This is a genomic window from Bacillus sp. PPSBB_11 (genome assembly GCF_038023285.1).
GTDB classification, from domain to species: Bacteria; Bacillota; Bacilli; order Bacillales; family Bacillaceae; genus Bacillus; species Bacillus altitudinis.
This window is the reverse complement of the sequence record NZ_CP150633.1, coordinates 2,786,007-2,843,383: the sequence shown is the minus strand read 5'-3', so window position 1 is coordinate 2,843,383 and position 57,377 is coordinate 2,786,007. Positions and strand designations below refer to the sequence as shown.

65 protein-coding genes are annotated in these 57,377 nt (G+C 40.3%); 18 read left to right on the top strand and 47 right to left on the bottom strand.

Annotation, left to right across the window (positions count from 1 at the left end; translation table 11 throughout):
• Positions 1-33: 33 nt before the first annotated feature.
• A complete protein-coding gene (locus V7L95_RS13915; RefSeq protein ID WP_008345087.1) occupies positions 34-669 on the top strand; it encodes a DUF1054 domain-containing protein in 636 nt (211 codons plus the stop codon).
• A 30-nt stretch (positions 670-699) separates the two neighbouring features.
• Here the strand turns inward: V7L95_RS13915 and V7L95_RS13910 are convergent, their stop codons facing one another.
• Positions 700-969 (bottom strand): UPF0223 family protein, encoded by a 270-nt coding sequence (locus tag V7L95_RS13910; protein WP_008345089.1) that lies wholly within the window; start codon positions 967-969, stop codon positions 700-702.
• Between the two features lie 190 nt (positions 970-1,159).
• On the opposite strand from V7L95_RS13910, the gene V7L95_RS13905 reads away from it, so the two are divergent.
• Positions 1,160-2,632, top strand: coding sequence for an aminotransferase class I/II-fold pyridoxal phosphate-dependent enzyme (locus V7L95_RS13905; protein WP_017367175.1), 1,473 nt, complete (start codon positions 1,160-1,162; stop codon positions 2,630-2,632).
• A gap of 43 nt (positions 2,633-2,675) precedes the next feature.
• Here the strand turns inward: V7L95_RS13905 and V7L95_RS13900 are convergent, their stop codons facing one another.
• On the bottom strand, positions 2,676-2,795 hold the full coding sequence (locus tag V7L95_RS13900) for a GapA-binding peptide SR1P (RefSeq protein WP_003212464.1): 120 nt from the start codon (positions 2,793-2,795) through the stop codon (positions 2,676-2,678).
• A 317-nt stretch (positions 2,796-3,112) separates the two neighbouring features.
• Between V7L95_RS13900 and V7L95_RS13895 the strand changes: the two genes are divergently transcribed.
• Entirely contained in the window at positions 3,113-3,493 is a 381-nt protein-coding gene (locus V7L95_RS13895; RefSeq protein ID WP_223255627.1) for a hypothetical protein, read from the top strand.
• A gap of 125 nt (positions 3,494-3,618) precedes the next feature.
• Here the strand turns inward: V7L95_RS13895 and lpdA are convergent, their stop codons facing one another.
• From lpdA to V7L95_RS13870, 5 genes are all read right to left on the bottom strand, one after another.
• Positions 3,619-5,031, bottom strand: coding sequence for a dihydrolipoyl dehydrogenase (gene lpdA, locus V7L95_RS13890; protein WP_003211097.1), 1,413 nt, complete (start codon positions 5,029-5,031; stop codon positions 3,619-3,621).
• 4 nt (positions 5,032-5,035) lie between these two features.
• Complete coding sequence (locus V7L95_RS13885; RefSeq protein ID WP_008345100.1) at positions 5,036-6,379, bottom strand: dihydrolipoamide acetyltransferase family protein; 1,344 nt, start codon at positions 6,377-6,379, stop codon at positions 5,036-5,038.
• A 108-nt stretch (positions 6,380-6,487) separates the two neighbouring features.
• Positions 6,488-7,465, bottom strand: coding sequence for a pyruvate dehydrogenase complex E1 component subunit beta (pdhB, locus tag V7L95_RS13880; RefSeq protein ID WP_007498597.1), 978 nt, complete (start codon positions 7,463-7,465; stop codon positions 6,488-6,490).
• A 3-nt stretch (positions 7,466-7,468) separates the two neighbouring features.
• Entirely contained in the window at positions 7,469-8,584 is a 1,116-nt protein-coding gene (gene pdhA / locus V7L95_RS13875) for a pyruvate dehydrogenase (acetyl-transferring) E1 component subunit alpha (RefSeq protein WP_007498599.1), read from the bottom strand.
• A 566-nt stretch (positions 8,585-9,150) separates the two neighbouring features.
• Complete coding sequence (locus V7L95_RS13870; protein WP_340966906.1) at positions 9,151-9,822, bottom strand: YkyA family protein; 672 nt, start codon at positions 9,820-9,822, stop codon at positions 9,151-9,153.
• A 235-nt stretch (positions 9,823-10,057) separates the two neighbouring features.
• On the opposite strand from V7L95_RS13870, the gene V7L95_RS13865 reads away from it, so the two are divergent.
• Positions 10,058-10,237: a YjcZ family sporulation protein gene (locus V7L95_RS13865; protein ID WP_026050085.1), complete on the top strand. Its 180-nt coding sequence runs from the start codon at positions 10,058-10,060 to the stop codon at positions 10,235-10,237.
• A gap of 112 nt (positions 10,238-10,349) precedes the next feature.
• A complete protein-coding gene (gene def / locus V7L95_RS13860; protein ID WP_008345111.1) occupies positions 10,350-10,907 on the top strand; it encodes a peptide deformylase in 558 nt (185 codons plus the stop codon).
• A gap of 38 nt (positions 10,908-10,945) precedes the next feature.
• Here def and V7L95_RS13855 read toward each other — a convergent pair whose 3' ends face one another.
• On the bottom strand, positions 10,946-11,725 hold the full coding sequence (locus tag V7L95_RS13855) for a Cof-type HAD-IIB family hydrolase (RefSeq protein ID WP_024719544.1): 780 nt from the start codon (positions 11,723-11,725) through the stop codon (positions 10,946-10,948).
• A gap of 394 nt (positions 11,726-12,119) precedes the next feature.
• Between V7L95_RS13855 and V7L95_RS13850 the strand changes: the two genes are divergently transcribed.
• Together V7L95_RS13850 and rnjA are read left to right on the top strand one after the other, a co-directional pair.
• The gene (locus V7L95_RS13850; RefSeq protein WP_008345114.1) at positions 12,120-12,329 is read left to right on the top strand and encodes a DNA-directed RNA polymerase subunit epsilon; all 210 of its coding nucleotides are present in this window, start codon (positions 12,120-12,122) and stop codon (positions 12,327-12,329) included.
• A 5-nt stretch (positions 12,330-12,334) separates the two neighbouring features.
• Entirely contained in the window at positions 12,335-14,002 is a 1,668-nt protein-coding gene (gene rnjA / locus V7L95_RS13845; protein ID WP_008345116.1) for a ribonuclease J1, read from the top strand.
• Positions 14,003-14,102: 100 nt separating this feature from the next.
• Here rnjA and ade read toward each other — a convergent pair whose 3' ends face one another.
• The 5 genes from ade to V7L95_RS13820 all read right to left on the bottom strand — a co-directional run bounded on the left by ade (position 14,103) and on the right by V7L95_RS13820 (position 19,384).
• Positions 14,103-15,833, bottom strand: a complete 1,731-nt coding sequence (ade, locus tag V7L95_RS13840; protein ID WP_050827229.1) for an adenine deaminase — start codon at positions 15,831-15,833, stop codon at positions 14,103-14,105.
• A gap of 262 nt (positions 15,834-16,095) precedes the next feature.
• Entirely contained in the window at positions 16,096-16,764 is a 669-nt protein-coding gene (locus tag V7L95_RS13835) for a TrkA family potassium uptake protein (protein WP_008345123.1), read from the bottom strand.
• A 37-nt stretch (positions 16,765-16,801) separates the two neighbouring features.
• Positions 16,802-17,644 (bottom strand): gamma-glutamylcyclotransferase family protein, encoded by an 843-nt coding sequence (locus V7L95_RS13830; protein ID WP_060781034.1) that lies wholly within the window; start codon positions 17,642-17,644, stop codon positions 16,802-16,804.
• A gap of 27 nt (positions 17,645-17,671) precedes the next feature.
• Positions 17,672-18,961 carry an ATP-binding protein gene (locus tag V7L95_RS13825; protein ID WP_340966900.1) on the bottom strand — a complete coding sequence of 430 codons (1,290 nt, stop codon included), beginning with the start codon at positions 18,959-18,961 and terminating at the stop codon, positions 17,672-17,674.
• A 144-nt stretch (positions 18,962-19,105) separates the two neighbouring features.
• A complete protein-coding gene (locus V7L95_RS13820; protein ID WP_138278471.1) occupies positions 19,106-19,384 on the bottom strand; it encodes an AbrB/MazE/SpoVT family DNA-binding domain-containing protein in 279 nt (92 codons plus the stop codon).
• Between the two features lie 276 nt (positions 19,385-19,660).
• On the opposite strand from V7L95_RS13820, the gene mreBH reads away from it, so the two are divergent.
• From mreBH to V7L95_RS13805, 3 genes are all read left to right on the top strand, one after another.
• On the top strand, positions 19,661-20,668 hold the full coding sequence (mreBH, locus tag V7L95_RS13815; protein WP_017359401.1) for a rod-share determining protein MreBH: 1,008 nt from the start codon (positions 19,661-19,663) through the stop codon (positions 20,666-20,668).
• Between the two features lie 74 nt (positions 20,669-20,742).
• Positions 20,743-20,874: a protein YkpC gene (locus V7L95_RS13810; protein WP_003210922.1), complete on the top strand. Its 132-nt coding sequence runs from the start codon at positions 20,743-20,745 to the stop codon at positions 20,872-20,874.
• A 105-nt stretch (positions 20,875-20,979) separates the two neighbouring features.
• Complete coding sequence (locus V7L95_RS13805) at positions 20,980-22,212, top strand: aminopeptidase (RefSeq protein ID WP_340966895.1); 1,233 nt, start codon at positions 20,980-20,982, stop codon at positions 22,210-22,212.
• Positions 22,213-22,252: 40 nt separating this feature from the next.
• Here the strand turns inward: V7L95_RS13805 and V7L95_RS13800 are convergent, their stop codons facing one another.
• Positions 22,253-23,872 (bottom strand): ATP-binding cassette domain-containing protein, encoded by a 1,620-nt coding sequence (locus V7L95_RS13800; RefSeq protein ID WP_046343439.1) that lies wholly within the window; start codon positions 23,870-23,872, stop codon positions 22,253-22,255.
• 144 nt (positions 23,873-24,016) lie between these two features.
• Between V7L95_RS13800 and V7L95_RS13795 the strand changes: the two genes are divergently transcribed.
• Positions 24,017-24,292 (top strand): hypothetical protein, encoded by a 276-nt coding sequence (locus V7L95_RS13795; protein ID WP_008345136.1) that lies wholly within the window; start codon positions 24,017-24,019, stop codon positions 24,290-24,292.
• A gap of 63 nt (positions 24,293-24,355) precedes the next feature.
• On the opposite strand, the gene lepB is transcribed toward V7L95_RS13795, so the two are convergent.
• From lepB to V7L95_RS13755, 8 genes are all read right to left on the bottom strand, one after another.
• Positions 24,356-24,928 (bottom strand): signal peptidase I, encoded by a 573-nt coding sequence (lepB, locus tag V7L95_RS13790; protein WP_034647709.1) that lies wholly within the window; start codon positions 24,926-24,928, stop codon positions 24,356-24,358.
• A 210-nt stretch (positions 24,929-25,138) separates the two neighbouring features.
• The gene (locus V7L95_RS13785) at positions 25,139-27,031 is read right to left on the bottom strand and encodes a PTS fructose transporter subunit IIABC (RefSeq protein ID WP_008345139.1); all 1,893 of its coding nucleotides are present in this window, start codon (positions 27,029-27,031) and stop codon (positions 25,139-25,141) included.
• Between the two features lie 13 nt (positions 27,032-27,044).
• Positions 27,045-27,956, bottom strand: a complete 912-nt coding sequence (gene pfkB, locus V7L95_RS13780; protein WP_048003195.1) for a 1-phosphofructokinase — start codon at positions 27,954-27,956, stop codon at positions 27,045-27,047.
• Positions 27,953-28,708 (bottom strand): DeoR/GlpR family DNA-binding transcription regulator, encoded by a 756-nt coding sequence (locus V7L95_RS13775; protein ID WP_048003194.1) that lies wholly within the window; start codon positions 28,706-28,708, stop codon positions 27,953-27,955. The genes pfkB and V7L95_RS13775 overlap by 4 nt, the downstream gene beginning before the upstream one ends.
• Before the next feature lie 335 nt (positions 28,709-29,043).
• Positions 29,044-30,237, bottom strand: a complete 1,194-nt coding sequence (locus V7L95_RS13770; protein WP_041092427.1) for an ABC transporter permease — start codon at positions 30,235-30,237, stop codon at positions 29,044-29,046.
• The gene (locus V7L95_RS13765; protein WP_017367165.1) at positions 30,224-30,925 is read right to left on the bottom strand and encodes an ABC transporter ATP-binding protein; all 702 of its coding nucleotides are present in this window, start codon (positions 30,923-30,925) and stop codon (positions 30,224-30,226) included. Before V7L95_RS13765 ends, V7L95_RS13770 begins: the two co-directional genes overlap by 14 nt.
• Positions 30,922-32,028, bottom strand: coding sequence for an efflux RND transporter periplasmic adaptor subunit (locus V7L95_RS13760; RefSeq protein WP_340966888.1), 1,107 nt, complete (start codon positions 32,026-32,028; stop codon positions 30,922-30,924). The genes V7L95_RS13765 and V7L95_RS13760 overlap by 4 nt, the downstream gene beginning before the upstream one ends.
• Positions 32,029-32,048: 20 nt before the next feature.
• A complete protein-coding gene (locus tag V7L95_RS13755; RefSeq protein ID WP_340966886.1) occupies positions 32,049-32,669 on the bottom strand; it encodes a YIP1 family protein in 621 nt (206 codons plus the stop codon).
• Between the two features lie 518 nt (positions 32,670-33,187).
• On the opposite strand from V7L95_RS13755, the gene V7L95_RS13750 reads away from it, so the two are divergent.
• A complete protein-coding gene (locus V7L95_RS13750) occupies positions 33,188-33,565 on the top strand; it encodes a hypothetical protein (protein WP_008345156.1) in 378 nt (125 codons plus the stop codon).
• Positions 33,566-33,612: 47 nt separating this feature from the next.
• On the opposite strand, the gene moaD is transcribed toward V7L95_RS13750, so the two are convergent.
• The 6 genes from moaD to V7L95_RS13720 are packed head-to-tail and all read right to left on the bottom strand — an operon-like array spanning position 33,613 to position 37,743.
• Positions 33,613-33,846, bottom strand: a complete 234-nt coding sequence (moaD, locus tag V7L95_RS13745; protein ID WP_008345159.1) for a molybdopterin converting factor subunit 1 — start codon at positions 33,844-33,846, stop codon at positions 33,613-33,615.
• Positions 33,839-34,330: a molybdenum cofactor biosynthesis protein MoaE gene (locus V7L95_RS13740; protein ID WP_008345161.1), complete on the bottom strand. Its 492-nt coding sequence runs from the start codon at positions 34,328-34,330 to the stop codon at positions 33,839-33,841. The genes moaD and V7L95_RS13740 overlap by 8 nt, the downstream gene beginning before the upstream one ends.
• Positions 34,323-34,850, bottom strand: a complete 528-nt coding sequence (mobB, locus tag V7L95_RS13735; protein WP_129548265.1) for a molybdopterin-guanine dinucleotide biosynthesis protein B — start codon at positions 34,848-34,850, stop codon at positions 34,323-34,325. The genes V7L95_RS13740 and mobB overlap by 8 nt, the downstream gene beginning before the upstream one ends.
• Entirely contained in the window at positions 34,832-36,106 is a 1,275-nt protein-coding gene (gene glp / locus V7L95_RS13730; protein WP_340966879.1) for a gephyrin-like molybdotransferase Glp, read from the bottom strand. Before glp ends, mobB begins: the two co-directional genes overlap by 19 nt.
• Positions 36,107-36,115: 9 nt before the next feature.
• Positions 36,116-37,132, bottom strand: coding sequence for a MoeB/ThiF family adenylyltransferase (locus tag V7L95_RS13725; protein ID WP_017359413.1), 1,017 nt, complete (start codon positions 37,130-37,132; stop codon positions 36,116-36,118).
• Between the two features lie 29 nt (positions 37,133-37,161).
• On the bottom strand, positions 37,162-37,743 hold the full coding sequence (locus V7L95_RS13720) for a molybdenum cofactor guanylyltransferase (RefSeq protein WP_017359414.1): 582 nt from the start codon (positions 37,741-37,743) through the stop codon (positions 37,162-37,164).
• An 83-nt stretch (positions 37,744-37,826) separates the two neighbouring features.
• Here V7L95_RS13720 and V7L95_RS13715 point away from each other — a divergent pair, with 83 nt between their 5' ends.
• A complete protein-coding gene (locus tag V7L95_RS13715) occupies positions 37,827-38,744 on the top strand; it encodes a hypothetical protein (RefSeq protein WP_017359415.1) in 918 nt (305 codons plus the stop codon).
• A 62-nt stretch (positions 38,745-38,806) separates the two neighbouring features.
• On the opposite strand, the gene V7L95_RS13710 is transcribed toward V7L95_RS13715, so the two are convergent.
• The 3 genes from V7L95_RS13710 to ahpA all read right to left on the bottom strand — a co-directional run bounded on the left by V7L95_RS13710 (position 38,807) and on the right by ahpA (position 41,146).
• Positions 38,807-39,388, bottom strand: a complete 582-nt coding sequence (locus tag V7L95_RS13710) for a hypothetical protein (protein ID WP_007498648.1) — start codon at positions 39,386-39,388, stop codon at positions 38,807-38,809.
• A gap of 481 nt (positions 39,389-39,869) precedes the next feature.
• Positions 39,870-40,328 carry a TlpA disulfide reductase family protein gene (locus V7L95_RS13705; protein WP_008345174.1) on the bottom strand — a complete coding sequence of 153 codons (459 nt, stop codon included), beginning with the start codon at positions 40,326-40,328 and terminating at the stop codon, positions 39,870-39,872.
• A gap of 275 nt (positions 40,329-40,603) precedes the next feature.
• A complete protein-coding gene (ahpA, locus tag V7L95_RS13700; protein ID WP_007498654.1) occupies positions 40,604-41,146 on the bottom strand; it encodes a biofilm-specific peroxidase AhpA in 543 nt (180 codons plus the stop codon).
• A 271-nt stretch (positions 41,147-41,417) separates the two neighbouring features.
• On the opposite strand from ahpA, the gene V7L95_RS13695 reads away from it, so the two are divergent.
• Positions 41,418-42,227 (top strand): mechanosensitive ion channel family protein, encoded by an 810-nt coding sequence (locus V7L95_RS13695; RefSeq protein WP_017359416.1) that lies wholly within the window; start codon positions 41,418-41,420, stop codon positions 42,225-42,227.
• Positions 42,228-42,251: 24 nt separating this feature from the next.
• Here the strand turns inward: V7L95_RS13695 and V7L95_RS13690 are convergent, their stop codons facing one another.
• The 15 genes from V7L95_RS13690 to fadH all read right to left on the bottom strand — a co-directional run bounded on the left by V7L95_RS13690 (position 42,252) and on the right by fadH (position 53,310).
• A complete protein-coding gene (locus tag V7L95_RS13690; RefSeq protein WP_003211408.1) occupies positions 42,252-42,494 on the bottom strand; it encodes a YkuS family protein in 243 nt (80 codons plus the stop codon).
• A gap of 50 nt (positions 42,495-42,544) precedes the next feature.
• A complete protein-coding gene (locus tag V7L95_RS13685; protein ID WP_340966871.1) occupies positions 42,545-43,723 on the bottom strand; it encodes an N-acetyldiaminopimelate deacetylase in 1,179 nt (392 codons plus the stop codon).
• Positions 43,724-43,757: 34 nt separating this feature from the next.
• Entirely contained in the window at positions 43,758-44,468 is a 711-nt protein-coding gene (gene dapD, locus V7L95_RS13680) for a 2,3,4,5-tetrahydropyridine-2,6-dicarboxylate N-acetyltransferase (protein ID WP_008347987.1), read from the bottom strand.
• Between the two features lie 109 nt (positions 44,469-44,577).
• A complete protein-coding gene (locus V7L95_RS13675; RefSeq protein WP_008347989.1) occupies positions 44,578-45,036 on the bottom strand; it encodes a flavodoxin in 459 nt (152 codons plus the stop codon).
• 16 nt (positions 45,037-45,052) lie between these two features.
• Positions 45,053-45,946 (bottom strand): hypothetical protein, encoded by an 894-nt coding sequence (locus V7L95_RS13670; protein ID WP_017359418.1) that lies wholly within the window; start codon positions 45,944-45,946, stop codon positions 45,053-45,055.
• Positions 45,936-46,412 (bottom strand): flavodoxin, encoded by a 477-nt coding sequence (locus tag V7L95_RS13665; RefSeq protein ID WP_017359419.1) that lies wholly within the window; start codon positions 46,410-46,412, stop codon positions 45,936-45,938. Before V7L95_RS13665 ends, V7L95_RS13670 begins: the two co-directional genes overlap by 11 nt.
• A gap of 199 nt (positions 46,413-46,611) precedes the next feature.
• The gene (locus tag V7L95_RS13660) at positions 46,612-47,019 is read right to left on the bottom strand and encodes a DUF4275 family protein (RefSeq protein ID WP_017359420.1); all 408 of its coding nucleotides are present in this window, start codon (positions 47,017-47,019) and stop codon (positions 46,612-46,614) included.
• A gap of 93 nt (positions 47,020-47,112) precedes the next feature.
• Positions 47,113-47,994, bottom strand: a complete 882-nt coding sequence (locus tag V7L95_RS13655) for a LysR family transcriptional regulator (protein WP_144740322.1) — start codon at positions 47,992-47,994, stop codon at positions 47,113-47,115.
• 96 nt (positions 47,995-48,090) lie between these two features.
• A complete protein-coding gene (cbpB, locus tag V7L95_RS13650; RefSeq protein WP_007498671.1) occupies positions 48,091-48,534 on the bottom strand; it encodes a cyclic-di-AMP-binding protein CbpB in 444 nt (147 codons plus the stop codon).
• Positions 48,535-48,680: 146 nt separating this feature from the next.
• Complete coding sequence (abbA, locus tag V7L95_RS13645) at positions 48,681-48,872, bottom strand: antirepressor AbbA (RefSeq protein ID WP_008347999.1); 192 nt, start codon at positions 48,870-48,872, stop codon at positions 48,681-48,683.
• A gap of 149 nt (positions 48,873-49,021) precedes the next feature.
• Positions 49,022-49,537: a ribonuclease H-like YkuK family protein gene (locus V7L95_RS13640; RefSeq protein WP_251185960.1), complete on the bottom strand. Its 516-nt coding sequence runs from the start codon at positions 49,535-49,537 to the stop codon at positions 49,022-49,024.
• Positions 49,538-49,676: 139 nt separating this feature from the next.
• Positions 49,677-49,919 carry a DUF1797 family protein gene (locus V7L95_RS13635; RefSeq protein WP_003212254.1) on the bottom strand — a complete coding sequence of 81 codons (243 nt, stop codon included), beginning with the start codon at positions 49,917-49,919 and terminating at the stop codon, positions 49,677-49,679.
• 184 nt (positions 49,920-50,103) lie between these two features.
• Positions 50,104-51,000 (bottom strand): manganese catalase family protein, encoded by an 897-nt coding sequence (locus V7L95_RS13630; protein WP_007498675.1) that lies wholly within the window; start codon positions 50,998-51,000, stop codon positions 50,104-50,106.
• 260 nt (positions 51,001-51,260) lie between these two features.
• Positions 51,261-52,481: an EAL-associated domain-containing protein gene (locus V7L95_RS13625; RefSeq protein WP_008348004.1), complete on the bottom strand. Its 1,221-nt coding sequence runs from the start codon at positions 52,479-52,481 to the stop codon at positions 51,261-51,263.
• Positions 52,482-52,545: 64 nt separating this feature from the next.
• Entirely contained in the window at positions 52,546-53,310 is a 765-nt protein-coding gene (gene fadH / locus V7L95_RS13620) for a 2,4-dienoyl-CoA reductase (RefSeq protein WP_046527698.1), read from the bottom strand.
• A gap of 139 nt (positions 53,311-53,449) precedes the next feature.
• Here fadH and V7L95_RS13615 point away from each other — a divergent pair, with 139 nt between their 5' ends.
• The 3 genes from V7L95_RS13615 (at position 53,450) to V7L95_RS13605 (ending at position 56,312) form a co-directional block, all read left to right on the top strand.
• On the top strand, positions 53,450-54,307 hold the full coding sequence (locus tag V7L95_RS13615; protein WP_017359422.1) for a metallophosphoesterase: 858 nt from the start codon (positions 53,450-53,452) through the stop codon (positions 54,305-54,307).
• Between the two features lie 156 nt (positions 54,308-54,463).
• Positions 54,464-54,961 carry a L,D-transpeptidase family protein gene (locus V7L95_RS13610; protein ID WP_008348009.1) on the top strand — a complete coding sequence of 166 codons (498 nt, stop codon included), beginning with the start codon at positions 54,464-54,466 and terminating at the stop codon, positions 54,959-54,961.
• Between the two features lie 73 nt (positions 54,962-55,034).
• Positions 55,035-56,312 carry an MFS transporter gene (locus V7L95_RS13605; RefSeq protein WP_008348012.1) on the top strand — a complete coding sequence of 426 codons (1,278 nt, stop codon included), beginning with the start codon at positions 55,035-55,037 and terminating at the stop codon, positions 56,310-56,312.
• Between the two features lie 227 nt (positions 56,313-56,539).
• Here V7L95_RS13605 and V7L95_RS13600 read toward each other — a convergent pair whose 3' ends face one another.
• Positions 56,540-56,716, bottom strand: coding sequence for a hypothetical protein (locus tag V7L95_RS13600; RefSeq protein ID WP_008348014.1), 177 nt, complete (start codon positions 56,714-56,716; stop codon positions 56,540-56,542).
• Positions 56,717-56,883: 167 nt separating this feature from the next.
• Here V7L95_RS13600 and V7L95_RS13595 point away from each other — a divergent pair, with 167 nt between their 5' ends.
• Positions 56,884-57,099 carry a hypothetical protein gene (locus V7L95_RS13595; RefSeq protein WP_017359423.1) on the top strand — a complete coding sequence of 72 codons (216 nt, stop codon included), beginning with the start codon at positions 56,884-56,886 and terminating at the stop codon, positions 57,097-57,099.
• Positions 57,100-57,377: the final 278 nt, after the last annotated feature.

Below are 57,377 nucleotides of genomic sequence, written 5' to 3'. Positions count from 1 at the left end.
ATATGATCAGCGAAAAGATACAGGAGGCATAACATGAGTGAAATGCGTTTTAGAGATGAAGATTTTGAAACATTCACAGTAGACGGTTTAGATGAACGTATGACCGTATTAAAAGAGAGAGTCCGTCCAAAGCTTGAAGCACTTGGTGAACATTTTGCACCGCTGCTTTCTTCTATTACAGGAGACGAAATGTTTGTCCACGTGGCAAAACATGCAAGAAGATCAGTCAACCCGCCAAATGACACTTGGGTGGCTTTCGCTAACAGTAAGCGTGGGTATAAAAAGCTCCCTCATTTTCAAATTGGGCTTTGGAAAACTCATGTATTTGTATGGTTTGCGCTCATTTATGAATCTCCAGTAAAAGGTGAATATGGGCAATTATTTGAAAAAGAGCTGGACACGATCCAAAAGAAAATACCGCAAGACTTTGTTTGGTCTAAGGATCATATGAAACCGGACGTCCTCCGCCACAGCGAACTTGATGCTGAACAGCTGAGAACACTATTTGAACGTGTTCAAACAGTCAAAAAGGCCGAACTCCTTTGCGGCATCCAGCTTCCTAGAGAAGAAGTTGTTCAAATGAATAATGAAGAATTCTTATCAAAAATTGAAGATGCCTTCCGCACAGTAACTTATCTATACCGCTTTACACAAAAAGAATCTGTATAAAAAACGAGCCTATATAGATAGGCTCGTTTTTTACATCCGTATCATAGCTGTTTCTTCAGCCTCTCTTGCGCTTTTTACTGTTCGATAAGGGGAATACCCACTTCCCTTTTCAAACGCCGCACAATGCGTCTTTTCTTCTGCTTTTGATGGTACAACTTCTTTAAATCGTTTATAAGCCTCTAGTAACGCTTGTTTCGCAATTCCTGTTTCATAGGCTTTTTCAACGGCTTGAAAAAATGAAATGACCGCCATCTTTTCTTCAGTTGTCCAGTCGACGTCCATTGGATATTGATATTCCATTTACTTGTCCCTCACTTTAATCCACATTTCTTATTTGAACTTTTATTATAGCATCTGTTTGATCAGAATCCGATTGATTTTATGCTTTACATTCCGATCAGTTCATAATATAATTCTTTTGTTTTATGCAATGAAATCTGCTGTTATTGGGATAATAATAGCAGGTATTTCGATGAAGGTGGGAAAGCAATTGTCACAACATGATACACCCTTATACACTGGACTAAAAAAACACGCTTCAACCAATCCAGTCCAATTTCACATTCCAGGCCATAAAAAAGGAGCCGGAATGGACCCTGAATTTAGAGCATTCATTGGAGACAATGCATTAAGCATTGACCTTATTAATATAGAACCTCTTGATGATTTACATTCGCCTCGAGGAATGATCAAAGAAGCACAGGAGCTTGCAGCAGAAGCATTTGGTGCCGACCATACGTTTTTCTCTATACAAGGAACAAGCGGCGCGATCATGACAATGGTGATGACCGTCTGTGGTCCTGGAGACAAAATTATTGTTCCACGTAATGTCCATAAGTCGATTATGTCTGCTATTGTATTTTCTGGTGCAGTACCTGTTTTTATTCACCCGGAAATTGACAAAGAGCTTGGCATCTCTCATGGCATCACGCCAGAGTCAGCTAAAAAAGCGCTGACTAAACACCCAGATGCGAAAGGGCTGCTTGTGATTAACCCAACGTATTTTGGCATTTCAGCTGATTTAAAAACCATTGTAGACATTGCTCATTCATATGACGTACCTGTTCTTGTAGATGAGGCACATGGTGTGCATATTCATTTTCACGATGAGCTTCCATTGTCTGCGATGCAGGCGGGAGCTGATATGGCAGCAACAAGTGTGCATAAACTTGGTGGCTCTCTCACCCAAAGCTCGATTTTAAATATAAAAGAAGGGCTTGTTTCAAAGGATCGAGTACAATCTATTTTAAGCATGCTGACAACTACGTCTACTTCTTATTTACTTTTAGCCTCCCTGGATGTCGCTAGAAAGCGATTAGCGACTGAAGGAAAGGCACTTGCAGATGAAGCCATTCGATTAGCTGAATCAGCAAGAACTCGTTTAAACGAAATTGAAGGTATTACTTGTATTGGTCAAGAAATTCTCGGTTCACCTTCTACTTACGATTATGACCCAACAAAATTAATCATCTCCATTAAAGACCTTGGACTGAATGGCCATGATGTGGAGAAATGGCTGAGAGAAAGCTACCGAATTGAAGTAGAGCTCTCTGACCTATACAACATTTTATGTATCGTGACGCCTGGCGATTGTGATGAGACGATTGATACGCTTGTAACGGCTATGAAGGAAATTGCGGCAACCTCTGCACGTCAAGGCGGCAAACAAGCCGTGACAGAAGTGTTACTGCCTGAGATCCCTTCGCTTGCGATGACACCGCGTGACGCTTTTTACGCAACAACGGAAGTCATTCCATTTAAAGAAGCGGCTGGCCGGATCATTGCAGAATTTGTCATGGTTTATCCGCCTGGTATTCCTATTTTTATACCAGGAGAAATCATCACAGAAGAAAATATCTCCTATATCTTTAAAAATATCGAAATCGGTCTTCCTGTTCAAGGACCAGAAGATTCCACACTAGATATGATTCGTGTCATTAAAGAACAAAAAGCCATTTTATAAAAAAGAAACATGCAGCCCCCATTGGAGCTGCATGCTTTTTTATTTATTCAGAGGCTTCATCACAGCAATGACAGTGACCACATGTTCCATAAAGTGTTGTCACTTTTTCATTTTCAAATTGATCAATGGTTTCATTGCAATCTTGACAAATAATTGTACCCACAGTACATTCCCCTTTTCTTTACTCAAAGTTTGAAAGCGTTTAATCTATTTCATATCTCTATAATATGATGTCACATTTAAGTTGTCAACGGTTAATTGTATGACACATTTAATCATTTTTTATAAAAATATGTTTTTTTCTCATCATATTGAGGAAACGTTTCAAATGTATTTTGCTTCATATCAATTCTGTAACAATTGAGTAACAATCGAAAATTGTCAAAAAGGACGTGATACACTAGAGTGACTAACAGGGAACTGGCTCCTAAAAATGTTGGTACAACCCCAAAGGATTTTGAGGTGAATAGATTGAATTTTATGAGGACCCTTCTCATTATATTCCCTATGCTCTTTGTACTTAGTTCATGCTCATTTGCGTATATCATACCGAATCAGACAGACCAGGTCAGTCATATTCAAAAACCAAGAATTCTCTTTTTTACTGATGCAGAAAATCTTGATAAAGAAAGTCCTTATTATGACGCAGTGCTCGATTTAAAAAATGAATATCCGAAGGAAATGTCCAAGATGATTGTCAAAGAAGATCGTAAAGGCTGGAAAAATGAAGTAGACGAACTGCCGGCTATTTTACTTGTCAATAATGAAAAGGTCATTGTGAAGGTGGAAGGTAATGTCCGAAGTAAAGAGGATATCTTATCACCCATATGCCAAGCATTAGATCGAGTGAATACAAATTAACGGTTCGACTTTGCACTTATATATCCATATGAAAAAAGCCCTCAGCTCATGAGGGCTTTTCGTTTTCAGCGACGTTTCACATACATAAAAATACCCTCTCCATACGGAGAGGGGTTAAACGTTCATTATTTTACGATATGGATTGGGCTTCCGATTGCTACTTCAGCCGTTTCCATTGTGATTTCACCTAAAGTTGGGTGAGCGTGAATTGTCATTGCGATATCTTCAGCTGTCACACCAGCTTCAATTGCAAGGCTAAGCTCTGAAATCATATCAGAAGCACCAACACCTGCGATTTGTGCACCGATCACAAGACCATCCTCTTTACGAGTGATCATCTTCATGAAGCCATCAGTTGCATCAAGAGAAAGTGCACGTCCGTTTGCTGCGAATGGGAATTTCGCTGCAACGATGTCGATTCCTTCTTCTTTTGCTTCTGCTTCAGTGTATCCAACAGTTGCAAGTTCTGGCTCAGAGAATACAACAGCAGGAATACCAAGGTAATCAATTTCAGCTGGCTCTCCAGCGATTGCTTCAGCGGCAATTTTACCTTCGTAAGAAGCTTTGTGTGCAAGTGGTGGTCCATCAACGATGTCACCAATTGCATAGATGTTTGAAACGCTTGTACGGCATTGCTTGTCAGTTTTGACAACTCCGCGGTCTGTCAATTCAACACCAACTTGCTCAAGACCAAGCTCATCTGTGTTTGGACGACGACCAACAGTCACAAGTACGTAGTCAGCATCGACAGTTTTTTCTTCACCTTTTACTTCGAAAGTAACAGTGACACCGTCAGATTTTTCTTCAACGCCTTTTGCAAGAGCGTTTGTGTGAATTTCAACGTTTCCTTTTTTCTTCAGGTTACGTTTCACTAATGAGCTCATTTGCTTTTCAAAACCTGGAAGGATTTCGTCTCCACCTTCAAGGATGACAACTTCTGTTCCAAAGTTCGCATAAGCAGTACCAAGCTCAGTACCGATGTATCCACCACCGATGACAACTAACTTTTTAGGTACTTCTTTAAGCGCTAAAGCACCAGTTGAGTTAATCACGCGGTCTGTGTATTTAAATGTAGGCAATTCGATTGGACGAGATCCAGTTGCAAGAATTGCATTTTTAAATGTATAAGTCTGCGCTGAATTTTCATCCATGACACGTACAGAGTTGCTGTCTACGAAATAAGCTTCACCTTTGACGATGTCTACTTTATTTCCTTTTAGAAGACCTTGAACTCCACCTGTTAATTTGTTTACAACAGAAGCTTTCCACTCTTGAACTTTTGTGAAATCAACTGTTACGTTTTCAGCTTTGATACCCATGTCTTCAGAATGCTTTGCATTCTCGAAACGATGTCCAGCATTGATCAATGCTTTTGAAGGGATACAGCCGACGTTTAGACATACGCCGCCAAGTGTTCCTTTTTCAACGATTGTTACTTTTTGTCCTAGCTGTGCAGCACGAATAGCAGCTACATATCCACCAGGACCTGCACCGATGACAAGAGTATCTGTTTCGATTGGGAAATCTCCTACTACCATGAATTTACGCCTCCATTAAAATTAATTGTGGATCATTCAATAAACGCTTGATGTGGTTAAGGGCATTTTGCGCAGTAGCTCCATCAATCATACGGTGGTCAAAGCTTAGGGAAAGAGCTAAGACTGGAGCTGCAACGATTTCGCCATCACGAACAACCGCTTTTTCAGCGATACGGCCAATACCAAGGATCGCTACTTCTGGGTGGTTGATGACTGGAGTAAACCATTGTCCACCAGCAGAACCGATGTTTGTGATTGTGCAAGATGCACCCTTCATTTCAGCTGGAGCCAATTTACCATCACGTGCTTTTGTTGCAAGCTCGTTGATTTCGTTAGATACTTCGAAAATCGCTTTGCGATCTGCATTTTTCACAACTGGAACGAGCAAGCCTTTTTCAGTATCAGCTGCAATTCCGATGTTGTAGTAATGCTTTTGAACAACTTCATCTGTTTTATCATCGATAGAAGTGTTAAGTACTGGGTACTTTTTCAAAGCAGAAGTTAGAGCTTTTACAACGTAAGGCAAGTAAGTTAACTTGATTCCTTGATCAGCTGCAACTTGTTTGAATTGTTTACGATGTGCAACAAGGTTTGTTACATCAACTTCATCCATTAATGTTACGTGAGGAGCTGTGTGCTTAGAGTTCACCATTGCTTTCGCGATCGCTTTGCGGATTCCGCTCATTTTCTCGCGAGTTTCTGGGAATTCTCCTTCTAGAACTGGAGCTGCTGCCGCTTTTGGAGCTGCTTCTTCTTTCGCACTTTCAGCTGCTTGAGGTGCTGCTTCTTGAGTTGCTGCAGAACCGCCATTAAGGAAGCTGTCGATATCTTCTTTTAGCACGCGGCCATTTTTACCAGTACCTGCAACTTTGTAAATTTCAACGCCTTTTTCACGCGCATATTTACGTACAGATGGCATAGCAATAACGCGTTTGTTAGGATCAGCATCTACTTGCTCTTGTGCGCCAGCACCAGTTGCTGCTGCCGCTTCTTCTTGAGCAACTTCTTTCTTTTCAGGCTCGTTACCAGCTTCAGCAGTACCTTGTACTTGAGCTTCAGTTTTCGCTTCGCCTTCTTCTTCGCTGCCTTTAAATTGAAGATTTTCGTAACCAGGTGCATCAAACGTAATGATTGTTTGTCCTACAGTTGCAACTGTTCCCTCTTCAACTTTTAATTCTAATACTTTTCCTTTAACAGGTGAAGGAATTTCTACAACTGCTTTATCATTTTGTACCTCTGCTAAAACGTCATCTTCATTGATTTCGTCGTTTGGTTTTACAAACCACTTAACGATCTCACCTTCGTGGATACCTTCTCCGATGTCCGGAAGTTTAAATTCAAATGCCACTGTTTTTCGCCTCCTAGATTATGTTAAACCCTTGTTCTGTCAACATTACACGGTCATGTAATTGATAAAGGGGAAGAGAAATAAATTCTTTTCCCCTCTGTCATTTAATTAAAATTCAAGAACTTTCTTAGCTGTTTCAAGCACGTCTTTATGGTTTGGAAGCCATACGCTCTCAGCTTGAGAGAAAGCAAATACAGTATCAGGTGCAGCTACACGAAGTACTGGTGCTTCAAGGCTAAGAATTGCTCTATCATTGATTTCAGCTACTACGTTTGCTGCAATACCAGCTTGTTTTTGTGCTTCTTGAACAACGATCGCACGACCTGTTTTTTCAACAGAAGCGATGATTGTTTCAATATCAAGCGGGCTCACTGTACGAAGGTCAACGACCTCAGCAGAAACGCCTTCTTTTTCAAGTTCTTCAGCAGCTTTAAGTGATTCGTGAACCATTGCACCGTAAGTGATGATTGAAAGGTCAGAACCTTCACGTTTCACGTCAGCTTTACCGATTTCAATTGTGTACTCTTCTTCAGGAACTTCCTGACGGAAAGAACGATAAAGTTTCATATGCTCAAGGAATACAACCGGATCGTTGTCACGGATTGCAGAAATTAATAGTCCTTTTGCATCGTAAGGTGTTGAAGGAATAACAACCTTGATACCAGGCTGTTGTGCAATAAGACCTTCTAAGCTATCAGCGTGAAGCTCAGGTGTGTGAACTCCTCCGCCAAATGGAGAACGGATTGTCACTGGAGAATGCCAGCGTCCACCAGAACGGTAACGCATACGAGCCATTTGTCCAGAAACAGAATCTAATACTTCGTAAACGAATCCGAAGAATTGAATTTCCATTACTGGGCGGAATTCTTGTAGTCCAAGGCCAATTGCAAGACCGCCAATACCAGATTCAGCAAGTGGAGTATCGAATACACGATCCTCACCAAACTCTTTTTGCAATCCTTCAGTCGCACGGAATACGCCGCCGTTTTTACCAACGTCTTCTCCGAAAACAAGAACGTTTTCGTCATTTTTCAGTTCTGTGCGTAACGCATCAGTGATCGCTTGAATCAATGTCATTTGCGCCATGGCTTACTTCGACTCCTTCTGTTTGTAGATTTCAAGCTGTTCAACCAAGTTAAATGGTTTCACATCGTACATGTTTTCAATCAAATCAGTGACTTTCTGCTTAGGCTGTTCGTCAGCTTCTTTGATTGCCTGTTTGATTTGTTCTTTTGCATCTTCGATGACTTTATTCTCTTCTTCTTCAGACCAAAGGCCTTTGTTTTCCAAGAATTTGCGGTAGCGTACCAATGGATCTTTTTGCTCCCACTCATTTTCATCTTCTTTTGTACGATATCTTGTTGGATCGTCACCAGCCATTGTATGTGGGCCGTAACGGAATGTAAGAGTTTCAATTAATGTTGGACCTTCACCATTTACAGCACGCTCACGAGCTTCAGCAGTCGCTGCGTATACAGCTAATGCATCCATACCGTCAACTTGTACGCCTACGATACCAGCTGCAGCTGCTTTTTGTGCAATCGTTTGTGCAGCAGATTGCTTTTCAACAGGTGTAGAGATCGCATATCTGTTGTTTTGGACAACAAAAATCGCTGGCGCTTTGTAAGCCCCTGCAAAGTTAATACCTTCGTAGAAATCACCTTGTGAAGCTCCACCATCACCAGTGTAAGTGATTGCAACAGCATTTTTACCGCGCTTTTTCAAACCAAGAGCTACACCAGCAGCTTGAATGATTTGTGCACCGATAATGATTTGCGGAGAAAGTGCATTCACATCTTCAGGCATTTGGTTTCCAACAAAGTGTCCACGAGAGAACAAGAATGCTTTTGTTAGTGGAAGACCATGCCAGATTAATTGTGGTACATCACGATATCCTGGAAGAATGAAATCTTCTTTCTCAAGTGCAAAGTGAGTTGCAAGCTGAGAAGCTTCTTGTCCAGCTGTTGGCGCATAGAAGCCAAGACGTCCTTGACGGTTCAATGAAATTGAACGTTGATCTAATACACGTGTAAACACCATACGGCGCATTAATTCTTTTAATTGGTCATCTGAAAGATCTGGCATTGCCGCTTCGTTTACGACTTCGCCTTTTTCGTTTAAAATTTGGAACGTTTCAAACTGCTTTTTGATGGCATCGAATTGCTTTTTGCTATCAACAATTGCTTTTTTTGTTTTTGCAGCCATTCTAAAGTCACCTCTTCCTTTCTTTTAACAGTCAATTTGTCGTGAATCCATTTATACATACAGATATAGGATAACCCAAAATGCTCATATGACTCCTGTATATAATAGCCACAAAGATCATTGTCGAAACATTGGATGATCGCTTGCTTTTGAGTTTTTCTAACTGTATTAACGATAGTTCACAAAAAACTAATACAACTTCTGTTAACAAGGAATAGTTTACAACAAGAAAAATAGTCCGTCAATTGATTTAACGGCTTTATTTAAATAAATGTATTCGCTTTACTTTTTATGGTGACCTGTATCAATCTGTTTAATCAACAGCACAAACTGTACTAGTATAGAGTGGGTCGCTGTACTACAATAGCACATGTTTGTTTTTGTCGAAAAATAAAAAAAGAGCTATTTTCAGCTCTTTTGATCGTGATAGACAAAGGGCTAAAATGAACTTCATTTTAACCCTTTCTCTTATTTCAGTTTGACATCTTGGAAAAACGAGTAACGACACGCAGGCACTTTGTGAGTAGCAGCGATAAACAGAGCTAGCAAATATGAAAGTACTGTTTTTAACTGTTTTGTGATTCTTTCTGAGCTGTTTTGTATAAAGCTTGTTTATATTCGTTCAATTGATCTGTATATTGATTGAACTTCTTGCTTTCTTTTCTCACTTTACTATAGGAACGATTGACTGTTTTCAGTTTGGATTTCAGTTCAGCGTATCCTAAGTCTTTTCTTTTTAAAGATTCATACAAGTGCTTGTCTTGTTTCAGCGCCTTTTGATACTCACGGTAAAGCTGATCATACGATGCATATCTTTTTTCAATTGATTTGACTGTTTGTTCTGCTTTGTCTCTTACTTCCGCATCTTTTATCTGTTCAGCGAATTCCTTTACAGATTGAAATTCTTTTTTCGATTGATCCATGCTGTCTTTTTCTGTTTTTAAATGTTCTTCACGCTTTTCTGCCGATGCTAATGCTTGATCAGACAAGTTTGAGACTGTTTTTGTGTGGTCTTTTGTTGTTTGAATCATTTTTTTATACAACTGCTGCTCTTTTTTCTCATAGCTTTGCAGTGCACCTTGTTCTTTTTCAAAGGATGCTTCTTTTTCGCTCATTTTCGTCATGGCATCTTGCATCTCATAAAGCGGATTTTGACCTCCGCAGCCCGCAAGCAAGAGGGTACATATCCCCGCTAAAGCTGCACCTGCTTTTTTTATTCTTCTTTTCATCTGTTTCAATTACAAGGTCCCCCTTTACATCTCCACATACCACTATAATTTTTCAGGGCGGTTGTGACAAGGAAAGAGGCTGGTTTTTTGAGGGGAAAGAAGATTTTTTTCATGCTCTAGGCTCATGACTATACAAATAGTGCATTCATACATAGTTTATATTACACGCTTCGCCTTCACTTATGAGAGGCCGAGTGTATTTCCAAAGGAGGTCAAAAGTATGTCTAATTATAGTCATGGAAGTATGTATGGTGGATACGGCGGTTACGGTTATGGATACGGCGGCGGTTGTTGCTATCCAAGTTATGGTGGTGGATACGGTTGCGGTTACGGTGGTGGACGTACATTCGCTTTAATCGTCGTCCTATTCATTCTATTGATCATTGTTGGCGCAGCATTCTTAGGCGGCGGTGGCTGCTGCTAATGGCTGAATAAGCCTCTGACCGGTCTCATACGACCGGTCTTCTTTATTTCATTGCATATGTCGTGTATCATTTTATATACTTTACATACAAAGGAAATAGGAGTGAAGTTTTGTGATTACCATGGATGATATCGTACGAGACGGGCATCCCGTCTTAAGACAAACAGCTGAAGCGGTCGAACTCCCGCCAACAGAAGAAGAAAAACAGCAATTAGCTGACATGATTGAATTTGTCAAAAACAGTCAGGATGCAGACATTGCTGAAAAATATGAACTTAGACCCGGTGTTGGCCTAGCAGCTCCTCAAATCAATATCAGTAAACGAATGATCGCTGTTCACTGTGAAGACGAGGGCGGAGAACTTTACAGCTATGCATTATTCAATCCTCGCATTGTTAGCCATTCAGTCAAAAGAGCTTATTTAGCTACTGGTGAAGGCTGTTTATCTGTTGATGAAGCCATCCCTGGATTCGTCCCGCGCTATGAAAAAATCAGGGTGAAAGGTACAACGCTTGAAGGTGAAGACATTGATATTCGCCTCAAAGGGTTTCCGGCCATCGTTTTTCAGCATGAAATTGACCACTTAAATGGCATTATGTTTTATGATCATATTCAAAAAGATCATCCATTCGCCGAGCCAGACAACGCGGTTGCGATCGGCAGATCATAATATAAAAACAAGACCCGTCCATCAGCGGGTCTTGTTTTTTATTCATCAATAAGGCCTAATTCAGTCACAGCGTGGAATATGCCATCCTCATCTACAGGTTTGGTGACAAAGTCAGCTAATGTTTTTAATTCATTGACTGCATTCCCCATCGCAACGCCTGTTCCAACAAAAGAAATCATTTCTCGATCGTTCAGCCCGTCACCGAAGGCAATTGTGTCCTTTTGATCGTACGGAAGTCTTTCAATGACTCGTTTAATTCCTTCAGCCTTTGATCCACCTTTTGGCAGGACATCAGTAGATAGCTCATGCCACCTGACGAGATCAATTTCTTCACGGAACGCTTCATATAGATGTTCCTCTTCTGCTTTACAAAATAGTAGCATTTGATAAATGACGTTTTCTTTAAAGAATGACAAATCATGCTCGGGATGCTCTGTTTTTAAAGTGCCAATCCCTTCATGGATAAATGGATGGTTCGGCACAGACGCCTTCATCGTCTTCTCTCCCATGAAAACAAGCGGATGATCATGTTGATCCGCTGTTTCATAAATTTTATCCATCAGCTCTTGCTTAAGCGGATTGCCATAAATGACTTCTCCTTCGTACATGACATACTGACCGTTATAAGCAATAAATGAGTCAAGCCCTATTTCTTCTAAAATAGGCTGGATAAGAAAAGGCGAACGGCCAGATGCAATGAAGAGATGATGCCCTTTTTCTTTTAATAAACGAACAGCTCGCTTCGTTGATTCAGGTATTTTTTTATCATGGTCATATAAAGTACCGTCGATATCAAAGAAGATGACTTTTTTATTCATATCTCGTCTCCTGTCTCTTGTTATGTATACCCTCTCCCCTTCATCATACAGAAAGATCTTCACTGACGAAACCACTTCCTCTTAAAACGCCCATTTCCCACATATAACCATGTAACATTAAGTGGAAACATCATATAATACAAGTATATAGAGAGAACGGAACAAATGGCTGAATGAGACTCATACCGAAAGGAGGCGATCCGCGATGCTTCGTCGTCTGCGCAAGAAAATTCGAAGACAATGGAAGGACATGCTTCGTAAAAAATCGATTGCTTAAAAGGATCTTCCGCACATTTGCTGAAGGTCCTTTTTTCTCTGAGACTTTTCTTATGCGCGTTTTTTTAATATAATAGAATAAGCGAGTGTAACATACGGTATTTAAGGAGAGATTTGGATGATATATAAGGTATTTTTTCAGGCAAGTACGACTGAGGTACCTGTGAGAGAACACACAGATTCACTATACGTTGAAGCGGTTTCTGAAAGAGACGTACGCGATAAGTTGAAAAAACATAACTACAATATTGAATTCATTCAGCCTGTAGACGGTGCTTTTTTAGACTATGAACGAGAAAGTGAAAATTTTAAAGTATTGGAGCTATGAGAGGAATGAAATTTGTAAAAAACGATCAGGCGGCAGTTTTTGCGCTCGGCGGATTAGGCGAGATCGGTAAAAACACGTATGGCGTTCAATTTCAAGATGAAATCATTTTGATTGATGCTGGTATTAAGTTTCCTGAAGATGAACTTCTTGGAATTGATTACGTCATCCCTGACTATACGTATTTAGTTAAAAACGAAGATAAAATCAAAGGTCTTTTTATTACTCATGGACATGAAGACCACATCGGCGGTATCCCTTACCTTCTCAAGCAAGTGAATATTCCAGTTTACGGAGGCAAACTCGCAATCGGCCTACTTCGTAACAAATTGGAAGAGCATGGTCTATTAAGACAGACCAAACTTCACATCTTTGAAGAAGAAGATACGATCAAATTTAGAAAAACAGCTGTGTCTTTCTTTAGAACGACGCACAGTATCCCAGATTCTTATGGAATTGTCGTGAAGACACCTCCTGGTAACATCGTACATACAGGCGATTTCAAGTTTGACTTTACTCCTGTCGGCGAGCCTGCCAATTTAACGAAAATGGCTGAGATCGGGAAAGAAGGCGTTCTTTGTCTTCTATCTGACAGTACAAATAGTGAAATTCCAGAATTTACGATGTCCGAAAGACGTGTAGGTGAAAGCATTGATGACATCTTCAGAAAAGTAGATGGACGTATTATCTTTGCTACATTTGCATCTAACATTCACAGACTTCAGCAAGTGATCGAGTCAGCTGTTGCCAACGGCCGAAAAGTCGCTGTGTTTGGGCGCAGCATGGAGTCTGCCATTGATATTGGACAAGAGCTCGGATATATCAAATGTCCAAAAAACACGTTCATTGAACACAATGAAATCAACCGCCTTCCAGCAAACAAAGTAACCATTCTTTGTACTGGTAGTCAGGGTGAACCGATGGCCGCTCTTTCTCGTATTGCCAACGGTACGCACCGCCAGATTTCAATTAACCCTGGAGACACTGTTGTCTTCTCGTCTTCACCGATCCCAGGTAACAATATTAGCGTAAGCCGTACTATTAACCAGCTGTATCGTGCTGGTGCTGAAGTCATTCATGGCTCACTCAATAATATTCATACCTCTGGACACGGCGGGCAGGAAGAACAAAAGCTGATGCTCCGTTTAATCAAACCAAAATTCTTCATGCCGATTCACGGTGAGTACCGCATGCAAAAAACGCATATTAAACTTGCGAATGATTGCGGAATCCCTGAGGAAAACTGCTTTATCATGGATAACGGTGAAGTTCTTGCACTGAAAGGTGACGAAGCAAGTGTCGCTGGCAAAATTCCATCAGGCAACGTGTATATCGACGGTAGCGGTATTGGTGATATCGGCAACATCGTGTTAAGAGACCGCCGCATTCTTTCAGAAGAAGGTCTTGTCATTGTTGTTGTCAGCATGGATATGAAAGAATTTAAAATTTCTGCAGGTCCTGATTTAATCTCAAGAGGTTTTGTCTACATGAGAGAATCTGGAGACCTCATTAATGACGCGCAAGATCTCATTTCAAAGCATCTTGAAAAAGTAATGGAACGTAAGACGACTCAATGGTCAGAAATTAAGAACGAGATTACTGACACTCTTGCTCCTTTCCTTTATGAAAAAACAAGACGCCGCCCAATGATCTTACCGATTATTATGGAAGTGTAAGGACGTACAGGGAGACATAGCCAATTGGCTGTGTCTCTTTTTTATGCGCAATAAAAAAAACCCGCATATCTGTACGATACGTGCGGGTTCAGTCATTGTTTTACGATTGAATCGGGAGATGCTGAAAACTTCTCACATCAAACAATCCTTGTGTTGTCATTTTCACATCAGGAATGACTGGCAGTGCTAAGAAGGATAATGTCAAAAACGGATTAAAGTCTAAGACAAAGCCTGTTTCCTTTAAAGCATCATGGAGTGCATGAAGGCTTTCATTGACCGTATGTGCAGGTTGATCTGATAATAAACCGGAAATCGGTAATGGAAGCGTATGAAGAACTTCTCCGTCTTTTACAACGGTCAAACCACCCCCTGCTTCTTTTAACGTTTCAATGGCTTTGATCATATCAGCATCATTTGTTCCAACGGCAATTAGGTTATGCGAGTCATGGGCAACTGTTGTTGCAATTGCCCCCTCTTTTAAGCCGAATCCGCTGACAACCCCTATCCCAATTTCAGATAGACCTTTGTGGCGTTCGACAAGCACTATTTTTAATACATCTCGATCAATATCACTCGTAAATTGTCCATCGCTTCCAGATGGAGATATTTGTTCTAATTTCGTTTCAAGCTGATTCGGTATAATGCGAATGACATTCATCTTTTGATGATCTGTTATAGGCAGCGTTAAATCTTTCTCTTGAACGTCCACTGCATGTACCGATTGCATGAGCGAAGAACTTGGCGTGATCTTGTCGACACTTGGCAAATATTCTCCATGTTCAGAGACCAATTCTCCTGCGATAAAGACGCTTGTAATTCCTACCTCATGTAAGTCAGAAATGAGCATAAAGTCCGCGTCAAAGCCTGGTGCAATCGCTCCCTTTGTTTTGAGACCGAAGCACTCCGCTGCGTTTAAACTTCCCATTTGATATGCTAAAAAGGGGTCCAATCCTTCCTGTATCGACATCCGTACTTGTTCATCAATACTTCCTTGAGCCATTAAATCATCTAAATGTTTATCATCCGTACAAAAGAAAAAGCGTCTCGCATTCTTCTCATTGACAGCAGGTAATACGTTTTTCACGTTTTTAGCAACAGAGCCTTCTCTGAGCATGACATACATCCCTCTTTTGACACGTTCAAGGGCCTCTTGAGCTGTTGTCACCTCATGATCTGTTTGGACATTAGCTGTTCGGTACACATTAATTAATCGGTCCGTTAATCCTGCTAGATGGCCATCAATGAGTTTATGTTCATGTTGAGCATCAAGCAGTTTTTGAAGCATATCTTCTTCCGCTTGTTCCACCGCGACATAATCCATCACTTCGGCAAGACCAAGCACTTCTTTCTCCTGATAAAGAGGCTTTAAATCTTTTGCTTTTAGTGTAGCACCTGATCGTTCAAAGCTGACTGCCGGTACACAGGATGGCAGCATGAAATATATATTTAGAGCAGCTTTTCTCGCTTCTTCGAGCATAAAACGGATACCTGCAACACCGGATACATTGGCAATTTCATGCGGGTCTGTTACAACAGTTGTCACGCCGTGAGGAACGACAGCTTTGGAAAATTCAGCAGGAGTCACCATCGAGGATTCGATATGAACGTGGCCGTCAATGAAACCGGGAACAAGTATTTGACCTGTTGCATCCAGCTCCTGTTCCCCCTCATACTCCCCAATTCCTACTATTTTTCCATTTTCAACAGCGACATCAGCGTCTATCCATTCCTGGTTAAACACGTCCATAACCTTCGCATGTTTAATCACTAGGGCTGCTTTTTTTCTCTTTGCAGCTACCTCAATTTGATGTCTGAAAAGCTCCTTATCCAACGACACTGCCTCCTCCGAGTAAACAATATAATGTTTCTTATCGTAAACGAATCTGTTTGTCCAGTCAATGACATTTAGAGAAAATCAACCATATCAAAAGATTGATTTTTATTTCTGAATAGTGGTAATTTGCTGAAAAATAATCGTGATCTATTTTGCTGTTTTTCAGAAAGGAAACGGCTCATTTCCACTTTTTTCTCTTCCTCAATGTCCGCTCGATATGTACACTTCTAAAGCAAAAAAACACCCCTTCTCGGAGTGTTTAATAGTCGTTCTGCATTTCCCGTTTTTCAAAGCGCCCGATATCTGCTACTGCCCCAATGACAATGAGAATATCTTCTTTTTGAATCATTTCATCTGCGAGCGGTGAAACGATCACTTCTTTCCCTCGCTTAATTGCCACGATATTGATCCCGTACCTTGCACGAATGTCGAGATCTAACAAAGAGTGCCCAGCAAGTCTGCTGTTGGCTACGATTTCAATAAGGCTGTACTCATCTGACAGCTCTAAATAATCAAGCACGTTGTTAGAAATAATTTTATGTGCAATCCGTCTGCCCATGTCTCGTTCTGGATGGACAATACGGTCCGCACCAATTTTATTCAAAACCTTTTCATGGTAGTCATTTTGAGCTTTCACTGTGACCATTTTGACACCAAGTTCTTTCAGCATAATCGTTGTTAAAATACTCGCCTGAATGTTTTCACCTATCGCCACGATCACATGATCAAAATTGCGAATGCCTAGGTTCTTTAAAACAGATTCGTCCGTCGAATCACCAATCACGGCATGTGATGCAATTTTAGCATATTCGTTCACACGATCTTCATTCATATCCATGGCCATGACTTCAAGTCCTTCTTCGCTTAGCGCCTTGCAGATACTTCCGCCGAAGCGTCCAAGACCAATGACTGCATATTCCTTTTTCATGTTCAGACTCCTTTTATATCACTTACCATGCATTTTACTACGGTTTGATTAATGAATCCATATGCGACCGTATTTTTTTGCGGAACGCTTCACTTAAGTAAAGGTCTGCTCCTTTTTCGATTTCACTGCGATAATGACCAGGAGGCGCAATTTCTTCGCTCTTTTTTAAAACGAGAAACGTTAAGCAGTCCTCATACACTTGATCACCTACTGTGACATCGACAAATGCTGGACGATAAGTCCCTTCATTTACACCTTCTCGTTTGTACAAATAACGAATGGCATCAAAAGGCACTTCATATAGAACACCCTCTGTTTCTCCGCCGTCTTCTACCATATCTGCTCTTGATCCATCAGGACGCACCAATGTAAACCTTGTGGTAAAACGATCAAGTGTGCCGCCGCCGATGATTTGTTTAAAATAATGATCCACTTTCGCAAGCTTAAACCTTGCATCATCCATGCAGGACCCATAGGCAAAATAATAGAAGGAAGACGGTTTGCGCTCCCATAGTTGATATGACTTCCAGCAGCCGCTTTCAATCTCCTTCAGACTCGATGCCTTCTGCTTACATATTGTATAAGCAACGGCTGATCTTGGCCCCTGGTCTGTCATAACCTCTATTTCCTGCTGGTCATACCCTTCCTCTAGCTCATCTATCTTATGCAGCGTTTCATCACTGACCTCATACAATTCTCCATATACTGTGTTTTGTTCCGAGACAACACACACAGGGTAACCCTCATCTGTATCGTACAGTCTCCCTTTTATCCAAGCAGATGCTGCTAATGGACTGCTTTCTTTCATCAATGTCTCGTGATACTTTTCGTGCTTTAAAAGTGTCCCATACACAAATAACGTTTTTGTCTCCTTCGTCATCACACATCACATCCTCTCACCTTGCTACTATCTGCTTTTTTGATACACAGGTAAGTAAATATCAAAAGCCGTCCCTTTGCTGAGCTCGCTCTTTACATCCATTCTTCCATGGTGATCTTTTAAGATCGTCGCACAGATCGTTAAACCAAGTCCTGTACCTTCTTTTTTAGTCGAAAAGAAAGGATCATATATTTTCAGAATGTCCTCTTCGGACATTCCTTTTCCTTCATCCTGAATCGTGATTTTCCATTCATTTATCACTTTTTCTGTTGATATGTATATACTGCCGCCTTCAGGCATTGCCTCGATCGCATTTTTGATTAAGTTAATGAACAGCTGCTTCATTTGATTGGCGTCTGCTAATATCGTGCCAGCATCCTGCTTTTTAAATGGCTGTTTGAGATCAATATTTGAAAGAACGGCATTTGTGTTTAATAAGGTAATCACCTGCTCTAGCAAATCATGGAGCTGTACTTCTTGAAATTGAACCGATTGAGGTTTTGCTAAGACAAGCAGTTCACTTAAAACAAAATCGATGCGTTTAATTTCAGAAAAGATGATATCAAAATAATCGGTTCTTTCAGGATATTGCGTTTTCATCAGCTGCAAAAATCCATTGACTGAGGTGAGCGGATTTCTGACTTCATGGGCAATGCCAGCGGCTATTTGTCCTGCAACAGCCAGCTTTTGTGCCTGCATTTGCAATTGCTGATTTGATCTTTCAAGTTCAAGCTTTGCCTGCTTTTGTTTCGTGATATCTGCAACCGTTCCAATACCTCCAGTAAACTGGTGCTGTTCATCGAAATAAAGCTTATAATGCACATCTCCCCATACCTTTTTTCCTTCTTTATGGAGAAGCTGCAGCTCCACCCGCCCCTCATCCTTATGCTCTTTGATCACAGACAACAAATGCTGAACGACATGCTCTTCTTGATCAAAGTACTGATTGTACATCGTACCTAGACACTCCTCTATGTCGTAACCCGTCATTTGTTTCCATGCTTGATTTAAAAAAATGATTTCACCTTTTTCATTGGTTTCAAAAACGATTTCTTGCAAGTTATCTGTGATTCGATTCAGCCGCTCTGTCAGTTCGTGTGCTTCTTTTTCTCGTTTATTTAAATCTGATACAAGCAAATTCAACCGGTCCACATAGCCTGAGATGGTCCAAATACCGGCCAAAACAACGACTGTAAAGGCTAGATCGAGCGGCCAATTAATGTGATAGCCGCTAAGATAATAAAAGAAATCCCAGCTCAAAATTAATATAAATGCAAGAACGGATAACAGGATCCGTACTTGATATGTTTTGTTCAAATAATTCCACCTGCCGCCCTGAGATTCTTTGTCAATTGTACCATTTTCCACTTATTTTTTGAGGAAGATGTGGCATTTTTAAGGAACTTTTTTAGAAAAAAAAGCCTGCTCTCAGCACAATGGGAGAGAACAGGCTATTTTTATTTACTGCTGAAGGGCTTCTTGAAGCTCTTTTAGCAGCAGTTCTGCGCCTTCAGCGCTTAATGTAATTTGACCATTTCCATACTCGTGGTTCTCAGAAGTAATCTCACCAGTCATCAGGCAGACGCCCTCTGGCCGATATTTTTTCAAGACGATTTTATCTCCATCTATAAAAAATTCCATACTGTCTTTAATAGCGATATCAAGTGCTCTTCTCAATTCGATTGGCATCACAATACGCCCTAGTTCATCTACTTTTCTTACAACTCCGATAGATTTCAATTTCGTTCCCTCTTTCTTTCATTAGCTCAAGATCAATCTGTTTTTCACCAATTGATATATCGTAGACGTAAGAGATTCTTAAAAGGTTTCTCCTGCATAAAAATTTTTTTCAAAATCGAAAAACCAAAGGGAAAATTTATTGTGAATGTCAAAATGAGACTTGAATTTTACAGATTCATTTCAAGGTGATCACACACCCCCACAAATGACCTCAACCCTCTGAACTTTTAAATGTAAAATTGTTTAAAACAGCAAAAATAGAGATTGGGTGAAAACATGTTTCAAAATGCCGAAATTGGAATTGATTTAGGAACAGCTAACATATTGGTTTACAGTAAAAATAAAGGAATTATTCTCAATGAACCATCCGTTGTGGCAGTAGATACGGAAACAAAAACTGTCCTTGCAGTGGGGTCAGAAGCAAAAGAGATGATTGGGAAAACACCTGGAAAAATTGTAGCGATCCGTCCGATGAAAGATGGTGTCATCGCTGATTATGATATGACAACCGATTTACTTAAACAAATTATGAAAAAAGCAGGAAAAAATATTGGGTTTACCTTTAGAAAGCCGACTGTGGTTGTTTGTACACCTTCAGGTTCAACAGCTGTCGAACGCCGCGCGATCAGCGATGCTGTCAAAAATTGCGGGGCAAAGCATGTGCATTTAATTGAAGAACCCGTCGCAGCTGCAATCGGTGCTGATCTCCCGGTGGACGAGCCTGTTGCCAACGTCGTTGTAGACATTGGCGGAGGAACGACAGAGGTAGCGATCATTTCATTTGGCGGGGTTGTCTCTTGCCACTCGATCCGAATTGGCGGAGATCAACTGGATGAAGATATCATTACTTTTGTGAGAAAGAAATACAATTTACTGATCGGTGAACGGACAGCTGAACAGGTAAAAATGGAAATTGGTTATGGACTCATTGAACACGAACCTGAGTCATTAGAAGTACGTGGACGCGACCTTGTCACAGGTCTTCCAAAAACAATTACACTTGAATCAACAGAAATTCAAGGTGCTATGCGTGAATCACTTCTTCATATTTTAGAGGCGATTCGGGCTACATTAGAAGACAGCCCTCCAGAACTGAGTGGTGATATCGTAGATCGCGGCGTTATTCTAACTGGCGGTGGTGCACTATTAAACGGCATTCAAGAATGGCTCTCTCAAGAAATTGTCGTCCCAGTTCATATCGCAGCAAATCCTCTTGAATCTGTCGCAATTGGAACGGGTCGTTCATTAGAAGTCATCGACAAATTGCAAAAAACATTAAAATAATCTTCATGTTCTACTTCTTTTTTCATCATTTCGATCATATCGTGATGAATGGATAAACGTGAAGGAGGAAGAACATGTTGCTTGATTTAGGTAAACGGGTCGTTGTCACAGTCATTTTAACCGGTATTATTTTAGGAGGAATGAGCCTGTCGTTTTCACATATGCCCCCTTCTAATGCACAGCCTGTGAAACAACTGAACCGCTAAAAAAGCCGCACGAAAGCGGCTTTTTTATTTTGCTTCGGGACGGCTCCCCATTTTCCTTTTCGGTCTTAAATCTGATATGATGAACATGACTAAAGGAGGGTTTTTATGAGTTCATTCGAAAAACAACTAGATCAATATGCAAAAACCATCGTTGAAGTAGGTGTAAATGTTCAAAGTGGTCAAGAAGTGGTCGTATCTGCGTTCACTGAATCTGTAGACCTTGTCCGCCTTGTGGCAAAACACGCATATGAGCGCGGAGCGAAAAACGTACATATCCGCTGGAGTGATGGTGTTCTGACCCGTTTAAAATATGATCATGCCCCACAAGATGTGTTTGAGCAATTTCCAGAATGGGAAGCACAGATGATGGAAACCATCGCAAAACGTGGCGGTGCTTTTATTACGATCTTGTCAGAAAGCCCTGATCTTCTAAGTGGCATTGACTCGAAAAAAATTGCTTCACAGCAAAAAGCTGCAGGTTCAGCACTTCATACATATCGTCAATACGTTCAATCTGACAAAGTTGCATGGACAGTCGTCGGTGCTGCATCAAAAGATTGGGCGAAAAAGATTTTCCCTGAGCATGCAGATGAAGAAGCTGTTGCATTATTATGGGACCAAATCTTTAAAGTCGCCCGCGCTGATCAGCCAGATCCTGTTGAAGCGTGGAAAAAGCATGATGAATCACTAAATGAAAAAGTAAAAGTATTAAATGAACGTCATTACCACAAGCTGCACTATGAAGCACCAGGTACAGATTTAACGATTGAACTTCCAGAGCAGCATATTTGGGTAGGTGCTGGCAGCGTGAGTGAACGCGGCGTATCATTCATGGCCAATATGCCGACAGAAGAGGTCTTTACCGTACCTAAAAAAGATGGTGTAAACGGGACTGTCTCTAGCACAAAGCCACTTAGTTATGCAGGAAACATTATCGATGAATTTACGTTAACCTTTGAAAATGGGCGCATTGTAGATGTGAAAGCCAAAGAGGGCGAAGACATTTTAACCTCTCTCGTTGAAACAGATGAAGGCTCACATTATCTAGGTGAGGTTGCCCTTGTACCAGATGATTCACCAATTTCTAACTCAAATATCCTCTATTACAATACACTTTACGATGAAAATGCATCCAATCACCTTGCCATTGGCAGCGGTTATGCATTTAATATCGAAGGCGGTAAAGAGATGAAACGTGAGGAACTAGACGCAGCTGGTGTGAACAGCAGTATTACACACGTCGATTTCATGATTGGTTCAAAGGAAATGAATATTGATGGAATCACAAAAGATGGTAAACGTGAACCGATTTTCCGTAATGGAAATTGGGCTTTTTAAAGAAAAAAGACATCCTCATGTGGATGTCTTTTCTTTATGTTTATGCATACAGCTCTTGTAGTCTTTTTTGGATGTCTTGATCTGATAAGAACTCATCATAAGTTGTTTGTTTATCAACGATGCCGTTTGGCGTCACTTCGATAATCCGGTTTGCAACTGTTTCAACAAACTGATGGTCATGAGATGAGAAGAGCATAGCCCCTTTAAAGCTCATTAGACCGTTATTCAGCGCTGTGATGGACTCTAGGTCTAAATGGTTCGTCGGCTCGTCTAACAGCAAAATATTCGCTCCAGACAGCATCATTTTTGATAACATACAACGAACCTTTTCTCCACCTGATAAGACGCTTGCTTTTTTCTTCACTTCTTCCCCAGAGAAAAGCATACGGCCTAAGAAACCACGCAGGAAGCTTTCACTTTGATCATTCGGAGAATATTGACGAAGCCAATCCACTAGATCGACATCATTTCCTTCAAAGTATTCGCTATTGTCTTTAGGGAAAAAGGCTTGAGATGTTGTCACGCCCCATTTAAACGTCCCGCTGTCTGGCTCCATTTCACCAGCAAGGATTTTAAATAAAGTAGAGACAGCAAGTTCATTACGACTTAAGAACGCAATTTTATCCTCACGATTCATAATAAAGCTGACGTTATCCAGTACTTTTACACCGTCAATCGTTTTTGATAGACCTTCTACTTGAAGGACATCATTTCCGATTTCACGCTCTGGCGCAAAATGAACATAAGGATATTTACGAGAAGATGGTTTAATGTCATCTAGCGAAATCTTATCAAGCAATTTCTTTCTTGATGTCGCTTGCTTCGATTTAGATGCGTTCGCACTGAACCGAGCAACGAATTCTTGAAGCTGCTTAATTTGTTCTTCTTTTTTCTTGTTGGCATCCTGGCTGAGTTTTAATGCCAGCTGGCTTGATTCATACCAGAAATCATAGTTTCCGACATACACTTGAATTTTTCCAAAGTCAAGGTCTGCAATATGCGTACATACTTTGTTTAAGAAATGACGATCATGCGATACGACGATGACGGTATTTTCAAAGTTAATGAGGAACTCTTCTAACCACTGAATGGCTTGTAAGTCCAAGTGGTTCGTTGGCTCATCGAGAAGTAGAACGTCAGGCTTACCGAATAAAGCTTGTGCTAAAAGCACTTTTACCTTTTCAGATCCGCCAAGCTCAGACATTTTCTTCGATTGCAGGCTCTCTGGAATGCCAAGACCTTTTAATAGGATCGCAGCTTCACTTTCCGCTTCCCATCCGTTTAACTCAGCAAACTCACCTTCAAGCTCTGCTGCACGAATCCCGTCTTCATCTGAGAAATCAGGTTTCATATAAATCGCATCTTTTTCCTGCATCACATCATATAGACGTTTGTGACCCATGATGACGACTTTTAACACTTCAAACTCTTCGTATTCAAAGTGGTTCTGTTTTAAAATCGCTAAACGTTCACCAGGACTCATATGAACATCGCCCGTTTGAGCTTCAATTTCTCCAGAAAGAATCTTTAAGAACGTTGATTTACCAGCTCCATTGGCACCAATTAGTCCGTAGCAGTTGCCAGGAGTGAACTTAATATTTACTTCTTCAAATAATTTACGATCAGCAAATCGCAAACTAACATTATTCACTGCAATCATTTATTAATCCTCCATCACTCATTCATCAATATGAAGTATAACATGAATAACGATTGATAGAAACGTCTCTCGCTAAGAACAAAGGCTTTTTGTCCAATATGGTATAATAAGTGGGAATGTTTTTGTTGAAGGAGTTCGGGCGATTTGAGATTACTCACACTCATGGAATACTGTTTATTAATTTTCTTTATGGGCATTTATTTATCGGCAACAGGCTTTAATGCAAGAGACTTTGGCCTTTATATTGGGCTTGTCCTCATTTACACACTGGTCCACATCTTTTCAAAACGCTTTTTACAAAAGCGCGGAAAAGACAATGTGAAAATTGGATTATTCCGTTCTGTTTTGGCGATTACTGGGTCCGTTTTCGCTTCTGTTTTGGCCATTGTCATCATTGTCACGATGCTCACACCAAATTAAAAACGACCCTACAGGAAGGGTCGTCCATTCAAGCACCTTTCTTACGCAATGAGAAAGGTGTATTTATTGTGTTTGTCGAATATCGCCAAATGGGAAGAAAACAAATTCTGATGTGCCGACAATCCGATCCTTTTCAATGAGTCCGAGTCCATTTCGACTGTCCATAGAATTCAGTCTGTTGTCACCCATAACAAAGTAATCGTTTTTCGGTACTTTCACTGGACCAAAATCTCCTGTTAAATGTACCTCATACTCTTTGGCATGCGCCTTGTTCTCTTTTAAATAAGGCTCATCTACTTTTTTACCATTAATGTAAAGCGTATCATCCTTCATTTCAATCGTGTCGCCTGGAAGGCCGATCAATCGTTTGACATAATGAATTTTCTGACCGTCTTTTCCATTAATAATCACGATGTCACCACGTTTGACTCCACCGAGATAGTTGATGGTTTTGTTGACAAACAGCTTTTCTCCATCATGAAGGGTTGGTTCCATTGACTCTCCTTCCACCACATACGGCTCAAAAATAAACGTACGGATGATGAGGACGAGGGCAAGTGCAATTAAAATAGCTTTGATCCATTCAAACAGAGAACTTTTCTTCTCTTTTTTGGCTTGTTTCCCATCAGATTGAATGTCATTTTCGTTTTGTTTGTTTTCTTCGTTCAAAATACTGCTTCCTCCTAAGACTTTCTGCTAAAAGACTTGAAACGTGAATTGAATAACTTTACTTTATCACATGTCATTTAAAAATTCACAAGACAACCATTCAATTAGATATTTTTTCCTAATTTGCTGATGATTAAACAAAAAGAAGCACCGCTCTTCACGATGCTTCTTTTCAAATTAAGCTTCTTGTCGGACTGGTTTTTTTAGAATTCCGAGAAGTAGCGCTGTAACGATGGCACCGATTAAGATGCTGATGATGTAAAGAACTGGATGGTTTGTTACCCAGAAAACGAATAGTCCGCCGTGCGGTGCAGGAAGCGTCACTCTAAAGAATTCTGTTAATCCACCTGCAACTGCTGCACCAATCACAGCTGAAGGAATGACGCGCAGAGGATCTGCCGCTGCAAACGGGATAGCCCCTTCCGTAATGAACGCAGCTCCCATGAAGTAACATGTAATACCTGCTTCACGGTCACGTTTAGAGAATTTGTTTCTAAAGATCGTTGTCGCTAGGGCAATTCCTAGCGGCGGCACCATTCCGCCTGCCATAATCGCAGCATGCGGTGCATAGTTGCCAGCAGCAATCATCGCAAGACCAAATGTGTAGGCAGCTTTGTTAATCGGACCACCCATATCAATGGCCATCATACCAGCTAAAATAATCCCCATTAATACAAGGTTTCCAGTACCAAGTGATTCAAGCCAGTGTGTTAATCCGTCCATTACCATTTTAACAGGTGTGTTGACGATGTAATGCATGATAATTCCTGTAAAGAAAATACCGAACAATGGATAGAGCAGAACTGGTTTAATACCATCGAGCGACTGTGGTACAAAAGTGAATACTTTTTTGAGCAGCACCACAATGTAACCAGCAAGGAAACCAGCAATCAATCCGCCTAAGAATCCAGCACCTGCTGCAGAGGCCATGAATCCGCCAACCATACCTGGTGCGAAACCTGGACGGTCTGCAATACTCATTGCGATAAATCCAGCTAATACAGCAACGATTAAGGCAAGTGCATTATCTCCGCCAATCCCTTTTAATACAGCTGCAAATGAATTGAAAGAAGGATCTTTAGGGTCAGCTGAGTTAATTCCCCAGAAGAATGAAATCGCAACGAGGATACCGCCCCCAACAACAAACGGAAGCATGTTGCTTACACCGCTCATTAAGTGCTTATAGAATCCACTTCTTCCCTTGCCTGACGATTCATTTTCATCTTTTGAAGAACTGCCGCCTGAACCTTTATAAATCGGCGCATCTTGATTGATGGCTTTTTCGATCAATTCTTGCGGACGGCGAATTCCAGCTGTCACAGGTACTTCAATGACATGTTTGCCTTTAAAGCGTTCCATTTCAACTTGTTTATCAGCTGCCACAATAATAGCTGGCGCTTCTTCAATTTCTTTTGCTGTCAGGGCATGTTTAATTCCACTAGAGCCGTTTGTCTCAACTTTAATGTCAACGCCCATTTCTTTTGCTTTTTCTTTCAAAGCATCTGCGGCCATAAATGTATGCGCGATGCCTGTTGGACAAGCTGTCACCGCTAAAATTTTAGCAGGTTTTCCCGGTGCAGCCGGTTCCTCTTTGACTTCCTCTTCTTCTTCATCGTCTTTATCATGTGTATTGATAATTTCAATGATTTCATCTTCAGTAGCCGCTTCAAGAAGCTGCTTTCGGATCTCTTCACGCATGAGAAGTGTGGATAAACGAGAAAGTGCTTCTAAATGCGTGTTGTTTGCGCCTTCAGTTGCTGCAATCATAAAGACAAGATGACTTGGCTGTCCGTCTAATGATTCATAATCTACACCGGCTGTTGAACGGCCAAATGCAATAGCAGGTTCTTTCACACTTGCTGTTTTCGCATGAGGAATCGCAATTCCTTCTCCGATTCCCGTAGAGCTTTGTTTTTCACGATTAACAACAGCTGCTTTGTAGCCTTCTTTATCATTTAATTTACCAGCTGTATCTAATACAGTGACCAGTTCTTCAATAACGGCTTCTTTTTGCTGGCTGTCTAATTGAAGCTTAATCGTATGCTTCGTGAGTAGTTCTGTAATTTTCATGATGACTCCTCCTTTAAATGCGTGTGACTTTTACTTGTGGCAATAATGTATCGACAAGCTCTTTTGTTCCAAGTTCCTCAGAAAATGCTGTAGCACTTCCTGATGTGACGCCAAGCTTAAATGATTCTTCTCTGGAAAGGCCTTTAGAAACGCCAGCTAAGAATCCTGCAACGACTGAATCCCCTGCACCAACTGAGTTGATCAGCTTGCCTTTTGGAACATTAGATTGAAAGATCCCTTCCTTACTGAATAAGAGAGCGCCGTCTCCAGCCATAGATACAATGACATGTTCAGCACCTTGTTCCAACAGCTTTTTCCCATAAGGAATGGCTTCTTCTGCAGATGAAATACTGGTTTCAAACATTTCACCTAACTCATGATGGTTTGGTTTCATTAAGAATGGTTTCAGATCTGCTGCTTTTTTTAAGGCTTCTCCAGAAATATCAAGTACTACTCTTACCCCTTGCTTCGCACATACCTCAGCAATGCGCTCATATGTGTTATGAGGCAGTGAAGAAGGAATGCTACCTGCTAATACAACGACATCGCCTTCTGTTAATGAAGTGAATTGGGATAAAAACGAATCGAACTGTGCTTCAGTAATACTTGGACCGAGCCCGTTGATTTCTGTTTCTTCGCCTGTTTTTAGTTTCACATTGATACGTGTATCTTCTGACACCTCATGAAAGGCTGTTTGTAATTGTTCGTTTTGTAAAAAGTCTTGAATATATTTGCCTGTAAAACCGCCAATGAATCCAAGTGCTTTTGATTCAACACCGTGCCGTTTTAAAAGCCTTGAGACATTGATTCCTTTACCACCTGGATATTTTTTGTCATAGGTTGAACGATTTAAACCGCCGACCGCAAAATCCTCCACGTGTACGATGTAATCAACTGATGGGTTTAAAGTAACTGTATAAATCATGTTTTCACTACCTTTATAACCGTTTTTTCATGGTAATTATCGAATGAATCCTCTTTTGCGTCGTTTGTGATAATGGTGGCTTCCTGTAAACTAGCAAAGGCTGAAAACGATATTTCGCCAAACTTTGAGGCATCTGTTAAGATGTAGGTTTTTTTCGCCTGCTTTATAGCTCTTTTTTTAATGAGCGCTTCTTCTGGATCAGGTGTTGTAAACCCTGCCTCGGGATGAATGCCGTTCGTCCCAACAAAGCTCTTGTCAAAACGGTAATTTTCCATAGCTGTCAAAGCTGCGGCTCCCACCATGGCTCCTGTTCGATGTTTCACTGATCCGCCTATCAGGTAAAAAGAAATGCCTTTTCTCATGAGTGCTTCAATGTGCATGACACCATTTGTCACCACCACGATATCTTGATCTGGATCGATAAAGTCAATCATTTGCTGTGTTGTCGTACCAGCATCTAAGTAAATACAATCGCCTTGTTTTAAAAGTGATGCAGCTGCCTCTGCAATCAATGACTTTTCATGAAGGTTTTTGGCAGATTTCTCAAACACATCTGGTTCAAGACGAATACTAGATATTTTAGCAGCTCCTCCGTGAACTCTTTTAAGAAAGCCTTTTTCTTCGAGGGCTGATAAATCTCTTCTAATTGTAGATTCAGACGCATCCGTCATAATCGTTAAGTCCTGTATTTTGATGACATCGTTTTCTTCTAAATAGTCGATAATGAGTTGATGTCTTTCTGGTGTGAGCATTGAAAACACCCCCTTTTGAAAACGTATTCATTTTGCGCGCACCTTTATTGTAATCGCTTTTTTCAACATTATCAATACAAAACAATCAAATACATTCAATAACTATCAAAATCTTTCACAATGGTCATCTTACCTTTATATGTACCATTTGTAAACTGAAAAATATGTGACATTGAGAAGAAAGTCATGATATTAGCATTTCTATCATTTTTCATTTCATTCAATTGAACGAAAAAAAGCCTTTATGCGTTTTGCATAAAAGCTTCAGGTGTGGAGCAGCAGGCAATATACCTCGTTCTACCTTCTTGTCAGCACTTTGAAAGTTAACTTTAGGATTATTCATATCTAAGTGATTCAATCGGATCGAGCCTCGCTGCTTTATTGGCAGGAATCAGTCCAAAAATAATACCAATGAGCATACTAAATAGGACGCCTCCACATACGATTTGCCACGATACAAGAGAAGGCCACCCTGCAAACAGTGACACAAGTGAAGCACCTCCGAAGCCAAGCGCAATTCCAAGTAACCCACCGATCAGTGTAAGGACGACAGACTCAATTAAAAACTGAACGAGTATTTGAGCCCTAGTTGCCCCAAGTGCCTTTCGAATTCCGATTTCTCTTGTTCTTTCTGTGACAGATACGAGCATAATATTCATGACACCAATGCCGCCAACAAGTAATGAGATTCCAGCAATTGAGCCAATGATTGTTGTCATGACAGACGTAATTTGACCAATGCCTGCTGCAATCTCTTCCAGATTGATCATTTCGTAAGCATCGTCTGTATGGTGATTTTCATTTAAGCGTGCAGCCGCACTCTTTCCCACTTCTTTCATTTGATCAGCATGTGCGACTTGAATAGACAACTTATCATATTCTTTCACACCAAATGCAGTTGTCAGCATTGCAAAAGGGACATATATTTCATTCATATCAAATGAAAACAGCCCTTCCTGTTTTGCTAAAACTCCGATCACCTCAACCGGCTGTCCATTCATCCAAATCAACTCGCCTACTGCCTTCTCTCCATTAAACAATTCTTTTTGTATCCCTTCTGAAATAACAGCTGCCCTTCTTCCGCTCCTAAAATCGATTTCACGTAAGTCCTGTCCTTCTGCTATATGTAAAGAATGTACATTCGTGTAGCCTTCATTAATCCCATTGACCGTTGCATCTATTGTTGTATCTTGGAATCTTAATTGCATGCCTTGTGCAGTGGAGGAGGCAACCTGTTTAACCCCATTCAATGCTTGAACACTTTGAATGTCTTCTTCAGTAAATGTGGCTTCAAATAACGCATTAGGATTCGCATTTAACTCCTCATCAGAGGGTGTATAGGTCATATCAATGGTATTGTTTGGCCCTGAAATTGATTCTTTCAGCATTTGCTCTCCGCCTTGACCGATGGCAACGACTGCAATCACTGATCCAACCCCAATAATAATGCCAAGCATTGTTAAAATAGACCGCAATTTATGAGCTAGGACAGAATTCAGCGCTATTTTGATATTTTCAAAGAGTTTCATTCATTGCGTCTCCTTGTATCAATCTATCTTGAACGAGGCGTCCATCTCTTACAACGACTATCCGGTTTGTATACGCAGCTATTTCTTCTTCATGAGTAACTAGCACAACCGTTGTTCCTTCCTCATTGAGCTTTGTAAACTGTTCCATAATCGAGCCGCTCGTTTTTGAATCAAGAGCGCCTGTTGGTTCATCTGCCAAGATGAGCTTCGGCTCATTGACAATCGCTCGTGCGATGGCTACTCTTTGCTTTTGACCCCCTGACAACTCGTTTGGCATATGCTTCATTCGATCTGCCAAACCAACCTTTTCAAGTGCCATTTCCGCACGTTCTTTTCTTTCCTTTTGACTGATACCAGCGTAAATCATCGGAAGTTCAACATTTCGCCTCGCATTTAATCTAGGCAGTAAATAAAATTGTTGAAAAACAAAACCAATGGATCGATTTCGAATCACTGCCAGTTCTTGATCCTTTGCTGCCGACAGCTCCATACCTTGAAAATGGTACTGTCCGGAGGTCGGGTGGTCCAAACAGCCAATGATATTCATTAACGTTGATTTTCCAGAGCCGGACGGGCCCATAATGGACATATACTCGCCTTTACCAATGACAAGGTCCACATCACTTAATACATCAAATGTCTCCTCAGCGACTTCGTAGCTTTTTGTCACGTTTGAAAGCTGAATCATTCAGCATTCACTTCCATTCCGTCATACATATCATCTGATGGCTCTGCAATGATTTGATCTTCTTTTGTTAAACCTTTCGTCACTTCAAGATCTTGACCTGACGTTTCACCTAATGTCACTTTTACTTTCTTCAGTGCATTCTTTTCAACAACATAAACGTATGATCCATCTTTCTCTTTTTTCACGGCTGTTTCAGGAATTGTGAGCACTTGACGCTTGTCCGTTTCAATTTCCATGATCATTTTAAAGCCTGGTTTTGCATCCGGCTTTTTCCCTTTTATTTCAATTTCGACTGGATATTGTACCGTTTGATCACTAGCAGCTGTTTCTGCTGTTGACTGGGCAGGCACAGCGCCCACTTTTTTCACCACTCCTTGCCAACTCTTTCCGCGAATGACATCAGACGTTACCTTTACTTTTTGTTTCTTTTTGACTTTCATAGCGTCATACTCAGTGATTAAGCCTCGTACGATCATTTTTTTCTCATTGCCAATATGGATCACCGGCTGTCTCTCTTCTAGCTTCCCTGCGCCAGCATCTTGCTCGATGGAGATGACTGTTCCTTCAATTTTGCTATGTATCGTTAAATCTTCTATTTGTGCCTTTACTTTTTCTTGGTTAAGCTCCGCTTGTTTTTGCTCTAATTCAGCAGCTTTGAGTTCGAGTTCAAGCTGATCTCGCTCGTTTTTTGAATCAGAGCCCGCCTTTTTTCCCTGATTTTCATCTAATGAATTGAGTCTATTTTGTAATTGTTCAAGCTTTAGTGTACTTGATTCAGCTGCAAGTGCTTGCTGCTGTTCTTCAAGCTCCAGTTCCTTATTTTCATATGTAAGGAGCGGTGTTCCAGCTTTCACCTTTTCTCCTTCTTTCACAGTGATATGATTCAGGCTTCCCTTCTCCTCTTCTGTATAAATGAATTGCTCCTCCGAGAATGAAAGTGTTCCAGGCGTCATCACCGTAGAAGTTATTTCTTTTGATGCAAGTTGGACTGTTTTAAATGATGCCGTAGAGGCAGGCTTTGATTGGTTTTTTGCAATATTAAATCCAATGAATAGACCAATCACAATAATGATAATGGATCCGATAATGATTTTCTTTCTCATAAAAACATTCTACCCCCAGCTTACTGCATGTTGATGGTGATCGTAGTTCCTAGATATTGAAAAATTAAAGATAATACATAAAAGACACTCACAATAATCCAAGATATTCTTGGCGAAATGCGGCCGACTTTGATCAATAAAAAGCCTGTTAAAACAAGATTCCAGATCACAAAAAGATCGATATTGGCTAACACGGCATGCCATGGACCAGACATTCGAATGAATGCGTTTAATGAGGTAACCGTGATATCTTTTGGCACATGAAAAAAAATGATCGCTAAATGAGAAATGATCGTACCAATGATCGTAATAGGTGTGATATAAAGCACACCTGAAAATAGCTGCTGAAACGTTGCATCACCTTTTGCTAAAAAGACGATGAACTTGTATACGGCAGTATTAATGACAATCCCAATGACCAAACCAATGAGCGTGATCACATAAACGAAAGGGATTGGTAAAATTAAATCTGCCCACATTCCTTCATTCACTAGCTGAGACAAATAAGTGACAACAACTGTTAATACAAGCACACATGATAAAGGCCACCAAACGAATGGCTGCTCCCACACTCTTTTCAAATGCTCTGATGGTCTTGTGCTTACGCCTATAATTGTGGGTTTTTGCGTTGTTTCTTTCATCAAATGTCATCCTCTCCATGTGCTGTAAGTATGGAAACGTTTTTTCATACTCTTGTTGTTCCTATTTTATCAAAAGATTGCCAATAAGTGATAGATCATTTGATTTTCTTATTTTCATAGTGATAGGATTGAATCTATTATTCTATTTTCATGAACGACATCCTTCAAATGATACCTTGATCCGACCATATTCATATGAAAAAATCATGATTTTACTGACTGAAAAACATTTTATGAAGTAAACAACATGTCTTTCGGAATAAATATCCTTTTCCTTTGGATTCAGATGGTCTCAGTTAGACACAACAATTTTTTGTTAAAATATTCCTAGTAATTTCAATGAATCCCGGCTTTATAGGACTATGTTTAGCGCCTTTTATAGAACAGATGAGCCTTTAGTATCAATACTTTCATATTAAAAAAATAAAAATAAAAGGATTTTACTTGATCAAATGTTATTTTTTCATATAATGTAAAATAGAGGTAGGTTAAATGATAGTGGAAATGGAGTCAAGTGAATGTTAAGAGAAAAATTGAAAATGCAATTGATTTTACTTTATGAAAAGGAACAAGAAGCATGGCAATACTTTAGAAAGGAAAGAGAACTGATTTATCATGAGCTCAAATTACTTGATATGAAAGAGAGCAGACCTTCTAATGACAAAATATACTACGCAGCAAGGTGTGTAGATATTATTAAAGAAAAAAAGGGAAGCATCGTGAGCACAAAAGAACTAAAAGAACAGCTTCAAGCTCAAACAGATTTCAATGTGAGACGAATCAGCGAATTGTATGATCTCATTCAACAGCTCGATCCTCACATTTCTAAAGCACGCCGGGGATGTTTTATTTACGAAGATCATACCCAAGTACCTCTACAATCTTTTCACACATAAAAAAATTGGTTACAGCCGCCGGCCATAACCAAATCCTCTAATATCTATTATCCACCACTTACAGGAGGAATGAGTGCAACAGTGTCCCCGCTACGCACTTCAGCATTTCCCCTCGTATATATTTCGTTGACTGCAACCATCACGTTTTGTGCAGTATCAACACCATATACCTCCTGTAATTCTATTTTAATCTCATCAACCGTTGTTTGATCTTTTTGAATGATGATTTGTTGTTTACCGGCCTTCTCAGCAAGGCCGGCGAACAATAATACGCTAATCATGCCGCTTCCCTTCTTTCTCGTTAAGTTGGAGAGTACTAGGTTTTCCTTCCGGGTATGAAACGGTTTCAAGCTGATCACCTATCCAAGCCTCTCCATCTTCCCAGTATTCCTTTTTCCAAATAGGAACTATTTCCTTTATTCGTTCAATCGCATATTCATTGGCTTCGTATGCAGCTTTCCGATGAGGTGATGAAACAGCTATTGCCACTGCAATGTCACATATCTCAAGAGTGCCAATACGATGCACAATAGCAGCTTCTGTATCGGGCCAGCGTTTTTTTATTTCTTGTCCAATTTGACTCAACATATTTTCCGCCATTGGTATGTATGCTTCATATGTTAAACGCAGCGTTTTTTTGCCATTTGTCCATTCTCTTACCGTGCCTATGAATGTCGTAATGGCTCCCGCTTTGCGTCTTGTGACATGCTGAATCAATTCATTCACATCAATTGGCTCTTTTGTGATCTTAAAAAGTTCATTCATACAAGGCTTCCCCCTTCAATAAATTAAAAGCAAATGTGATCCCGCGCTTATCAAATGCTGAAAACACAGGAAACGGGTATTTCTCAGTGAATTGTATTTCTTTATTGAAATAAATGGCTGCTTGTATATGAGAAAGTGTTGAAAGATCAATGAGTTCCTGTTCGTCTTTGACACACAGGATTTTGCGGTAAGGCGCCTGTTTGTATCCTTCGATCAAGACGGCATCTAAAGGAAGATGCTGACACATGTTGAGTAGTTGTGCGAATGTCATGTGCCCTATGAAAAAGTGACATTCACCTTCTCCCTCCACACCTGCGGCAAATGCACCCGCTTGAACATATCGATCCGTATCTTTTTGTTTGAACAGACGGTCTGGCTTTCCGCCATGTCCGTGATGTTTGAAGCAGCCTAGCTGCATTTCTTCTTCATCCGCCAGCTGACATAATTTTTCGATCAGCGTCGTTTTACCACTATTTTGATAGCCCACGACTTGTAGAATGTTTAATTTGTCATCCAACATGGAGCACCGCCTTCGTGGTGAAATAGCAGAACGCTGACCTGGTCACCTGCACTAAACCCTCTTGTTCCTCCGGGCAATACAATGAAACAATCAGCATGAGCAATCGATGTCACAGCACTAGATTTATCAAGACCTGTTGGCGTCACACTCAGCTGACTGCCAGTGAAATCAAGTGATGCTCTAACAAATCGTGTGAACGGATTGGCTTTTGGAAAATCATGTGTCAGCTTCGCCTCAGAAAAAACGGGAAATGGATTTTCTTTCAAACACCATTTATAAATGATCGGTTTGACAAATAGTTCAAAGCCAACAAAACAGGCAGCTGGATTTCCTGACAGCCCATAAAGCAATTGACCATTTGGCAACGCCGCAACGGTCGTCACACTTCCAGGTCTCATGGCCACTTTATTAAACAACACCTCTGCACCTAGTTTTTCATAAATAGCAGGTAAAAAGTCAAAATCACCTACCGATACACCGCCTGTTGTGATGAGCATATCAACTTTGCTTAAGGCTGCTTTTACGGCTTCATAGCTTTGATCAAAATCATCGGATACACCGCCTAAATCAAGCGGTTCTCCTCCAGCTTCAAGAACCTGGGCGTACACCATACTTAGGTTACTATTTCTAATTTTACCGTCCACCATGGCATCACTTACTTGTAGGAGCTCGGTACCTGTTGAGATGATACCGATCACCGGTTTTTTGGCGACTGGCACAACCGCATACCCGAACGTTGCCAATATCGCCGTCACGCCTGGGGTTACTTTTGAGCCTTTTTTGATCATGACGTTCCCTTTGAGGGTCTCTTCTCCTTGCCGAGAAATATTGTCTCCCTTTTTCAGAGGTCTTTTAAGTGACATCATTGATTTGCCGTCTTTTTCAAATGTTTTCGTCAATTCGAGCATGATCACAACATTTGCTCCTTTTGGAATCTTCGCTCCTGTCATGATGCGAATCGCTTGAAAAGGACCGATCGTTTTTGCAGAAACAATACCTGCCCCTATATGATCAATGACCTCAAATTCAACCGGATGCTCGCTCGATGCATCCTTTGTATCTTCTGCTCGAAGTGCAAAACCATCATACGGAGAACGATCAAAGGCAGGAACATCGTGATCTGCTAAAATATCCTCTGCAATCCATCTTCCAAGGCTGTTCTTTAAAGGAACCCATTCGACTTGTCCATGTTTTTGAAATTGGTGGACTTTCTTTACTGCCTCTTCTACTGGAATTGGCTGTCGTCTTTCCATCACTTCTCACTCCTATATGCCTAGCAGTCTTGCTAGTAATGAATTGGCTACTTTTTCATCATTTGTCCCATGGATTAATACACGTCCTCCTTTAAAACAAACGATACGGTGTCTTTCATAGCGTATATGAATTAAAAAATCGTTCACTTCCACCTCACAAATAGAGGACAGACGCTCTTTTACATGCTGAAATGAAAGGTTTTCTAAATCCTTCGATATGATTTGAACGGTGTCACGTCCGCAAAGAACCGCTGTTTTTTTGCGCTGTTCCTGTAAATATGGATACGTTCTATTTGTGCCGCAAGAAGGACAGCTCTCCTGCTTCGTACGAGATACATCCATTTTAAACGAAGACGACTGCCACAAATCAAACGTGACAAACTTTCGCTCCATATGCTCTTCATGCCCTGTTAAATATTTTAATGCCTCTGTTTGCTGATAAGCCGACACCATTTGGACAGCAGGAGAAATAATACCAGCTGTATCACATGTCAAACCCCCAACAGGCACTGAGGTAAACACACATGATAAGCAAGGTGTTTTGCCCGGCAAAATGGTCATATACATTCCCTGACTGCTCACACAGGCACCGTAAATCCAAGGCGTATTTGTTTCTAAAGATAAGTCATTCATCACCATTCTTGTCTCAAAATTATCAGTCGCATCAATGACGATATTTGCTTTTCGGAATAAAGGTCTTAACAGCTCTACTCCTGCATCTTCAATAAGAGCGTGAATGGTCACTTCATGGTTGATCTCTTGGAGACGTTTTTTAGCTGCTGCCGCTTTTGGCACATGCATCTTTGCATCGTGTTCAGTGTACAGCTGCTGCCGCTGTAAATTTGAGAATTCGACATAATCACGATCTACAATCGTCAAAGTACCAATTCCAGATCGGACAAGCCCTTCAGCAGATGCTGTTCCAAGTGCACCCGCTCCAACAATAAGGACATGACTTTCGGCAAGTGCAGACTGCCCTTTTTCGCCTACCGGAGGGAACAAGATTTGCCTTGAATATCGCTCGTTCAATATTGTTCTCTCCTTCTCGTTTTTATGTATCATATCATACCGTTTTCAGGTAAATCGCTTCTTTTATTGATATTATGAAATTCATTTGGTGCCACGTTCAGTTCGTCGGCTGGAACAACCTGGACGTGAAGTTTTTGTAATAAGTCTTTGATAGCTAATTGATTCTCTTTTAAACACGCAGAAATAAACGGAAGACTGCGGCGGTGATAAAGCGCAAATAACGGCTGTAATCTTCCCTGCACCATCGGAACCACAGCATCTACATGCTTATGGCAATAAGAAGATAAAGCGACGGCTGTCTCTTTTCGTATGAATGGCATATCACATGCCGTCACTAAATACCACTCTGCTTCTTGCTTTTGCATAGCGGTATATATACCTGCAAGCGGGCCATACCCACGCACCTGTTCATCATCTAACCAAACAGCTTGTTCCCCTCTTGCTTTGAAAAAAGGCAGAAGCTTAGGGTGACTGATGATGACGGTTTCCCCTTTCAAAAGTTGCTCTTTCACATGTTCATATAGTGGTTTCCCCTGATAGACATGACTTGCCTTTGGCTCTCCAAAACGCCTAGAAGCACCTCCGGCTAGTATCACATTCACTATTCTCATCATCTCATCCCCTTTGATATGGTTGTTCTAATCGCACTCATTTCGCATACTTTATTGATAACATGAATAAGGAGGGTCTACCTATGAACCGGCGCCATGCTTCTCCCCTATTCCATGATCTGTCTCAAGAAAATCTATTTTTAAAAGCTGAAACGGCCAAATATCAACAGATAATTTCAGATTTACAGTCCACGTATACCTATGCTAAAAACAAGAAGCTATCTCAAGAATATCATGAGATGAAAAAGGATTTCACTCAATTAAAACAACAATTGGATGAAATGACCATTGACCAAGACGAAGCATCATCTAAAATACAAGATCTCTCTTATAGCAAATCGGAATTATTACATAAAATCGTCCTTCTTCATGAAATGCTGCAAAAGGAAACCTATCATAGACGAAAAGAAACAGAGGAAAAGCACCGATTGCATTTGAAGGTTGTAAAATATAAGGAAATGTCTCAGCAACTACAGGAGCGATTACTAGACCAAGATAAACAGCTTGCAAAAGAGGAGAAAAAAGGAAATACTTTATCCGCCGTGATTGAAAAACTGCAGCAAACTCTAGGCGATAAAAACGCAGAGCTTCATTTATTACAAGAAGGCGTCCGGCATCTACAGGAGCGTTTTTATGAAACACAAGAAAAATTACTGCAAATCGAAAAAGCAAAAGAAGCCATTTTTTATGAAACGCTCACGAGCTACCAAAAACAGTTGGCCGAAAGCGAGGAATGGATCGCTTCTCATTTTGCTGATATCGACCAGTCAGCCCAAACAAATGCCGAGCCGTTCTCACAAGACCCTATTTTACAAACAACCGAAGAAATAGGACCGATTTTGAAGAAACTAAACGAACAAGTAGAAACGCTCCAGGCAAAAGTTGATGCGGTGCAGCGGAGTGGAGAGGTCATGACAGTGAAGATCGATAGATTTAAAAAACAGCGCGACAACATGCCCAAAGAACGAAAGATTGTCTATACAGTTGATCAAAAAAAGTGATTCATTCATCACGTACGCAAGAAAAAACTGCTGGCATTTACGCCCAGCAGTTTCTTTTTTATTTATTCGTCTTCTGTTTGAATGTCGCCTTCTAAAATATACTGTCCGCGATAAGGTTTCTTCACTTCTGGGTACATTTTAATTAAGCTTTGCATAAACGTTGTCATATTTGGAATTTCAAGACCGCTCTCTTTTTCAATCTCTTTTTGAAGTTCAGAGCTTTTAATCGCCGCATTATGACGCTTTAATGTTTTGATTGCAGCTTCACGAAGCTTAGCTGCCTTTGATCCAGGTCTAGCTGTGCCTCTTCTGCGTCTTGTAGATCCTTCAGGAATACCTACAGGTGCACCATTTAGCTGACCTGTTCCTAAAGATGATGTAACGTTTGACTGCGTTTGCGCAGGCTGATTGTAGCTTCTCATTTCTTGTGCAGCCAGCTCAGCTAATACAGGCAGTGAATCTGTTTTTCTCTCTGTACGTACTTCTTTTTTTGTATCTGTGACGAGACCTGTACCTTGACGGTCTAATTCTCTTAGTTTTGCGTAAATCGCATCTCGTTCAATTTGATATTCACGGATGACCTTTACTTCTGCTTCATTTAATTGTTCCAATCGTAAACGTAACGCTTCCCTCTCATTAAACAATGGATTTCCCCCTCATCATATAAAAAATATTCTATAGTAAATATTAGATTAGAAAACTAATTTTATCAACTATTTTTTTATCATTTTACAGTTTGCTATCAGATAGGTATTTCCAACTAAAATTTTGCCAAAGAAGAAAAATCGGCACCCATTTCATTGCCACTATAGGCTTTTGACCACCTTTAAAATATTGTAAAAATTTTGAATAAATGCTTATACTACTTGATTTATATAGTTATTTACCAAACTGAAATTTCTTTTGTGCAAAAACGTTCTGAATAGTAAAAAGTTAAAATCTTTACATTTTCATTTCAAAATAAAAATGTAAATAGGTCATAATACCTTTTTATTTTAGGAAATTTTTTTAATGAAATCCCTCATTTTCTCTTTTCTTAGGCATTCCACCTACAATCATATTCATCCAGTGCAATATGTCTCCTATTTTTCCCCATGAAAAAACCCCCATTCATGGGGGGAAAGCCTATTCTGCAGCCTTTTCAGACTCAGAAAGAACTCGATTGACACGTTTTTCAAGCATTTTCATACCGCTTCCGCCAGCTTGGAAGTGGCGTAAAGCACCTGTTTTATCGAATACATAGTAAGCTGGTACATATTCGTTCTCAAATGCTTCTGTTAATTTATGGTCGCTGTCTACAAAGATTGGCTGTGTGATTTCATGCTCATTTGCAACCTCTTTGATTTTTTCTAGATCAAGGTCATCCTCTGAACGTGGCATGTGAACTGCGATCACGTTTAGTTGATCTTTGTATTCATCACGGAATTGGTTCACTTGCGGCATCGCCTCTTTACAAAGGTGACAGCTAACTGACCAGAAGTGGATCAATGTTGGTTTATCACCAATTAATTCTTCTCTTGTTACTTCTCCATTTAACCATTCTTTTGCACCAGTTAGTTCCGGCATTGGTTGACGTAATTTCATTTTGAAGCGCCTCCATCCATTGTATGTCTCGAAATAAAAAAGTCTAACATCAGTTAGACCCCAGCATGTAGACAAACCCTCGCATTCTTTTTCGGTCCTGCGTGCTGGTACTCACGAATGTCACATTCGCTTCGCGCCAGTACTCGTTCTTCCTAGACTTCAAAGGTTTTCTATCACGCTGAAAAGAAGACAAAGGGCTAAAATCAAGTTCATTTTAGCCCTTTGTCAACAATCTGAAGGTCTAACACCCGTTAGACTGTTTCTTCAACTATCAATTAAAGTGTTTTTTGACCAGGTTTCCAGTTCGCTGGGCAAAGTCCACCAGTTTGTAATGCTTGAAGAACACGTAGTGTCTCATCTACATCACGACCGATATTGTTGTGGAATACTGTTTGATATTGAAGTTCGCCTTCTGGGTTAATGATGAATAGACCACGAAGTGCAATTCCTTCTTCTTCAATTAAAACACCGTATTCTCTAGATACTGTGTGGTTTGTGTCAGCAGCTAGTGGATATTTTAATTCACCAAGACCATTGTCTTTACGATCTGTGTTGATCCAAGCAAGATGCGTATGGATTGTATCAGTAGATACACCAATGATTTCTGCATCTAAATCTTCAAACTCATCATAACGATCGCTCATTGCTGTAATTTCAGTTGGACAAACAAAAGTGAAATCCATTGGATAGAAGAAAAGAACTGTCCATTTGTCATTCTTGATGTTTTCCTCTAAACTCACTTTACCAAATTCCTTATTAGCAAGTACTGCTTCCATTTCAAAACGTGGAGCTTGTTTTCCTACAAAACGCTCTGCCATATGTAAATCCCTCCAAAATTAATATCTTTATACAGACTTCTTAGCTGTATATAAAATGAGAATCAATAGGTTGAATTCTCATTTAGTTAATAACTTCACAAATATAATTATAATACTTAAGCGATTTTTAGTCAATATTAATTAATAATAAATTTAATTAACGATTTGTCACAATCTCTCGCTCCAACTATTAAAAGTTTAACATGACTTGCATAAGGGAACAAATGATTAGCTTCTCATTTCGCACATACATAGAAAGGTTTTGAAGATCATGAAAGCACTTGAACAAGTAGATTGGGTTTCCATCATCATGAATATCAGTATGATTTTTCTAAAACTCATTGCTATTTTTGTGATTTATTTTATCATCAGAGCGATTGGAAACAAGATGATTAAGCGTGCCTATTCAGCATTCTCTGAGAAGCACGATGTCTCTTTATCACGAGCTCAAACGCTGCAAAGTCTTACCTTAAATATTTTCGCCTACTTGCTGATTTTTATTCTAGTTGTGATGATCCTCGACTTATTTCATTATAACCCAACCGCCTTGCTGGCTGGCGCAGGTGTTGTAGGACTTGCCATTGGATTTGGCGCTCAGGGATTGGTGAGTGATATTGTGACAGGCTTCTTCATACTGCTGGAAAAACAATTTGATGTCGGCGAGTATATAACGGTTGCTGGTTTCGATGGGATCGTTGAACAAATTGGACTGAGAACAACACAGCTTAGAAGCTTTGATGGCACTCTTCATTTCATTCCGAACCGAAGTATACTGAATGTAAGCAATCATTCACGAGGGACGATGCAGGCACTCGTTGATATCGAATTATCCCCAGATGAAAATGTGGATCAGATGATCACCACTTTGCAAGCAGCCTGTGATGAAGTTCGTGAGAGCCTGCCGCAAATCATCGAAGGTCCTCAAGTCGTTGGAGTGGAATCATTTGGCTCTTCATCCCTCGTCCTTCGTATCATTGCAAAAACTGAAACGATGGAGCAGTGGCGTGTCGAACGAATTCTGCGCAAAAAAATGAAAGAAGCACTCGATCTAGCCAAAGAGCAAAAAGAACCAGGATCATAATATCCTGGTTCTTTTTTGTTAGTTTTATTGAACACGCTGTTCTACTTCTTGACAAATTTCATCAGCCGTCATACCTGACGCTGTAATGACAGATGCCTTTGTCGTTGTGTCTGAAATGCCAAGAACATTTGAATCTAGTCCTGTGACCACATAGCAGTCACACTGATCCATTTGCTGTTCATTTTGAATACGTACGACATCATACCCTTTTTGCTTCAAAAGCTCTTCTACATCGGATAAAGATGGTTCTACACCAATTCTTGTCATAATCAAGAACACCTCCTGTTCATAAGGTGTACAGGAGACCATTTGATTATTCATTCACCTGCTTGCTTTTTAAAATAAGCCGTCATGACGTTCACAGCTGTTTCAATCGCATTTTCGTCAGGCGTGAGTTTTGCATGGTGCAGACCATATTCTGAATCTACCCCTAGCCAAAACATGAACCCAGGGTATTTTTTCAGCATGTAGCCGAAATCTTCTCCTGTCATCGCTTCTCTGCATTCAATGACGTTCGCAAGACCTTCTTCGGCTACATATGACATAAATTCTTCTGTCAAATCCTTTGAATTGTCCACTTCGTAATAAGATGAAGGGTATCGAACTGTCACCTTGCATTCATAGCCAATTTCAATTCCCTTTGCAAGTGCTTCAATTCGTTTTCTCACCTTTTCCATAGACTCTGGCGAGAGCGTGCGAATGGTACCATCAAGCTTTGCATGCTGCGCAATGATATTTTGAGCAGTGCCACCTGTAATCGTGCCAACTGTAATGACGGCACTATCAAGAGGGTCCACATTTCGTGAAATCACCGATTGCAGCTGCCCTACTAGTGCACTTGCAGCCACCACCATATCATTTGCTAAATGAGGGTATGCGGCATGCCCGCCTTTTCCTTCAAGATCGATCACAAGCTCACTCGTATTAGCAAATAATAGGCCCGGCTTTGTTGCAATCGTGCCGACTGGATATTCAGGTGCAATATGCAGCGCTGTAATAAAGTCTGGCGTCCACTTTTTTAGAACATCACTTGCAAGCATTGGTTCAGCTCCGCCTGGCCCTTCTTCTGCCGGTTGGAAAATAAATAGCAGATCTTCTTTGATTGGCTGATGCACGAAATGATCAATGATACCAAGAGCAATGGTCATATGAAGATCATGTCCACATGCATGCATGTAGCCTTCATGTACCGATTGAAATGGGTAGCCCGTTTCTTCAGGGATAGATAATCCGTCCATATCTGCACGATACGCAAAGACACGCGCAGGATTTGTCCCTTTTACTTTCACAAAAAGTCCAGTCCGCCATGTTTCCATCTCAATTCGATCTGTTGGGTACGATTCGAGATGCTTGATGAGGTAAGCTTGTGTTTTAAATTCCTTAAAACCAAGCTCAGGAATTTGGTGCAAATCTCTTCGAATGGATATTAATTGCTCACGATTTAACAAGTGAACTCGCTTCCTTTCCTCTATACGAATAAGACGTGGATATATCATCCACGTCTATGTCTTCAGCTGCGAATTGTGTCAATTAAAGCTGACGCAGTTCTTGTTTGATTTCAGTTTTACCTTTTGTTTTTTCATCAATGTCTTTGATTTTCTTTGCAGGTGTACCTGCTACAACCGTGTAAGGCTCGACATCGTTCACAACGATCGCTCCAGCTGCTACAACTGCACCTTTTCCAATTGTCACACCTTCTAAAACAACAGCGTTTGCACCGATGACAACATCATCTTCTACTACAACTGGCTTAGCAGAAGGCGGCTCAATAACACCTGCAAGAACAGATCCCGCACCGATATGACAGTTCTTACCTACTGTCGCACGGCCGCCAAGAACAACGTTCATATCAATCATCGTACCTTCACCGATGACTGAACCAATATTAATAGAAGCACCCATCATGATGACTGCATTATCGCCAATTTCCACTTGATCACGAATGATTGCACCTGGCTCAATACGTGCTTTGATGTTTTTCAAATCCAACATAGGAATCGCAGAGTTACGACGGTCATTTTCCACGACAACATCTTCAATTTTGTCTTTGTTTGATGCTAGAGCTTCTTGAATTTCGCTCCACTCACCGAAGACAACACCAGTGTTACCTGTGATAAATGTTTTTGCATGTTCACCAAATTCAATACCTTCTAAGTCCCCTTTAATGTAGACTTTCACAGGTGTTGATTTTGTACTATTTTGAATAAATGAAATAATTTCATTAGCGTCCATTTGTTTCATGTATGTATGTCCTCCTCTTAATTTATACTTCATTACTGTACCAAAGGAGAGTTTTAATGACAAGTGAAAGAATCGTCTGCGCCTTGGCAAATAAAACAAGCGGGCCTCTTTATCCCGCTTCTTGCTGGTGAAGATGAACAAATTGTCTACCAAAAGAAATCAATTCCTCTTCCTCGTTTCCTTCTGGATTCAGCTCAATTTTGATGGATGGTAGGACGATATCACCGCCCAGTTCTTTCACTTTTTCTTCAATTAAATCCACAGCTCCGCAAAAATGTTCATAAGATGTATCTCCAGAACCGAATACAGCAAATGCTTTACCCGTCAAATCCAGCTCTTCCATTTCCTCATATAGATCAATAAAATCATCTGGAAGATCACCATCTCCCCAAGTATATGCACCTAACAGAATGTGCGAGTAATCATGAAGAAGTTCAGCATCAATATCCATCGCTTCATGCCGATCCACGCTAGCCCCAGCTTCCTTTAATCCTTTTTCGATTAAATCAGCCATTGCTTCTGTATTTCCTGACATTGTGGCATACACCAATAAAACTTTTTTCGTCACTTTTTCTTCCTCCTTATTAATGAATCAGTGCAGGTTCCTCATAAGGCCTGACAAACTTACTTTCATATAAACCCGCACAGAAAAAATTCTCCTTTTGATTGGCGACACGAAAACCGTGCCCTTTGATCGTATCAAACCACTTGAGCTCTTTTTGCTCTATATCAAGCTGATATACCTTAGAAAATCCATGCTCGTCCTGTGAGGTGGTCACGTACACAATGCCGTTATCCTCTGACACATCCAAAAATGATTCCTCTCGCGCAAAAGCTTGTGATTGAATATCATGCAGCATATTTGTATGTAAGTCTAAAATTTGAACAGATCCTCTTTTCCCTTTTTTAGAGCCCAACGCACAGACAAGGAGGTGTTCCCCGCAAAGCAGCATAGAAGCAGTCATTCGGTGCTCTTCTCTGTTTAGGAGAAAAACCTGTTCACTTTGGAAGTCATACACCCATATTCCTCCATGCACCTCATGAATCTGTGTTCCAATATAAAGATAATCACCGGCTACACATAATGAGCGAATCACAGGGGGCTGATTTACATGAGCAAATGGCTTCATAATTTCCCAGGAAATTCCGAAATCGGTTGACACATAAATACTATGCTTTCCATGTGCGCATACAAACCCATCTTTGCGTCCTGTAATAGACCAAACAACTGCATTTGTCGGAAAAGATGATAACGCCCATGTGTGGCCCTCATCTCCTGATCGTATGACAGTTCCATTTTCACCAACACCGAACAAATACGAACCAATATAACTGATAGCATGGATTTTATGCTTGAGCTTAAAAAGCTGCTGCCATCCGCCCTCCACACTGTAATGAAAAATACCTTCTCGTTTGACAGCAACAAAGTAGCCGCCACTTTTAGACGCAGCAACAGCTGTCGCACCTTTATGAAACATGATTTTCAACTCTTTTCTCAGACAATGATGCCCACGTTAAAAAGCTCGTTGCAAACTCCTCACAGCACGCTACATCTTCATCTGTATCTGGCGCAAGTTCCATTTTCAATGTTTCAGGAAATACGGATGCACCTGTCGATTTCAGCATGTCATGAAAGGTATGAACAGCCTCGCAAAACTTCGGATAACTGTAATCGCCTGATCCAAATACCGCCGCTTTGATGTGACTAAGTTCAAGTGCTGAGACCTCGTCATAAAAATCTTCAGCTTCATAAGGTAAATCACCGTCACCCCATGTATAAGAGCCGATCATGACATAATCGTATGAAGAAAGATCTTCTGCACTTGTGTCGTCAAATTCCATCATCTCTGTCTCTATCCCTTTTCCTTCAAGCGTTTGTTTTAAGATCGCTGCCATATCTTCCGTATTGCCAGACATACTCGCAAATGCAATTAGTGCTTTCATCTATTGGTCACCTCATCTAAATGATAATCATTTTCAATTATTATATGTACACTTTAAATGATAATGATTTTCATTGTCAAATGTTTTATGAAAAGGTGCTGTTCAAAATACACATGACGTACATCAAAAAACCGCTCATTCCAATTGGAAGGCGGCTTTAATTGATCATCACTCTATCTCTTTGTGATGTACTCTTTTTTTATTTCTGAATAAAATATGGACCGCAATCGGTTTCGTGCGTCATCACAAATGTCCAATTTTCTTCCCAATCCATGACATACAGATCGCTATAGTCCATGTGTCCGTCTGTATATGGCAATTCCTTCACTGACAGGTCAGCGGCGTTTTCAAACAGATACGCTTCTTGAGTAAATTGATAAAAAAGAGTACATGTATGCTTTGATTGCTGATGAAAGGCGTTTATCGCTGCCTCTTTTTCAAGGCATTCAACTTTTCCCCAGCTACATAAGTGCCATAGGAAGCCATCCATTCCAATCTCTTTTTGTTCTTCTAAAGAAAGATGACTTGCAAAACGTCCACGCCATCTCTCGCGTAAATAAGTTCCCCACTTCGGTATATCCGTCTTCTTTTTTTGTTGATTTGTCATCATTTCTTCCAGCTTTCTTCTTTTTCAGTATGAAACATGTAAATCTATTAAAAACCCAATATCCTAAAAAAGCACCTCCTCTTCCAGAAGTACTTACACTGCCTCACTTTCAAGCATTTCTTTCACCACACCAACAAATGCTTGAACTTGTTTTAACTGAAAAGAGGCTTCATATCCTAACAGCCACGTGTCACGTCCGATTTGCTCTCCATTTGCGTCTACGAGCGGGGTTTTGTGTACGCTTTTCTCATGATCATATAGGGTGACCGAAGGCAAAATGGCGTAGCCGATACCGTGATAGGCCATTTGTTTACATGTCTCAATCTGGTCCACAAGAATCGTCTGTTTTGGCGACACTTTAAACTTTTGATGCCACCAGTGCTGAATTTCTTGATAATAGGTGCTATCACTTTTAAATTGAATCAACGGGCGTTCTGTCTCAATTAACTCATCCACGTCCTTGATAACAGAATCGACTAAATATAAATGATCGGTCATTAAGTATTCCTTTGTGCCCTTCCAATCAGGATTCCCGCGAATGATGCCGATGTGGACATGGTCTTCATACAGACTTTTAAGCATCTCACTGCTCCAGCCTGTCACAAGAGATACTTTGGCATTTGGGTATTTCTCGACATACCGCTTCAACACCTTTGGCAGCCAGTGCTGACCAATAATGGACGCAACTGCAAGCTTGAGTGTACCGTGAATGTCTCCTTCAAGCTCGTCAATTCTCTCTCGCACTCGATCCTGCTCAGTCGTGACCTCTTTGGCGAATTGAATAATCTGTTCGCCAGCTGAAGTGACTGTCAAGCCTTTTTGTGAACGAAAAAAGATTTTGGTTCCCCACTCTTTTTCAATCGTTTGCAGTCTTTGAGATAAGGCAGGCTGAGAGACAAAGAGCCGCTCTGAAGCCTTTCTCATATTCAATTCCTCACTAAGTACAACAAGCATATGTAACTCTTGAAGCTGCATGAACGCCCTCCTTCTCTTGATAAGTTTTTCTTATTTTATATAGTCATTATATAAATAATAGCTTATGAAGGCAAAAAAAATAAGCTGGGCTGCAGCTCATTTTTTTGCGGAATGAATGACCTCATTTAAGCGCTTTAATACAACACGCCGAGTGAAAATTCCTTCGAATACTTGCTCTTCATTTTCCACACAAACAAATCCATTATTCGTCACAGCGTGAACGCCTTTTAAAACAGGATCCGTCGTTTTCAGTCTTGGAATATCTGATAGCATGACCTCTTCTACCTTCAATTGGTCGAGCTTTTCAAATTCAATTCGTTCTAAGCCAAAGATTTTATCCATGATCATATTTGTTCCAATTAACCCATGAAGGTGATAAGAAGCATCCAGAACAGGTATGGCTGTATATCCTGTTTTTGTCAGGACCAATAGGGCGTGCTCAAGATTATTTCCAATTTGAACGTGTGCCACTTTATCTGCATCAATCATATGCTCAGCTACTGTTGACTCAAGTAATTGAGCCGGTTCTATCTCTATCATGTTTCTTCGACCCCTTTTCTCTCAATCATCAATCAAACATTCCCCTTTAACATTAAGCATAAACTAAAACGAATTTTGTCGAAAGATTTTTTTCTGCATAAAAAAGATACTCAGCGTAGAGTATCTAATAGAATGTTCAATCGATATTAATTCTCAAACCTTACTCTGTCATACAATGTGATCAATTTCTTATACGTATTGTCGTCGACATTTTTTGTTCCACATTCTATATCATTGATCTCACTGCTTAGTAATTCGACAGCATATTCCTGATTCAGTAATACGTTTAATAATAGCTTTTTCTCTTCTTCATTAAAACGATTTTCGATGACGCTCATTCAACATCAGGCCCCCTGTTTCATATATGCTTTTATATTGATTAGCAGGCGTTTGAATGTCTGCTTCCTCTCTATACAGCTAGAATAAGGAACTAGAATCGAATCGTCAACCGCACGTTTCGACAACGTTTGGAGAAAAATGACGGAATTTATTTTGTGTATCGATTGGCGTAGCAAAATGCTGCGTATGAGTCGGGTTTTATTTTTGCTTCAATTCCCATGGCTGTGATCATTCCGGTCATTTCCTTGATCAGCTCTTTTGTACTTCCTTTTTTGCCAATATCTAGATGGACTTCAAAACGAAGGTCTGCCCCTTCCTCAGCAAACGGAAGAAGCAAATCCATCAGTTCTGTTAAAGGTCCCTCAAGGATGTCTGCACATACCTTTTGGCTAAACGCTGTCTCTAATGAAATTTTTTCTCTAAGACTTTGTACAGGCCGATTCAACACTTGCTGCGTGAGACAGCCCCAAGCTCCTTTGCCGATCCGGTGAAGATGAATAGCAGTCATAAATGTTGTGACATTCTGATTGACCTGAGAGTCCGTACCAATTGATAGTACATAAACAGATCTCGGGTCTTTTTGAATAAAGTCTTTCATTCTCATGACAACATCAGAAAACGCTAAATGCTCTTCAGAAAGATTAAAGAAAAAAGAATCACTCACAGAAAGGAACTCCTTTTTAATGGTCTCTTATCCGAATATTGCACTGAATGATCATCTTCCTTTTGCTTATCACCTATGAAGTGTATGCTTCCGCAATCAACGAAGGAATTCTTAGAAAAAACATTTCATACGATTCAGCTTAGGATTGTAGAAGCTCAAAAATCTCAATCGAAATCATATCAATGTTGTCAAATGGGAAAGTGTTTGGCTTATCCCCTTGTTGAAAAACAGTCAATTCAAACGTTTGATTCTTTTCGAAATACTTAACACTACAGATTTTCTCACCGTTCACTTCGAAATAACGCTGTGCCGGCTCGTTTGCAGCTTCTGCTGTCTCTTGAAGACTTTGCAGCCTTGTAATGATACCCATTAATTGTGACATTCTAAAAAAAGACTCCTTTCAAAAAAACAACTCAAGATGAACCCGTATTGATTATACACAAGTCCTACAAAGCATCATACCATAAAGTGTTCTCAGATGATATTTTTCCTCTTGAATTCAAAAAAAGAAAAAGAATCTGTTTTTTTATTTTGAGTCTTTTTTCTTATCTCATGCATCTTGTTTTTTATAAACCGGCCGATCTCATCAGGCGTTTCGCAATTTCGTCAAAATCTTCTTTTGAAATACCTGGAGCAAACTCTTCCGGCAAATCTCTATAATCTGGCACGGGTGCACCTTTTGGCGTGCCCTCAATAACTGTCAGCGGCTTTCCATCAATCGGATGGTTTCCTTTCCAAATTTGATTGATATCCTTATAATCCGTGTCACTAAATGTATACAGCTTTGTATGAACATTTTGATCTTCAAACTTTCTTGCAGAATCAAAGTATTTATTGTCGAGATTTGGAATCGGCAGCATCTTCCCAACATCTACTCCTGTCGCTACCTCAAGGGCTTTTGCATACGCCACAACATGTACGCCGCCTCTGACAAGTAAATAACCGATCATTTCTCTTGCCGTAGGGTGATCCGTCATTTCATATACGCGCATTTTATGCGTACGAGCTCCGCACTCTAGGAAGAAGTTATGAAGAAGATCCAGAATCAGATTACCACTTGAGAACACATTCTCACCTGTCCACGGCTTTGCCATGGAGTCAAACGGATAGCCTGTTTGTGCCGTTTGGATAAAATGCTGCGTATTTCGTTTATCAACAGCCGCTTTCATCGGGGTCGTATCTGGATCGCCCCCATGGGTGGTTCCCGTAATCATGAGATTGACTGCAGTTGTCACAAGCTCTACATGACCGAATTCTTCAGCTGTAATACTTGATACAAGATCATAAAATGGTTTGAGCTTTCGTTTCCCTCTAAAGTTAAACGATTGAAACATGTAGTTATTTAATGTGGACATTTCACCAAATTTTCCGCCGAGTAATTCTTGCACAGCCGCTGCACCATTTGCATCTGGGTGATCAGGCATTGGTAAATCAATCAGCAGCCGCTTGTCACGTTTGATCATGACTTTTCCCTCCTACTGTCTAACTATCATCATTTAAGGTGTATGGATGAATTGGGATGTCCTATGCATGAAGGGAATGATTGGCGCACAAAAAAAACTTGGCGGGGGTAGCGCCAAGTTTTTTGGATCTTGATCTGATAGAGGGGTTGGGGAACAGAGAGTAGCTTCTCTCTATAACTAAATGATAATGATTATCAGTTTCATTGTCAACCATTTTTTCTATCTTTTTTCTAATAAAAAAACAGCCATGACGGCTGCTTTTAAATTAATCCTTCCTGCTCATAGAGATACGCATACGGAAGATCTACAAACAAATACACGTCTCCCTCTAACGGATAAGAAAACGTACGTATTCGTTCTCCAGTTTCTAAATCACTGTAGATATCGCTGAAAAATCCTTTTCCGCTAATTCTCATTTGAAGAATATTCGCTAGAAAATAAGGGCGCCAGCTCCAGTTTTTCTCTATATACTCTGGCTGAAACAGCCATTCTTTCTCTTTCTTAAACACATTCCCAGTGATTTGAAACCCTTCTTCATTACACATATAAATGCGAAAGCTGCAATCGGTTAGTTCATGTGCCAGTTTTTGTATAAGTTCATCATTTGTGCTGCATGATTTTTTTAACGTACTGACGGCTTGATGTATTCGCTTATAAAAGGTTTCAGAATGTTCATAGACAGCTTGGAGTTTCTTTTTCTCATGGGCAATGAATTGCTGAAATTCTTCTTTAAGCTGTTCTTTTCGTTTGTTCCGGTCAATTAATTCTGCCGCAGGCTCGTGAAGGTAGAAGCCTTGAAAATATCTTCCGCCATTTCTCCATGCATATTGCAGCTGAAAATTCGCTTCAATATCTTCATAGATTAAAGCCGCTCCTATTTTTCTTGCAAGAAGTGAAATGCTGTATAACACATATTCATAGGAAGGAGATGGAGACGAAGCTCTTAAAGCCTGTAGATCTATTTTTAATAGATCAGGTGAAAGCAGAGCAATCCGGTCAAGATTGCTGCTTTCTTTTCCTATATTAGATACGGCGATTTTGATCCCATATGTACGATAATACGTTAACGTATGGTAAAGCTGTTCAATGTCGCCGCTAAACGTATGTTCAGTAATTTCAATGACAAACCGGCTAAGCTGAATACCCTTTGCTTCATATTCTTTTAAAAGTTCTAAAAAACTTTCGCCATGATCAAGCATGAGGACATTCGCATCATGATTAATAAAGATGAGCAAATCTTCATCAGCGGTTGTGAAGAGATCAAGCGCTTGACTTAATACTTTGTGATCTACTTCCAATTTATATTCGTCAGGAATAGATGAATCCGTAAAGAAGGAGCCTAGACTAACTGTTCCCGACTCAAGCTTCATTCTTCCAAGAATCTCATAGCCTATCACTTTTTGTTCCTCCGCACTGAAGATCGCTTGATAGTGCGGGAAAACATCTTCAATATTCGTTAAAATATCCAATGGATCGACCATTTTCATCACCTGCTTCTCTCTTTGTGTGATTATACCATATCAAAAGCAGGTCTTACACGGTCATTCAAAATGGTGATTGGTTGAGCCATTGCCCCCCATCCATCGTGATACAATCTCCATTCATATAAGATGCATGCTCAGATAATAAGAAACTCGCAAGTTCTGCAATTTCTTCTGGTGTGCCAAGTCTACCGAGCGGAACACTATCTAATGTTCTTTGGGCAGCCTCTTCAGATTCCCACAGTTTATCAGCACCACCTGTTCTTTCAATGGGCCCCGGCGCAATGGCATTTACGCGAATGCGATATTGCTTTCCCCATTCGACTGCAAGCGTTCGGGTAAGTGATAGTACGCCTGCTTTTGCGGCTGCTGAATGCGCTACACCAACACCAGCCCCCCATGCATATGTGGCGACCATGTTGATCATACTTCCGCTTTTCTTTTGACGAATCCAATAGTTGCCCACTGCATGGCTGCAAAAAAAGGTGCCATTTAGCACAATATCAATGACCGCTTTCCAGCCGTTAGGAGAAAGTTTTTCTGCTGGAACTAAAAAGTTGCCTGCTGCGTTATTAATAAGTGCATCCACATCACCAAATGTATCTACTGCAAACTTCACCATTTGATCAGCATCTTCTGGATGTCGCACGTCCATTTGAAAATAAGCGATCGAACCACCTTGCTGTTTGATTTCATTTGCCGTTGTTTCAAGGGTCTCTTCTGTTCTTCCAGTAATCAAAACATTCCAGCCCCCGAGTGCCAAATGAGTCGCCATCGCCTTTCCCATTCCGCTTGATCCCCCTGTGACAATCACTGTTTGCTTCGTCATTTGTTCTCCCCCTTTGTGTGTTTTGAATGACTATTCATTCATTATCCATCTATCATATCATGATTTCCCCTCCATACACCATATGGGAGATTCATCAAAAATCATGCTATACTTAAATTTATTTTTAAAGGAGTCTTATATGAAGCAACTTTCCCGTAGGCAGTTTTTAAAAGGAGCAGCTGGTGCGAGTATTCTCGGACTTTTGGCGACCACATCCGGTTATGGCTATGCCCGGTACATTGAGCCGCGCATGATCGACACCGTATCACTCACCATTCATGATGCTCAGCTACCGGCTTCTTTTGACCAGTTTAAAATTGCGCAATTTAGTGACGTTCATTTAAGTGATACATTCCCTGCAAAAGATTTAGAGACTGTTGTCCAAAAGATCAACGCTGCATCTCCCGATCTCATTGTGTTTACAGGTGATCTTGTTGATTTTGAATCATCGATTGAAGAACATGAAAAAGCCAAAGCCTCTTTGTCTAAGCTTGATGCTCCGTTTGGAAAGTTTGCCATATGCGGAAATCATGACTACGGACCATTTGGCATTGATCTATATGAGGAAACGATGAAAGCTTGCGGTTTTACATTATGTAAAAATGAAGTATTTCACTTAGAAAAAGAAGGCGGACGCATACAGATTGCTACACTGGATGATCTCATGATGAGTATGCCTGATTACCATTTCATTAAACGAGAAGTCTCTTCTGATCTCTTTACGTTATTGCTTGTGCATGAGCCTGATGCCGCACTAGAGCTTGAAACAATACCTATTAACTTGCAGCTTTCTGGGCATACGCATGGTGGTCAAATACAGCTTCCTTTCTATGGACCGATTCTCACAGCACCTTTTGGGCGTACATATGTCGAAGGCTTATACGGTAGCTATCAGCACCGTATTTATGTCAACCGCGGGCTTGGGACAACTAGACTGCCGCTTCGGTTTTTAGCCAAACCTGAAATCACTTTTTTCACCTTAACATCTCACGTGTAAAGAGAAGCCAAATCACCTTTTCCTGCATATGTATAAACAAAGATCATTCTCATGACAAATGTTAGGAGAAACCTTACTGGGCCTGATCCCGTCCATATAGTATATGTGAGGCGGGGATCATGGCTTCTTTTATTTGAGTAAAAGGAGTGTGCTTTCGTGCTGCGATACACGGTAAAAAGTGGAGAAACACTTGCTTCTATAGCACTTGATTTTCGAACAACAACAGATGCTTTAAAGGCTGCAAATCCGTCACTTCAAGCCCGCGAACCAGAACAAAATGAAGTCATCATCATCCCTGGGTTACCGGATCCTAACACGATCCCTTACCGCATATCTGTGTCAATTTCAGCGAAACGTCTCGTGCTGTTTTCTGGATCACAGCTCTTGCGCTCATACCCGATTGCAACCGGCAGAATATTAAACATGACACCGACAGGTTCTTATTATATTGTCAACAGACAGCCAAACCCAGGAGGTCCCTTTGGCGCCTATTGGCTGAGCCTTTCAAAAGTTCATTATGGCATCCATGGAACGAATAACCCGTCTTCAATTGGTAAAGCTGTGTCTAGAGGGTGCATTCGCATGTACAATCAGAATGTTATCGAACTTGCTTCAATTGTTCCAAATGGAACACCTGTGACCATTAGCCAGTAGGAGAAATCAATTGTACGAATGGTTAAAATTTTATATGATAGAAAGTGGGATCTTCAGGTTAAGGAGCGTATTTATGGATATTTTTAAAAACAGAAATTTTGTTCGTCTCTTTTTTGCAGCACTTGCCTCGCAAATGGGGACAACAGTAGGCAATATGGCGTTTGCCTTTTATTTGCTCGATCATTTTAGTCATCAGCCCGCTTACGCCACTTTAGCAGAGCTAATGTATTCACTGCCTACGATCTTTGTCTTTTTTATGGTCGGTGTGGTCGCAGACCGTTTTGATCGTAAAAAAGTCGCAGAGAATTGTGATTGGATACGAGCTGGGCTGACGATCGTTTTATTTATCGTCATTTATTTTAATTCACTGCCGCTTATTTTCTTGATCTTGTTTATACGAAGTGCCATTACGAAGTTCTTCTATCCAGCTGAAGCCTCTCTCGTTCAGGCCATATTAAATAAAGATCAATATGCAAAAGCTGCTGGTTTAAATCAGATGCTGTTTAGTTTGTTTATGGTATTTGGTGTTGGAATAGGTGCCATTATGTATAAAACGATTGGACTTCACGGTGCCATTACCATTGATTTGGTCAGTTTTATTATTTCCGGTATTCTCATTCGATCATGCAATATTCCAATTGAAGCACGACAGCCAAATGGACAAGCAGGCTGGAAAGGCATGACCGTTAAAACGTCTCTAAAAGATTTTAAAGAAGGCATTCTCTATATTTTAAAAAATAAATTATTGGCTTCTTTAATTTTCGGCTTTTTTGTTTTTGGTCTTGTAAATGGCGCATTTGCCGTTCTTCCGATGTTTACAATGAAATACGGTCTTTCACCGGACCATTTTGAACTGCATACATCCTTTTTTACGATCGCGATCGGTGCCGGACTTCTAGTTGGAAGCTTACTTGGCTCTATTCTTGCGAAAAAGGTAAAGATGCAATATCTCATGTCGATTCCAATTCTAGTTGCAGGTATTTTAATTTTTGTCCTTGGTTCTACCCATACATTATGGTTATTTTATGTCACATCATTTGTCATTGGTACATGTATTGGTCCAGTCAACATTGTCATTGGAGGCTGGCTCCCAAGAATTGTTCACCCTCGTCTGATGGGACGCGTATCAGGGTGGGTTGATCCGCTCACCATGTTTGCACAATCAATGACGCTAGGTTTAATTGCCGTGTTATTTCCAAAGCTCATCACCAATGTTTCTTACATTTATTACGGAATGGGTATTATTATTTTACTCGTTTTCCTTTTTTACTTCATTACACTGCCAAAGTTCAGCAGAGAAGCTGCCGATTTAGATGTGCAACGTGAATTAAAAGGACAGGGAGTACAATAGATGAAGCAAAAAGGGCTAAAATAATGTTTATTTTAGCCCTTTTTCTTCTTTTCAGCGTGATAGAAAACCTTTGCAGTCTAGGAAGGGCGAGTAATGGAGCGGAGCGAATTTCACATTCGTGAGCACCAGCACGCAGGACTGACAAAGATTGCGAGGGTTTGTCTACACGCTGAAAGGACTTTCTTCTATAGAAAGTCCTTTTTTCATGGGTGTAACATAAACGACGATTATTTTTTCTGCTCATGGAAATGATTCGAAGCAAAATGAACGATTCTATCGACTGTATAAATGCTAATAAATAAGATGAGAAAAAGAAGAAAAGGATGAATCGGCCGATCATCTATCACGTACACAATGCCTCCAACGACAAAAGCGACCAATAAAGGAGTTAAAATATCTTTCAATCTAAACCGTCCTTTCTGTCCTCATTGACTTTGATCTTCATATTTTATAATATATTTTCCTTTTTATAAAATAAAAGGAATGTGCATAAAATTGCAACAATTTTAATAAAAAACCTTTACATTATTGGAAGTTTTATAGTAGGATAGTCAGGTTGGAGGTGAGGGGTATGCTAAAAAGCTATTATTTTATTCATACAAAAAATGATCAAGGACAATATGTTGTACATACAGAAGACTGCGCATTTTTAGGTGATGCAGCAAGTCGTACGTTGATTGGTCTGCACATGAACAGTGAAAGCGCCATGGATGAAGCCAAAAAAATGACGTGTGAAACTGATTTTAACGGCTGTTTTTACTGTGCTTATTCTAGCCATACGAAATAGTCCATGTTTTTAAGCCATATGTTCGACTTTGATTGTCTTGCATATGGTAGATTTTATCCGGCAATCCCGTTCTCATATAAGTCATTAACTACCCATTTATTTTAAAATAGGTAGTTATCTATGTTTAATAGTTCACTTTATATACATTTCACATATTTAATTTACCTATCATCTATCAATGAACCCAATTTCTTCTTTTCCCCTCTTATTTTAGGCTGGTATAATGCCATGAATAATATCATGTATACAAAACACGCTGTCCCTATCCACTGGAAAAG

Coding starts and splice junctions, on each gene's coding strand:
- V7L95_RS13785 (WP_008345139.1), bottom strand. CDS start 27,031: ATGAAAATTACAGAACTACTCACGAAGCATACGATTAAGCTTCAATTA.
- V7L95_RS13685 (WP_340966871.1), bottom strand. CDS start 43,723: ATGATATATCCACGTCTTATTCGTATAGAGGAAAGGAAGCGAGTTCAC.
- mobB (WP_129548265.1), bottom strand. CDS start 34,850: ATGTTGGATGACAAATTAAACATTCTACAAGTCGTGGGCTATCAAAAT.
- mreBH (WP_017359401.1), top strand. CDS start 19,661: ATGTTTCAAAATGCCGAAATTGGAATTGATTTAGGAACAGCTAACATA.
- V7L95_RS13695 (WP_017359416.1), top strand. CDS start 41,418: ATGAAAGCACTTGAACAAGTAGATTGGGTTTCCATCATCATGAATATC.
- V7L95_RS13660 (WP_017359420.1), bottom strand. CDS start 47,019: ATGACAAATCAACAAAAAAAGAAGACGGATATACCGAAGTGGGGAACT.
- fadH (WP_046527698.1), bottom strand. CDS start 53,310: ATGACGAAGCAAACAGTGATTGTCACAGGGGGATCAAGCGGAATGGGA.
- V7L95_RS13615 (WP_017359422.1), top strand. CDS start 53,450: ATGAAGCAACTTTCCCGTAGGCAGTTTTTAAAAGGAGCAGCTGGTGCG.
- V7L95_RS13775 (WP_048003194.1), bottom strand. CDS start 28,708: ATGCTCACACCAGAAAGACATCAACTCATTATCGACTATTTAGAAGAA.
- V7L95_RS13910 (WP_008345089.1), bottom strand. CDS start 969: ATGGAATATCAATATCCAATGGACGTCGACTGGACAACTGAAGAAAAG.
- V7L95_RS13715 (WP_017359415.1), top strand. CDS start 37,827: ATGAACCGGCGCCATGCTTCTCCCCTATTCCATGATCTGTCTCAAGAA.
- pdhA (WP_007498599.1), bottom strand. CDS start 8,584: ATGGCTGCAAAAACAAAAAAAGCAATTGTTGATAGCAAAAAGCAATTC.
- V7L95_RS13605 (WP_008348012.1), top strand. CDS start 55,035: ATGGATATTTTTAAAAACAGAAATTTTGTTCGTCTCTTTTTTGCAGCA.
- pdhB (WP_007498597.1), bottom strand. CDS start 7,465: ATGGCGCAAATGACATTGATTCAAGCGATCACTGATGCGTTACGCACA.
- V7L95_RS13705 (WP_008345174.1), bottom strand. CDS start 40,328: ATGAAATTACGTCAACCAATGCCGGAACTAACTGGTGCAAAAGAATGG.
- V7L95_RS13865 (WP_026050085.1), top strand. CDS start 10,058: ATGTATGGTGGATACGGCGGTTACGGTTATGGATACGGCGGCGGTTGT.
- V7L95_RS13835 (WP_008345123.1), bottom strand. CDS start 16,764: ATGAAAAAGGAATATGCAGTCATTGGTCTTGGACGCTTCGGCGGAAGT.
- V7L95_RS13755 (WP_340966886.1), bottom strand. CDS start 32,669: ATGAAAGAAACAACGCAAAAACCCACAATTATAGGCGTAAGCACAAGA.
- V7L95_RS13670 (WP_017359418.1), bottom strand. CDS start 45,946: ATGTTTCATAAAGGTGCGACAGCTGTTGCTGCGTCTAAAAGTGGCGGC.
- V7L95_RS13630 (WP_007498675.1), bottom strand. CDS start 51,000: ATGATCAAACGTGACAAGCGGCTGCTGATTGATTTACCAATGCCTGAT.
- V7L95_RS13800 (WP_046343439.1), bottom strand. CDS start 23,872: ATGATTGCAGTGAATAATGTTAGTTTGCGATTTGCTGATCGTAAATTA.
- V7L95_RS13720 (WP_017359414.1), bottom strand. CDS start 37,743: ATGAGAATAGTGAATGTGATACTAGCCGGAGGTGCTTCTAGGCGTTTT.
- cbpB (WP_007498671.1), bottom strand. CDS start 48,534: ATGATAGAGATAGAACCGGCTCAATTACTTGAGTCAACAGTAGCTGAG.
- V7L95_RS13750 (WP_008345156.1), top strand. CDS start 33,188: ATGTTAAGAGAAAAATTGAAAATGCAATTGATTTTACTTTATGAAAAG.
- V7L95_RS13635 (WP_003212254.1), bottom strand. CDS start 49,919: ATGTCACAATTAATGGGTATCATTACAAGGCTGCAAAGTCTTCAAGAG.
- V7L95_RS13595 (WP_017359423.1), top strand. CDS start 56,884: ATGCTAAAAAGCTATTATTTTATTCATACAAAAAATGATCAAGGACAA.
- V7L95_RS13770 (WP_041092427.1), bottom strand. CDS start 30,237: ATGAAACTCTTTGAAAATATCAAAATAGCGCTGAATTCTGTCCTAGCT.
- rnjA (WP_008345116.1), top strand. CDS start 12,335: ATGAAATTTGTAAAAAACGATCAGGCGGCAGTTTTTGCGCTCGGCGGA.
- V7L95_RS13690 (WP_003211408.1), bottom strand. CDS start 42,494: ATGACAAGAATTGGTGTAGAACCATCTTTATCCGATGTAGAAGAGCTT.
- V7L95_RS13850 (WP_008345114.1), top strand. CDS start 12,120: ATGATATATAAGGTATTTTTTCAGGCAAGTACGACTGAGGTACCTGTG.
- V7L95_RS13625 (WP_008348004.1), bottom strand. CDS start 52,481: ATGGTCGATCCATTGGATATTTTAACGAATATTGAAGATGTTTTCCCG.
- V7L95_RS13810 (WP_003210922.1), top strand. CDS start 20,743: ATGTTGCTTGATTTAGGTAAACGGGTCGTTGTCACAGTCATTTTAACC.
- abbA (WP_008347999.1), bottom strand. CDS start 48,872: ATGAGCGTCATCGAAAATCGTTTTAATGAAGAAGAGAAAAAGCTATTA.
- V7L95_RS13655 (WP_144740322.1), bottom strand. CDS start 47,994: ATGCAGCTTCAAGAGTTACATATGCTTGTTGTACTTAGTGAGGAATTG.
- V7L95_RS13915 (WP_008345087.1), top strand. CDS start 34: ATGAGTGAAATGCGTTTTAGAGATGAAGATTTTGAAACATTCACAGTA.
- V7L95_RS13895 (WP_223255627.1), top strand. CDS start 3,113: ATGAGGACCCTTCTCATTATATTCCCTATGCTCTTTGTACTTAGTTCA.
- ahpA (WP_007498654.1), bottom strand. CDS start 41,146: ATGGCAGAGCGTTTTGTAGGAAAACAAGCTCCACGTTTTGAAATGGAA.
- pfkB (WP_048003195.1), bottom strand. CDS start 27,956: ATGATTTATACAGTTACTTTAAACCCATCAGTTGATTACATCGTACAC.
- lpdA (WP_003211097.1), bottom strand. CDS start 5,031: ATGGTAGTAGGAGATTTCCCAATCGAAACAGATACTCTTGTCATCGGT.
- moaD (WP_008345159.1), bottom strand. CDS start 33,846: ATGATTAGCGTATTATTGTTCGCCGGCCTTGCTGAGAAGGCCGGTAAA.
- V7L95_RS13830 (WP_060781034.1), bottom strand. CDS start 17,644: ATGACGAAGGAGACAAAAACGTTATTTGTGTATGGGACACTTTTAAAG.
- V7L95_RS13805 (WP_340966895.1), top strand. CDS start 20,980: ATGAGTTCATTCGAAAAACAACTAGATCAATATGCAAAAACCATCGTT.
- V7L95_RS13765 (WP_017367165.1), bottom strand. CDS start 30,925: ATGATTCAGCTTTCAAACGTGACAAAAAGCTACGAAGTCGCTGAGGAG.
- V7L95_RS13760 (WP_340966888.1), bottom strand. CDS start 32,028: ATGAGAAAGAAAATCATTATCGGATCCATTATCATTATTGTGATTGGT.
- V7L95_RS13740 (WP_008345161.1), bottom strand. CDS start 34,330: ATGAATGAACTTTTTAAGATCACAAAAGAGCCAATTGATGTGAATGAA.
- dapD (WP_008347987.1), bottom strand. CDS start 44,468: ATGAAACAAATGGACGCTAATGAAATTATTTCATTTATTCAAAATAGT.
- V7L95_RS13855 (WP_024719544.1), bottom strand. CDS start 11,725: ATGAATAAAAAAGTCATCTTCTTTGATATCGACGGTACTTTATATGAC.
- V7L95_RS13665 (WP_017359419.1), bottom strand. CDS start 46,412: ATGAAAGCACTAATTGCATTTGCGAGTATGTCTGGCAATACGGAAGAT.